The following is a 57,671-nucleotide window of genomic DNA, read 5'->3' as shown; positions in this document are numbered from 1 at the left end:
CCGGGCGTCCCTGTCCAGTACGGCGTACACCTGGTCGTGCCACCACTGCCCCGGGATGGACTGGTAGCCGTAGCCGAAGCCGGCCAGGTGACCCTCGTTCGTCAGGGTGGCGACCGCACGGAAACCGGGCCGACGGGCGTGACTGGCGATGTAGCCCCGCCGAGCCTCCAGCAACTCGGCTCGGTAGCCCATCGCCTCGCCGTAGACCGCCATGACGTCGTCCAGCCGCCGGGCGAGATCGTCCGGTTGCCACGGCACGAGCCTCATGCCTGTCTGCTCCTCACTGTCGATCGTCACCGTCATCGTCGCCGGTCGACACCCAGCCGAGTACTCCCGGGTCACCGGCGACGTCAAGCACCTCGAACCGCGCGAAAAGCTCCTCGGCGTACCACCGTTGGGCCGGGGTGGACGTGATCGCCGCGCGGTGCTGCGGGTGACGGTACGCGAAGTTGACCAGGTCTGTGTTGTTGCGCCACACGGTGACCGTGCCCTGCCAGCCCAGCGGTGCCTCACCGATGCCGAACGCGGCCAGCAGACCGGGGGCGTCCCGGAGCGCGGCGGCGACCGGCGGCACGGCCCGCCAGAAGGTCAGCGCCCGGTGTGGGCGCAGCCGGGCCCGGGTCAGTGCCAGCACCGGTCCGCTGGTGACGGGGCCGGGCGACGGTTGGCCGAACGGCTCGGTACCGGCCCACCGGCCACGACTGGCCAGCGGACGCAGGTCGAGGCGGGCACCGGCCCGGGCGATCCGCCGCCAGGCGCGTCCGGTCGGAGTGTCGTCGAACCCGGCCGCCCGGCCAGGATCGGTCCACACCAGCAGCGCCGCCCACCGGGTCAGGTCGGCGTCCGTCGGCCCGAAACCGGTGCCGGTGCCCGTGCCGAGCAGCTTGCCGAACCGTACGCCGGGATCGGTCCGTAGCCGGCGCGGGTCCACCGCCATCCGGACCAGCGCGCGGGGGAGCACGGACCGTGACACCCGCCAGACATGCAGGGTGACCAGGTCGGATGTTCCGTTCATCGGTTCACCATGATCCCATCCGAGCCGGGAGCCGGGAGCCGGGCGTCGGGAGCCGGGAGCCGGGCGTCGGGAGCCGGGAGCCGGGCGTCGGCGTACCGGCCGACGCGGACGACTTGACCCCGACGTAGCGTCGTACTTTCTGCTCGACGACGTGAAGCGGATACCCGTCGCCTTTCTGGCGTCCGAACTCCTGTCCCTGCTCGGCAACGCGATCGCCGGCGTGGCCCTGCCGCTGATCGTGTTGCAGTCGACCGGCAGCGTCCTCGGTGCGGGGCTCGTCGCGGCGGCCACGGCGGTGCCGGCGATGCTCGGTGGACTGTTCACCGGTGTGCTGATCGACCGGATCAACCGGCGGACCGCCTCGATCGTCACCGATCTGATCTCGGCCGGAGCAGTGGCCGCGCTGCCGGTCGTCGACCGCCTGGTCGGTCTCGAACTGGGCTGGTTCATCCTGTTCGGCATCGTCGGTTCGCTCGGGGACGTACCCGGGATGACCGCCCGAGAGGCGCTGCTCCCGGCGATCGTGCGGCACGGCGGGATCACCACGGAGCGGCTGGTGGGCGTACGGGAGAGCATCGGCGCCCTGGCGATCCTGGTCGGTCCGGCGGCAGCCGGTGGCCTGATGGCACTCTTCGACGGGTCGGCGGTGTTGTGGATCACCGCGGTGACCTCGCTGGCGGCAGCGTTGGTGACCCTGACACTGCCCCGTGGGGTGGGCGATCTCGCCGCTGAGTCCGGCCCGGCCACCGGCTGGGCCCAGCTCCGGGAGGGCTGGCGGTTGCTCTTCCGGGGAAGCCGCTTCCTGCTGGCGGTCACCCTGATCAACCTGGTACTGGCGATCGTGCTGTCCGCGCTGCAGGGACTCGTCCTGCCGGTGCACTTCACCCTCCTGGACCAGCCCGGCCTGCTCGGTCTGGTGCTCAGTTCGATCGCGCTCGGCACCCTCGTCGGCGGGGGCGTCTACGCCGTCGTGGGCAGCCGGGGGCCACGCCGGGCCTGGTTCGTCGCCGGGTTCGGCACGAGCGTGCTCGGGATCGCGACGATCGCCGTACTGCCCGCCGCCGGGTTCGTGTTCGTCGGCGCCTTCCTTCTCGGTGTGGCGGCGGCGCTGCTCAGCGGGCTGCTCGGCGTACTCATGCTGGAGCGGATCCCGGACCGGATGCGCGGCCGGATCCTCGGTACCCAGAACGCGATCCTGACCGGTGCGGCACCGGTCGGCATCGTGGCGGCGGCCGTTGCCGTCGAGTACGCCGGACTCGCCGTCGCCGCAGCCGCCTTCGCGGTCGTCTGGGCGCTGGCCGCCGTCGTCGCCGTCACCAGCCGGGCACTGCGTAGCCTGGAGGCAGCCCCGATGAAGGAGAGCGTGTGAACAGCGGCGAGCTGGCCCGACTGGCCGGCGTGTCGGTACGGACGCTGCGCCACTACCACCAGATCGGTGTCCTGCCCGAGCCGCCCCGGGCCGGCAACGGTTACCGGTGCTACCAGATCGGTGACCTGGTCCGACTGCTGCGGATCAAGCGCCTGGCGGCACTGGGGATTCCACTCGACCGGATGCCGGAGTTGCTGGACGACACCGGTCGGCACCCGCCGCAGCCACCGCACCTGCCGCACCCGTCGGAGCCGTCGGACCTGCCGCACCTGCTGGAGCCGTCGGACCTGCCGCACCTGCTGGAGCCGTCGCACCCGCCGGTGTCGCCGGTGTCGCCGGTGTCGTCGGACCTGCTGGACCAACTCGACCGGGAACTCGACGCCGAGATCGAGCGGCTGACCCGGCAGCGGGAGATCATCGCGCAGATCCGGGCGGAGGGTGTCGCCCCGGACATCCCGCCCGAACTGGCCCGGTTCTTCGCGGTGTTCGGTTCCAGCGGCATGTCGCCGGCACTGACCGCGACCGATCGGGACCAGTCCGTCCTGCTTGCCCACCTGGTCGGTGAGCGGGGCAGACCACGGTTGGCGGCGTTCTGTGAGCTGCTGGCCTCCGCAGAGTTCGCCCCACGGGTCGCCGTGTTCGTACGCCGGTTCGCGGAACTGGCTCCGGACGCTGACGGCGACACCATCGACACACTCGTCGAGGAGTGCGTCGCGCTCTTCGGGGCCGTCGTCACCGAACTGGGCGGGGCGGCTGTCCTGCCGGTGGTCGACGAGAAGCAACTCCGGCTTCTCGACGACTACCTCGAAGAGCAGCTCAACCCTGCCCAGCAGACGTTCTTCACCCGGGTGGCCGCCTACCACGACTCGGTTCCGCTGCCACCGGGAGCGGACGCCCGAGGATCGACCTGACCGGCCCGCCGCTGGCGGTCACCTCGTGCGGTGGGTCAGGCCACGTCGGCGGGCGTGCCGCCGGTGATCCGGAGCAGTTCGGCGTACGTCGTCGGGAAGACCGCCTGGGGTACGCCGCCGGCGGCCCAGATCTCGTCGTAGCCGGCCAGCGCGGAGTCGACCAGCGTACGGACCGGTTTCGGGTGCCCGAGCGGCGCGACGCCACCGATCGGCTGGCCGGTGTGCTCCCGTACGAATTCCGGGGTGGCCCGCTTCAGGGCGGTCACGCCGAGGCGGGCGGCGAGTCCGGCGGTGTCGACCCGGTGCGCGCCCGAGGTGAGTACCAGCAGCGGGTCACCGTCCGCGTTGAAGATCAACGAGTTGGCGATCTGTCCTACCTCGATGCCCAGGGCGGCTGCCGCCGCAGCGGCGGTGTGTACCGCCTCGGGCAGGATCTGGACCTGGCTCGGCGAGCCGGAGCCGTTACGGGCGCTGGCGTTGTCCAGTACGTCCTGGACAGCGCGCACGTTCGGATGTGACTGCATCCCGTCATCTTTCCCTGTCATCGTAGTTGTCCGGTTGACCGGGTCAGCCGGACGAGACCGTTCCGGTCGACCGGGAACCGGCGTCGACCAGCACGTCGGGCGCGGTCGGCGGTTCGGCGGCCGGAGCCCTGACCCGGGCGGTCTCGGCGATCGCCACCCCGACCAGCACCAGGGTGCCGCCGGCCAGCTGGGCTGCGCTGAGCGCCTCACCGGCACCCAGCGTGAGCCAGGCGATTCCCGCCGCCAGTACCGGTTCGATCATGCCGATGATCCCGACGCTGGTCGCCGGCAGATGCCGCAGGCCGCCGGCCACCAGCAGGAACGGTGCGATCGAGCCGAGCAGCACGACGTACGCGCAGAGCAGCAGGACCGGCACACCACCGCTGCTCTGGCCCAGCGGTTCCCAGCCACCGGTGCCGGCGGTGGCGGCCCGGGTGAGCAGGCCGACCACGGCCGACGTGCCGAATGCCCAGGTGGTCAGGGACAGGGAGTCCCGGGTGCGTACCCCGTGTGCGCCGAGTACGTAGTAGATGGCGAGGAGTACGGCCGCACTGAACCCGGCGAGTACGCCGATGCCGTCCAGGCGTAGACCACCCCACACCTCGGCGACTCCGGCCAGGCCGATCAGGCTCAGTGCCATTCCGCCCCAGAGTCGGGGTCGTACCTGTTGGCGCTGGCCGAACCGGGCCCAGAGCGCGACGAACAGCGGAGCGGTGTACTCGAACAGCAGCGCGATTCCGACCGGCAGCCGGGAGATCGCCACGAAGTAGAGCATCGGGACCAGGAAGAAGCCGGTCAGGCCGTAGCCGATCAGCAGGGGAAGCTCCCGGACGGTGATCCGCAGCCGGCGGGGGCCGGGGCGGAGCAGCAGGCTCAGCGCCAGCAGGCCCGTGAAGGCGCCAGCGGCACGGATCAGGGTGAGTTGTGGCGCCTCGATCCCGGCTTGCAGCACCAGCTTCGACACTGTGCCGTTGACCGCGAACAGGATCCCCGAGGCGACCACCATGAGCACCCCGAGGGCGGGTCTACGAGTCGTCACGCGGAGAGGCTACCGGCGGCGGTGACAGGGGTGAAACGAAATCCAGTCATTACCGCCCGGTGGGACGTGACCATTCGTGCGGACCGGTCGGTACCGGCGGACAGAGTGAGGTTTCGACCGGTCGAGTCCTGCGTCGATTGGGCTGCGGGTCCGCGCCGACGAGGGAGGGGTGCGCATCGTCGGCTTCGGTCACTGAGAAGGGGTACGGCATCGTCGGCTTCGGTCACTGACGGTCGGCGCTCCGGTTCCTGAACGGCGGCCCGCGCCGTGAGAGTGGGGCTCCCCGCCACGGTCGAGCTGTCGAAACTCGCCGAAGGTTGCTTTTTCGTCGGACGGGGGGTGTACTGTCTCCAGTAGTTAGAACGTGTGTTCGATTAGATCGAACGCTCGTTCGAGCCTCCGGGAAGGCGTTTCGCGGCGTCGATCCCGGAAGCGGTTCCGCGGACCGCGCGGGTTCGGACAGTCGCGAGTCCGGACCCCTACAGGCAGGACCGCTGCCGCCGCCCACGACCCCCGGGCGGCGGCAGCGGACCCGCCCGGCTCAGCCGGCCGGGTGTGGTGTGGGGAAGCGTCCACATCCGGCCGGCGACCCCATCGGTGCGACTTCCTCCGCACCAGGGGCTAGCAGTCCAGCGCGCCACTGCCGGTTTCAGCCGGTTCCGGGGCGTGACGAAAGTTGGCGACGCGGAGGAGTGGATCCCATGCCGACCAATCAGGCTCAGGCACCCACCGTGCCGGTGCACATGTTGCCTCACCGTACGCCGGTCCAACTGCTGGCAATCGCCCGTCAAGGGCTGGTGGAGGCCGCCCAGACCCGGCCCGACGGCCTCCGCAACGCCGCCGCGAACCTGGCCGCCCTGCGCGCCGCCGCAGCGATGCTGGCCGCCCGCGCCCGCCCCGCACCCACCCGGCGGAACCGGGTCACCAGCGTCTGGGCGCTTCTCGTGCTCGTCGCCCCGGAGATGGGCGAGTGGGCGAACTTCTTCGCCACCGGCGCGACCAAACGGGCTGCGGCCGAGGCCGGCATCCCCCGGGTGGTCACCACCGGCGAGGCGGACAACCTGCTACGCGCGGCAGAGGAGTTCGTGGCAGAGGTCGAGGTGACGCTAGGAGTCGCCCACCAGCCGGTCCTCGACGGGCTGGCCGCCGCCTGACGATCCGCCGATCACGAACCACGAACCAACCAAGGAAGATCTAGAACAGGCAGGAGAGAAGGTCCATGGCGGGCCGGATGGTGGTCGGTTCCGCCGCGTTGGCCGGACTGGTCCGACCAGCCAGTGAGTCGGATGCGGCCGGTGCCCACCGGATGCTGCCGGTGCTACCCGAGTTGTCCGGGCTGCTGCCCAACCGAGGGCTACGCCGGGGCAGCACTGTCGCGGTCACCGCCGGTCAACCGGCCGGCAACGGCGGTACGTCGCTGGTGCTGGCACTACTGGCTGAAGCGTCCCGATCCGGCTCGTGGTGCGCGGTGGTCGGCGTACCCACCTTCGGGGCGGTCGCCGCCGCCGACCTCGGCATCGCACTGGACCGGCTGGCTCTCGTACCGCACCCCGGGCCCGAGTGGGCAACCGTGGTGGCCGCCCTGATCGACGGGGTCGACGTCGTGGTCACCACCGTTCCGAAGGCGGTCACCACATCGGTCGTCACCCGACTGGCTGCCCGCGCCCGACAGCGGGGGAGTGTGCTCGTCCCGTACGGCGAGTGGGACGGTGCCGACGTCACGTTGCGCGTGGTACGGGGCAACTGGGAGGGACTCGGCCAGGGCCGGGGACGGCTACGTCGTCGTGAAGTCACCATCTCCGCCCGAGGCCGGGGTGCCGCCGCCCGACCGAAGGAGATCAGGGTCTGGCTGCCCGGTGACCGGTCAGCACGTACGGGTGCCCGGGGCGCGACCCCGCCAGAGTCCGCACCTTCGGTGTCCCGTCGGACCTCGTTGACGCTCGTCAGCCCGTGACTCGATCATCGCGAGCGGGTCGGAATTGACGTCCCTGAAGATGACCAAGCCGTCTATGCCTGGTCAGTCGGTGCGGGTACGCTCCTCGCCGTGTTGGGTGGCGGAGTGGGACGTCGGGTACGGATGAAGCGGCAACCTCGGCGTGGCGCGACGCCGAGAGGTCGACTGAGCCTGGGTCAACTGCCGGGTGGTCGGTGGCGCTGGTGGGCTGGCGGTGCAGTGCTGGCCGCGGTGGCCGGAGTGGTGACCTGGGCGGTATGGCCTTCGCCACAGCCGGAGCCGCGAGCGCGGCAGTATCGGGACGTCACCGCCTGCCTGCTCACCGATGAACGGGGAGTGACGGGGCCGGAGGCCGCAGCGGTCTGGGCCGGGATGCAGGAGGCGTCTCTGAAGACGCGGGCCAAGGTCCAGTTCCTCGAGGTGGATGGTGCGCAGACCGCCGACAATGCGCGTACCTATCTGGCCAGTCTGGTGCAGAGTCGGTGCAACCTGGTGCTGGCGGTGGGTGCTGCTCCGGTCGATGCCGTACGGGAGAACGCGGACCGTTTCCCGGCCGCGCGTTTCGTGACTGTCGGTGGTGGTGTGCCTACGGCCAATGTGTCCGTTGTGGAGGAAACAGCGGCAGACGCGGTACATACCCGGGTTAGCAGGATTGTTACCGAGATGATGGGCGCCGACGCCGATTGACGGCCACCCCCCAATGTGGACTTTCCGTAACGGCATCTTGACGGAAAGATCGTCTATGTCGCAGACTCCCCGCTGCTGATCTTCAAAGCAGGGAGGAGCCGGCCGTGCGCCGTTGCGGTGGTCGGGCGTTGCGTCGTGGGGCGCTCCTGGTCGCGGTGCCGCCGGGCGCGGTACCGCCGGATGGCGGCTTCCCGCTGAGCTGGCTCACCTGGTTCGCGCAGCGGCCGGCCTGGTCGGCTGCGGCTGCCTTTGTCGGGCTCCCGGTGCAGCATCAGCAGGCCCTCCCGCCCAGCGACGGTCGGGCGTCGGCGGCGTCGACCCAGGCTCGGGGCGGCGCGGGTCGGGCACCCCAGCCGGCCCCAGACACGCTGGCGCCGTACCAGCCCTATCAGCCCACTAGGTCACCGAGCACGACCGGTGCGTCGGCCCGGTTCGACGCCCAGACCAGTAAGCGTATGCCAGCGGCGGCGACCGCGAAGTCCGACGTGTACGCCAATGCCGACGGCTCCTACACCCGACGGGTGTACAGCCGGCCGGTCAACTACCAACTGCCCGACGGCTCGTGGCATCCGATCGATCCGAACCTCGAATGGCGAGCCGATGGCCGGATCCACATGCGGGCGAACTCGTTGCGGATCTCCGCGGCCGGCACCGGCGAGACCCCCGCTGCGTCCACCACCATCGCGCGGCAGACTGCGGAAACCACGAGGACCTTGCCGAGCTGACGCTGCCGTCCGGCGAGGTGATCGCCTACGACCTGGTCGGGGCGGCGGATGTGACGCCGGTGGTGGCCGGCCCCACGGCAACGTACTTCGACGTCCTTCCGCAGACCGACGTCGAGCTGAGTACCTTCGACGCGGGCCTGAAAGAGACCCTGATCCTCAAGTCGCCCGACGCGCCCTCCTCGTGGCTCTTCCCCCTGCGCCTGACCGGCAACGTGGTGAAGCAGGTGACCAACAACGGCGCCACCACGACCGTCACCAGCTATGACGCCGCCGGTCGACAGACCTCCTCCACGGCGGACCCGAACGGCCTCAACCGGACCACCGCCCTCGGCTATGACCTGGATGACAACGTCGTCTCCACCACGGAGTCGAACCCGGGCGGCATCGTAGGCCTGTCCGAGGCGATGTACGACTCGTCGGGTCGGGTCATCGCAGAGACCACGTACCGGAACACCCAGTTGACGCCGGTCAGCCGGTGGCGGTTGAACGAGACAGCGGGTACCGCGGTGGCCGACTCGGTCGGCAACACCGCTGGTACGGCCACCTCGGGGATCACTTGGTCCACCGAGCGCGGCGGGTCGGCGCAGTTCGCCGGTCCCGGCTCCATCGACGGAGCCGGCCCGGTGGTCGACACCACGCGTAGCTTCACGATCTCCGTCTGGGCGAAGCTCGCCGACGCGTCCCGGAACGGGGCGGTGGTGTCGCAACTGGGCACGAGCGCCCAGAGTCCGTTTTCGCTGCGGTACGACCAGGTGGCCGGCAACAAGTGGGGCTTCTTCCTGTTCGACGAGGACACCCAGACCTCTGCCCGAGCCAGGGTGCTCAGCGGCGCAACGGCCCAGCCGGACACCTGGACCCACCTGGTTGGCGTGTACGACGCGACCGCCAGGGAGATGCGGTTCTACATCAACAAGACCCTGGCCGGTACGGCTGCGGTGAACTGGGATCCGTTCCGTACCGCCGGTCCGCTCACCGTCGGACGGGTCCGATGGGACGGTGTGCTCACCGGTGGCTGGACCGGGGGGATCAGCGATGTCCAGGCGTACCAGAAGGCACTGACGGCGGCCGAGATCGCCCAGGTCCACGACGGGACGGCACCGGCGGCCGGGGCCGAGGTGATCCGGACATCCGTCAACCTGGACCAGGAGGGCCATCCCAAGTCGACCACCGACCCGAACGGCAGGACCACCTACTACTCGTACGACGAGGAGGGCCGGGCCGTGAAGACCACGGCCCCGGCGGTGATGGCGGAGTCGGCCACCGGTGCGGGTCTGGCGAACGCTGTCTCCTGGATCGGCTACAACACCTTCGGGGAGGCGACCGACCGGAGGGATCCCAACGGCAACTGGTCCGTCACCGAGTACGACGCCATCGGCCGGTCGGTCGCGGACGTCCTGCCGAGCTACACCGCGCCGGGAACGTCGACAGCGGTGACCCCGCGGGCCACCCGCACCTACGACCCGGTGGGGCAACTCCTCACGTCGACCGACCCGCTGGGCAAGACCACCACCTACGAGTACGACCAGTTGGGTCGGGTGGCCAAGGTGACCGCCCCGAACAACGGCGTGACGAAGTACAGCTACGACCTGGTGGGCGACCTGCTGTCGCAGACCGACCCGACCGGAGCGGTCAGCACCTCCACGTACGACTACCTCGGCCGCCAGCTCACCACCACCCAGGTGGTACGCCAGTCCGGCACCAACCACACCACCACCTACAGCTACGGCATGGGCGGGTGGCTGTCGCAGGTGCAGACGGCTGCCGGGGTGACCAGCAAGCGGACGTACAACGCCCTCGGTGAGGTGCTGACCGAGGTCGACGGCGCCAACAACACCACGACCTACGGTTACGACGGCGACGGCCGGGTGGTCCGGACCACGCTGCCCGACGGCACCTACACCACCACGACGTACGACCTGGCCGGACGGGCGACCGCGACCAGTTCGTTCAACGCGGCGGGCACCCTGCTGTCCACCGGGAGTAGCCGCTACGACCGGGGCGGCAACCTGATTGCCAGCACCGACGCCAAGGGCACGACCACGACGTTCGAGTACGACGCGACCGACATGCTGGTCAGGGAGGTCCAGCCGATCTCCGGCTCGGATTCGATCCAGACCTCCTTCGCGTACGACCTGGCCGGTAACCAGACCCGGTTCACCGACGGCCGGGGCAACTCGTTCATGACGACGTACAACTCGTGGAACCTGCCCGAGTCGCAGATCGAGCCGGCCACCACCGCGCACCCGACGCCGGCCGACCGTACCTTCACGATCGCCTACGACAAGGGGGGCCGGCCGGTCACCCAGACGTTGCCTGGCGGGGTGACGATCACCAGCACCTACGACGACATGGGGCAGGTGACACGACAGGTCGGCGCGGGTGCGGAGGTCTCCACCGAGGATCGGGAGTTCGGCTACGACCTGGCCGGTCGGATGACGACCCTGTCCGGCAGCGGGGGCAGCAACACACTGAGCTACGACGACCGCGGTCTGCTGCTGTCGGTCACCGGTCCGTCGGGGAACTCGTCGTTCGGCTACAACCAGGACGGGCAGCCGACCTCCCGGATCGACGCGGCCGGAACCACCAACTACACCTACGACACCGCCGGGCGGTTGGCCACGATCGCCAACGCGGACGCGGGAGTACAGCTCACCAACACGTACGACCAGCTGTCGCAGGTCACGAAGATCACCTACGGCTCGTCGGGCAACACCCGCAACTTCGGCTTCGACGACCAGCACCGGCCGGTCTCCGACGAGCTGAAGACCCCATCGGGTACGTCGATCGCGAAGATCGCGTACGGCTGGGACGCGAACGACAACATCGTCTCGAAGACCACCACCGGCTTCGCCGGGGCGGCTGCGAACACCTATACGTACGACCTGGCCGACCGGTTGACGTCGTGGAACAACGGCACGGCGACGACCGTGTACGCCTACGACAAGTCCGGCAACCGGGTGCAGAACGGCTCCAAGCTGTTCACGTACGACCAGCGCAGCCGGTTGCTGACCGCCGATGGGGTGGAGTACGCGTACACGGCTCGGGGGACCTTGGCGTCGGCCGGTGGCCAGCTGACACGGGCGGACGCGTTCGGGCAGGTGCTGTCTCAGGATTCGGCGGCGGGGACACAGTCGTACAGCTATGACGGGTTGGGTCGGGCGATCCGGCCAGGGTTCGCGTACACCGGTCTGGGTAACGACCTGGCCGGCGACGGGACCGCGACGTACGTGCGGGATCCGGCCGGTGGGTTGTTGGGTGAGGCCGCTGGTGGGACGAAGCGGTTGGCCTGGACGGACCTGCACACCGATGTGGTGGGGCAGTTCACCGAGACCGGTACGGCGTTGGCCGGGTCTACGACGTATGACCCGTTGGGCAAGGTGCTGGCGACCACGGGGATGATCGGTAGCCTCGGCTACCAGTCGGAGTGGACGGATGCGTTCACCGGCCGGGTGAACATGCATGCCCGTTGGTACAACACGGAGACGGGTCAGTTCGACACGCGGGATACGGCGTCGAACTCGCCGGTGCCGGATTCGATCAACGCGAACCGTTACCAGTACGGTGACGGCAACCCGTTGACGGTGACCGACCCGACCGGGCACTGGGGTAACCCGTTCAAGAAGATCGCCCAGAGTGTTTCGCGGGCGGCGAGTGCGGTCACGTCCACGGTTTCGCGGGCGACATCCTATGTGTCGTCGTACGCGTCGAGTGCCTACTCGGCGGCGCGTAGCTACGCGGCCGAGAAGGTGTCGGCGGTCAAGCAGGCCGCGTCCAAGGCGGTCAACAAGGCCAAACAGGCGGTCAACAAGGCCAAACAGGCGGTCAAAAAGGTCGCGAAAAAGGTCGCCAAGTCGGTCAAGAAGAAGATCGACCAGGGCCGTAAGTGGGTGGCGAAGAAGTACGCCGCCGCGAAACAGAAGGCGAAACAGGCCTACAACAAGGCGAAACAGGCGGGTAAGAAAGTAGCGGCGAAGGCGACCCGGGCGGTGAAGAAGGCCGCGAGCGCGGTCAAGGACGCTGCCAACGCGACGGCCAAGTGGGTGGTGGAGCACAAGGACGTCATCCTCGAGGTCGCGGCGATCGGTGGGGCGATCCTGGCCGGTTTGGCGTGTACGGCGGTGACCGTCGGGGCGGGTGCGTTGGCGTGCATGGTCGGCGCGGGTGCGTTGATCAACCTGGCCAAGGACGCGGCTCAGGGTGACATCAACTCGATCGGTGATGCTCTCGGGTCTTTGGGTACGGGTGCGTTGTCCGGTCTGGCCGGTGGTGCTGGCGGGATGATCGCTGGCAAGGTGGCTGCTGCGGTGGCCAGCCGGGTTGGTGCGGGTATCGGTGGCCGCCTGGTCACCGAGGCGGTGGAGAACGGCGTCAGTGACGTCATCGACCAGGCGGTGACCACTGGTCGGGTCGACCCGAGGAGCGCTCTGCTGGGGATGGTCCCCGGCCTGGGACTGCTCAACCGCAAGGGCGGCGGCGGTAAGGGCGGCGGCGGCGACAACGCCCCGGCCCGAGGCGGCGACAGCGGTGGCGGCGGTAGTTGTCCGATTCCTCCGTCGCGGAAGCACAGTTTCGATCCGTCCACCCAGGTGTTGATGGCTGATGGCACGGTCCGGCCGATCGAGGATGTCAACGTCGGTGACCGGGTTGTCGCCACTGATCCGGAGACCGGGACCACCCTGGCCAAGCCGGTCACCGAACTGCACCGCAACACCGACCGGGAACTGACCGACCTGACCGTACGGGACCAGGACGGCAACACCACCACCTTGGAGACCACCCAGAACCACCCGTTCTGGAACGTCACCGAGCAGGAGTGGACCGACGCCAAGAACCTGAACCCCGGCACCAAGCTCCACGTCGCGGGCAAGGGCGAGGTCATCGTCCACACCGTGGCCAACTACCACGGCAACGAGGAGATGCGCGACCTCACCGTCGCCGACATCCACACGTACTATGTGCTCGCCGGCAACGAACCGGTCCTCGTTCACAACAACAACGGGTGCTTCGATGCCGAGGCAGCGGCTGAAGGACTCCCGGAATGGTCCGAAGGGCAAACGACCTTCGGTCGGGCCAGCGGTCGCGATGCCAATGGGTCGGCCGTTGACTTTGATCTGTTGTGGAGCGGTGACAAGAAGAATCACGCGGGACTGATCGGTGCAGTCAACGCGAAGCTTCGTGCGGCGGGTATCCTGCGTGGGTCTTCGAACTCTGCTCGGGCTAGCGATCTTGAGCAGAAATTCGCGGCGCTTATGAATAAAAGGGGTATCGTGGATGTCGATGTGGTTATTAATAATCCCAATGGGCCATGCCAGGTTAGGTTGGGATGCGACCAGACCTTGAACCACATTCTCGATTCCAACAGAGGTCTTTCGGTGCACTGGCGTGATAACGACGGCGTCTGGCAGCGAGCAGATTATGGAACCAGGCGGCGGCGATGACGTTCAATTACAAGGTTGCGGCACAGTATCTGTTGGAGCACGTCAAGGCGCCTCTGATCCTGACTGCGGCGGAAGATGTCGATTCGCTGATCGATTCACTGGAACGGAGTTCGGTCGGCTGCAATCTCGCGCAACTTCATTCTCTGGATCGGTCCGCCCTGCCTTCAGGTTTTCCAGACCATGAGCTATTGGTTGGAGTTGACGGGGAGCGGGGGGTCGGCGCCCTGGCCTTTATGGATGACGGAAACTGGACTACATTAGGCGCCGACATTGGGCGAGATGAAGTTGGATACTCGATAATGGGTCATTTGACTGAGTTCCCCGAGCGTTCTGAGATCCCCATTGGCCTAATCCGTGAGGCTGTCAAAGAGTTCTGTGCGTCTGGCGGGCGGCGGCCTACGTGTGTTAAGTGGCAGGTGCCTGAATACTGGTAGTCACCGTTGTTGGGTGCCTGTGCGCGCGAAAGGTTTCGGTTCAGACTTGCCGATTAGCTGACCGGCTGTGGCGTGCGGGCGGGTCACGGAACGTAGTGCCGATCTATGCAAGTCTGCGATGGGTGGTGCGGGTTGCCGTCGCGGTTGCCGCCATGGGGGGAGTGGCATAGGTTTGCATCGATATAATCGTTGGCCGGCGTGTTTCGATGCTGGCAGCGGAGTGATGGCGCAGATCGACGACCAGGCTGTCCGGCGATCGTTGATTCGCTGGATGTGCAGCTTCACGGTCAGGCAATTCCAGTGATGGCGGGCGTGCGCGCGGGGCCGTAGGCCTGTAGCGCGTGCGCGCGGCCCGGCCTTGCGCCGGGCCGCTTCTTGATTACGTGAAGCAGTTTTGGACCATCGCCACCCGCGGTCAGGTTGTCGGCTTGCGGGGACGACGGGTCTTCTTGGCGGTCGGCGGTTCTGCGGTCGGCTCATCGTTCGAACTGCCGCGGTCTTCGGCGCGGATCAGGTGCGCGGGCTGCTTGGCGTAGGTGCCGTGGTCGGCGTGGTATTTGGAACGTGGCCGGTTTGGCAGACAGCCGCCAATGGCCTGGGTCTGGCTACTGGGCAAGCCCTGTCGGGTTGGGCGCGTATCCGGGGCAGCTCGACAGGCTGCCCGAAAGTGAACCCGACGTCCCTTATCGCCGTACGCGAAGAGCGCCCGTGCCCAGCGGATGACCAGGCGGCGCGGGCAGGTGGCCGGTCGGCCAACCGTGAATCGAACACGCGTTCTAATATGACGTTGTCGCTGGTCAAGGGGGTGAGATGGAGCGTGGTGCGGTGCCGGTACGGACCCTGCTCGTCTGGTGCCCCGACTGGCCGGTGATCGCCGCCGAGATCGTCGACGGGGTACCGGCCACCGGCCCGGTCGCGGTGCTGCACGCCAACCGGGTGCTGGCCTGCTCCGAGGCCGCCCGCCGCGAAGGCGTACGCCGTGGCCTGCGTAAACGGGAGGCGCAGAGCCGGTGCCCGAACCTGGTCACCGTCGAGCACGACCCGGGGCGGGACGTACGCGCCTTCGAACCGGTGGTCGCCGCCGTCGAGGAGGTCGCCGCCGGGGTGGAGGTGCTCCGGCCGGGGGTCTGCGCGGTGGCTGCCCGGGGACCGGCACGTTACTTCGGCGGCGAGGAGCAGGCCGCCGAGCGGATCGTCGAACAGATTGCCCAGAGTTGCGAGGTGGAGAGCCAGGTCGGCATCGCCGACGGGGTCTTCGCCGCCGGTCTCGCCGCCCGAGCCGGCCGGATCATCCCGCCCGGGGAGACCGTACGCTTCCTTGCCGACCAGCCCGTCGAAGCGCTCGCCCGGCCCCGGCTGACCGACCTCCTGCGCCGGCTCGGCCTGCGTACCCTGGCCGATTTTGCGGCCCTGCCGGCCGGGGACGTCCTGACCCGGTTCGGATTCGACGCGGCGCTGGCCCACCGGCTGGCCGCCGGCCGCGACCATCGGCCGCTGGCGGCCCGTCGCCCGCCGCCCGACCTGGACGTGACCGAGACGTACGACGAACCGCTCGACCGGGTCGACGCCGCCGCGTTCGCCGCCGGGGCCCACGCCGAGCGGCTCCACGACACCCTCGCCGGATACGGCCTGGCCTGCACCCGACTCGGCATCGAGGCGGTGACCGCCAACGGGCAGGAACTGCACCGGGTCTGGCGGCACGACGGGCTGCTGACCGCAGCGGCGATCGCCGACCGGGTGCGCTGGCAGCTCGACGGCTGGATCTCCGGCACCAACCGGCGGCCGGGCAGCGCCGGTCGACCGGCCCCACCCCGACCCACCGCCGGGATCATCCGGCTGCGGCTGATCCCGGCCGGGGTGCTGGCCCAAGCCGGCCTGCAACCCGGACTGTGGGGCGAGACCGGCGAGGAGCGCGAACGGGCGCACCGGGCGTTGAGCCGGGTGCAGGGCATCCTCGGCCCCGAATCGGTGGTCACCGCCGTCCTCGGCGGCGGGCGGTCACCAGCAGACCAGACCCGCCTGGTGCCGTGGGGCGACGAACGGCTGCCCGCCCGCCCGACGGCGGCACCGTGGCCGGGTCGGCTGCCGTCGCCCGCCCCGGCGATCGTGCTGCCCGTACCGCTGCCGGCCACCGTGCACGACAGCACCGGTCAACCGGTCCAGGTGACCGCCCGGCTCCAGGTCAGCGCCGCGCCGGCCCGGCTCACCGTCGGCCCGGCCACGCCCGTGGAGATCGTCGGCTGGGCCGGGCCGTGGCCGGTCGACGAGCGCTGGTGGGCGCCGGCCGAAGCCCAGCGGCGGGCCCGCTTCCAGGTCAGCCTCGCCAACGGCGGTGCACTGCTGCTCTGCCTCACCGGTGGCCAGTGGTCGGTGGAGGCGATCTATGACTAGCGGGCCCCACCCATGAGTTTCCACAACCCGGACCAGCCCTGGTCCGAGCTGGAACGCACACTGTCCGGCCGGGCCACCCGGCCGGACGCTGCTGACCCGGCCGGTGGTGGGCACCTGCACGTGGTGGACCCGCTGGCGGTCGACGGCGACGATGCGCCGCGCAGCCGGACCCGGGCCCGGTACGCCGTACCGGCCCACCCGGTCGAGCCGCCCCCGGACACGGTGCCCTACGCCGAACTGCACTGCCACACCAACTTCAGCTTCCTCGACGGGGCCAGCCACCCGGAGGAGTTGGCCGAGGAGGCGGCCCGGCTGGGGCTGACCGCGCTGGCGGTCACCGACCACGACGGGCTTTACGGTGTGGTGCGGTTCGCCGAGGCGGCCCGCGCCCTGCGCCTGCCCACCATTTTCGGCGCCGAACTGTCGCTGGACCTGCCCGGACCGCAGAACGGCGAAGCCGACCCGTACGGCCGGCACCTGCTGGTCCTGGCCCGAGGTCCGCAGGGGTACGCCCGGCTGGCCCGTACGATCGCCCGGGCTCACCTGCGGGGCGGGGAGAAGGGTCGCCCGGTCTACGGCGAGCTGGCCGAGGTCGCCGCCGAACTGCGCGACCACGTGCTGTTGCTCACCGGATGTCGCAAGGGACCGGTGCCGTCGGCGCTGCTCACCGAGGGGGTCGACGCGGCAGCCCAGGAACTGGACCGGTTGACCGCGCTGTTCGGGGCGGAATCCGTGGCGGTGGAACTGACCGACCACGGCGACCCGCTCGACGGGGACCGAAACGACGCCCTGGCCGAGTTGGCCGCCCGCGCCGGGCTGCCCACGGTCGCCACCAACAACGTGCACTACGCCGCCCCGGGCCGCCGTCGACTGGCCACCGCGCTGGCGGCCGTACGGGCCCGACGCAGCCTGGACGAGCTGGACGGCTGGCTGCCGGCGGCGGGCACCGCCCACCTGCGTACCGGGGCAGAGATGGCCGCCCGGTTCGCCGCCTATCCGGGCGCGGTGGCCCGGGCCGCCGCCTTCGGCGCGGAACTCGCCTTCGACCTGCAACTGGTCGCCCCCGAGTTGCCCGCCTACCCGGTGCCACCCGGGCACACCGAGATGACCTGGCTACGCGAGTTGACCATGGCCGGCGCGCTGGACCGCTACGGCCCACCCGAGGCCCACCCGACGGCGTACCGGCAGCTCGAACACGAACTGAAGATGATCGACGAGCTGGGCTTCCCCGGCTACTTCCTGGTGGTCTACGACATCGTCGAGTTCTGCCGGCGCAACGGTATCTACTGCCAGGGGCGCGGGTCGGCGGCCAACTCGGCGGTCTGCTACGCGCTGCGGATCACCAACGTCGACGCGGTCCGCCACCAGCTGCTCTTCGAACGGTTCCTCGCCCCGGAACGGGACGGACCGCCGGACATCGACGTCGACATCGAATCCGACCGCCGGGAGGAGGTCATCCAGCACGTCTACGCCAAGTACGGCCGCGAGCACACCGCCCAGGTCGCCAACGTCATCTCCTACCGGCCCCGCTCGGCGGTACGGGACATCGCCAAGGCGTTCGGCTTCTCGCCCGGTCAGCAGGATGCCTGGAGCAAACAGATCGACCGCTGGGGTGAGATCGCCGCGGTGGACGCCGAGGGCATCCCCGAGCAGGTCGTCGCGTACGCCAACGAGTTGCAGACCTTCCCCCGGCATCTGGGCATCCACTCCGGCGGCATGGTGATCTGCGACCGGCCGGTCATCGAGGTGTGCCCGGTGGAGTGGGGGCGGATGCCCGGCCGGACCGTACTGCAATGGGACAAGGACGACTGCGCCAACGCCGGCCTGGTCAAGTTCGACCTGCTCGGGCTCGGCATGCTCTCGGTGCTGCGCTACGCCCACGACCTGATCGGCTCCACCCTCGACCTGGGCAGCATGTCGCTGGACGACCCCGAGGTCTACGACATGCTGTGCCGGGCCGACTCGGTCGGCGTGTTCCAGGTGGAGAGCCGCGCCCAGATGGCCACCCTGCCCCGACTCAAGCCCCGGGAGTTCTACGACCTGGTGGTCGAGGTGGCGCTGATCCGGCCCGGCCCGATCCAGGGCGGCTCGGTGCATCCGTACATCCGGCGCAAGAACGGGCAGGAGCCGATCGTGTTCGCGCATCCGCTGATGCGCAACGCGCTGGAGAAGACGCTGGGCGTACCTCTCTTCCAGGAGCAGTTGATGCAGCTCGCGATCGACCTGGCCGGCTTCGACGCGGCCGGTGCCGACCAGTTGCGCCGGGCGATGGGGTCCAAACGTTCGACCGAACGGATGGCGCAGATCCGCGACCGGCTCTACGCCGGCATGGCCGACCGTGGCATCACCGGTGACCTGGCCGACGACGTCTATCTGAAGCTGTCCGCCTTCGCCAACTACGGCTTCCCGGAGAGCCACGCGATGAGTTTCGCCTACCTGGTGTACGCCAGCTCCTGGCTCAAGCGCTACTATCCGGCCCCGTTCCTCGCCGCGCTGCTCAACGCCCAGCCGATGGGCTTCTACTCGCCGCAGACGCTGGTCGACGACGCCCGCCGGCACGGCGTCGAGGTACGCCGGCCGGACATCAACGCCAGCGGGGCCAAGACGGTACTGGAGTCCACCCCGGACACCCGGTGGGGCAGCGCACCCGGTGAACCACCGCACCGGTGGGGGCTGGGCGGTCCGGCGGTACGGCTGGGGCTGTCCAGTGTCCGTACGCTCGGCGACGACCTGGCCGAGCGGATCGAGGCCGAGCGTACGGCGGACGGGCCGTACCGCGACATGGCGGACCTGGCCCGGCGGGTCGGCCTGACCGCCGCGCAGCTGGAGGCGCTGGCCACCGCGGACGCCTTCGCCTGTTTCGGGGTGACCCGACGGGAGGCGTTGTGGGCGGCCGGGGCCGCCGCCCAGGACCGGCCCGACCGGCTGCCCGGCACCGTCACCGGGGCGACCGCACCGGTACTGCCCGGTATGGAGGCGGTCGACCGGCTGGTCGCCGACGTGTGGGCCACCGGCCTGTCCCCGGAGAGCCACCCGGCCCGGTTCATCCGGCCGCAACTGGACACTCTCGGGGCGCTGCCGATCGCGAAACTGGCCCAGGTCGAGCCGGGCCGGCGGGTACGCGTCGGTGGAATCGTCACCCACCGGCAACGTCCCGGTACGGCCGGCGGCGTCACCTTCCTCAACCTGGAGGACGAGACCGGGATGCTCAACGTGACCTGCTCACCGGGGTTGTGGCAGCGCTACCGGAAGGTGGCCCGGACCAGCGCCGCGCTGGTCGTACGCGGACGGCTGGAACGTTACGACGGGGTGACGAACCTGACCGCCGACCGGCTCGACGCGATCACCCCGCCGGTCAGCCCGGCCTCCCGCGACTTCCGCTGAGGGTCAGGAAGGCCCCAGGTCGTCGCCTTCCGTACAGGCAGGCCCCTCCCGACCGGCAACGTGCCCGATGGTCGATCTTGTCGGTAGGCGTCGTTATGGTCGGCCGGCTGCACCCGCGACCGAGCACAATGGAGTGACATGAAGAATTTCGCCGGAGATTTCGAGACGCACCTGACGGTACGTCTGGACGGCGGAACAGGCGATGACGGGTCGTTGCGTGACTGGGCGCAGCGTAACGGGGTGAAATATCTTCGGATCGTCCTGGACCGGGGTGAAACCCCCGACCAGCCGATGTTGACCAGCCGTGGCCGGGGGACCCTGGCGGAGCAGCGTGACGCGGCGCGGGACTTGGCGGACCGGTTGCGCCGGGACGGATACGACGTGACCCGGGTGAAGATCGAGGCGGCACCGTGGAACGAGGACGTGCCGCAGACGGACCGGGCGGCCGAGGAGTTGCCGGCCGGCTGCTACTTCGAGCACCACGTCAAGTTGGTGCTGACCGACGAGGATGCGGTGGCGTCGGTGCGGACCCTGGTGGAGTCACATGACGCACGTGTCTCCCGTAACGCCCGACGGGCCCTGGACGGAGACCGGCACGAGCGGTTCGTGACCCAACGTTGTTGGAACGTCGGCCTGCCCACCGCCCGGCAGCGTCTCGACGACCTGCTGGCGGCGCTGACCGCCGGGGGATTCCCGACGGTGGAGGTGGAGCAGGAGTTCGTGGTGTACGACGACAACCTGGCGGTGGACGCCGGCTGGATCACCGGGCCGGAACGAGCGTCCGTCGACCAGCCGGAACGGGCGTCCGTCGACCAGCCGTCACCGCTGTCCGTCGACCGCAGGATCCGTCCCGGCGAGCCGGAGTTCACCGATCCGGCGCAGGCGGACCGCTGGCGGACGCTGCGACGTACCGCCCTGGACCATGTACTCGCCCTGGTCGCCACGTCGCCGTTGCGGGAGAATCTGGTGCTGCGCGGCAGCATGCTGCTTCCGGCCTGGACCGGGGAGCAGGCCCGTGAGCCGGGCGACCTCGACTGGGTGCTGGTCGATCGGATGACCGATCCCGACCGCCTCCATGCGGACCTGCTCGACCTGATCCGGCAGCGACCGACGGTAACGGACGGCGTGCTGCTCGACGTGGACGGCGCAACCCGCGAGGAGGACTGGGAGACGATCGGTTACGAGTCGACCTCCGTACTGCGGGTGTGTGTCCCGTGGCGAGCGGACGGCGTACCGCCGGGATCGGTGCAGCTGGACATCGCCCTGGACGTGGAACTCCCTGAGCCGCCGGTGGAGACGGTCGTGCCGAGGGGTGACGGCGGCGAGCCGGCGTCCGTACGGGCGGCGAGCCGGGAGCTTTCCTTGGCCTGGAAGATCCTGTGGCTGGCGGTCGGTGAATACACGGAGGGCTTCGTCTACGAGAAGGATCTCTACGACGCGGTCCTGCTGGCGGAGGACTCCCGGACGAAACTGTCGCCAGTACTCCTGGACGAGGTACTCGACCCTTGGTTGGAGTCCGAGACCGTCCCCGACGAGATCAATGAACTGGACGTGGATTGGGAAGACTTCCAGAAGGACTATCCCTGGGTGGGCGGAACCGCGGAGGAATGGCTCACCCGGCTGAGTCGGGCACTGACGCGAATGTTCGACACGGCTGACAAGCAGGACTGACACCCCCACCTCGCACGGGCCGGTTCCAACCCGGGCTCCGGGCTGGAACCGGCCCGTCAGGTCGGCTTGAGCTGGCTGATCTGGACGAGCAACTGGACCAGGCGGTACGCCTCAGCCATGTCCCGGGCCGGGAAGGTGATCGTCCTGGCGGCTGCCGTACGCCGGATCCCCGGGATGAGCATGGCCAACTCCACCGCCGACGGCCCGTGGAGTTCCACCTCGACGGTGACCGGGCCGGTGCTTCGCAGCACCGGTACCCGGTCACGTCCGTCGATCGCAATCGTGGTGGCGGCCTGTATCCGTTCGCGGGCCTCCTGTGGATGGAGGCTCTCGGCGGATGTCTGCCCCAGAGACCGTTTCACCTCCACCACGGTGGCCTCGGGCACCAGGTCGCGAAACTCCGCACCCGCCGCGTCGTCCCCACTGAGCAGCACCACCGGTACGCCGAAGCTGCCGGCCAGCAGGGTGTTGAGGCCGATCTCGCCCATTGGTCGGCCGTCGATCCGGACATCGAGCAGCGCGTCGGTCATGGTGTGGGCCAGTACGGCGGGACTGCTGCCGGCCCGGCCGTGATAGCCGATGAACAGCAGCGCGTCGACCTTGTCCGTCAGGCCGCCCAACATTCCCCAGGCCCGTGGTTTGCCCCTGATCAACGTGACCCGACGGTCCAGTTCCTCCGGGAGGAGGTTGCGGTACGAGCCGTGCGCGTCGGCCACCCGTACGACCGCGGTCGGCTCAGCCTCGAAGACACCGGCGATCGCGGCGTTGACCTCTGCGGTCACCAGTCGCCTTCCGCGCTCGTAGTCGTAGCGCTCGGGGTTGGTCTCGCTGGCGTGCACGATCCCGGCGACGCCCTCCATGTCGGCGGAGATCAGCACCTGTAGCGGTTCATCCATCGATCGACCCTAGACGGCCCGGTTGCCCCGGTTGATAGGGCTGCTCGGTCGGGAAGGAGCCCTTCCTGTACCGGAGGCGATACCGGGCGACCCTTCCTTACCGGCAATCCACATCCTGGGCGGCGACCACTAGGCTCAACCGGGTGGAGCGAACACACACCCGGCCGGGTACGACGGTGAGCCGGCCGACACCTGCCTCCGGTCCGCACGCGGCTCCCCGTACCGCCGTGGTCTGGACGGTGCTGCGTGGCGAACTCGACCGCCGGGCCGGTCAGCCGCTCACCGTACTCGACGTCGGCGGCGGCACCGGTGGGTTCGCCGTACCGCTGGCGGAGGCCGGCCACCAGGTGACCGTCGTCGACGCCAACCCCGACGCGTTGGCTGCCCTCATCCGTCGTGCCGCCGAGGCCGGGGTCGGCGACCGGGTCCGTGCGGTGCAGGGTGACGGTGATGCCCTCGCCGGACTGGTCGAGCCGGCCAGCATGGATCTGGTGCTGTGTCACTCGGTTCTCGAGGTGGTCGACGATCCGCTGCGGGTGGTCGAATCCGTTGCCACCGCCCTGCGTCCGGGTGGCGCGGCCAGTGTGCTGGTCGCCGGTCGGGCCGCCGCCGTACTGAGCCGGGCGATGAACGGTCACCTCGACGTCGCCGCCGCGCTGCTGGCCGACCCCGAGGGGAACGCCGGACCCCGGGACACCCTGCGTCGGCGGTACGACGCCGAGAGCGCCAGTACGCTGCTGCGGGCCGCCGGGCTACGGGTCGAGGAGATCCACGGTGTACGGGTGCTGGCCGACCTGATCCCCGCGTCGGCGGCCGACAACGACCCGCAGGCGCTGCTGGCCCTGGAGTTGGCCGCTGCTGCCCGTCCACCCTTCCGTGACCTGGCCGCCCAACTGCACCTCTTCGCCCGCCGTACGCCATGACCGGCCCCTACGACATGCCCGGCCCGCACGACATGACCGGCCTGTTCGACGTCGTCCACCCGCAGTACGGCGTGGGCAGCCTGGCCGACGTGCTGCCCAGCGCGCTGGCGGTGCTGGGGGTGCCCGGTGCGACCGATCCGCTGGGGCTGGTCGGGCAGTTGGACGGCGTACGTCGAATCGCCGTGCTGCTCGTCGACGGACTCGGCTGGTACCAGATTCCCGTGGCGGCGCCCCACGCGCCGACCCTGGCCGACCTGACGGCCCGCCACGGCCGGCCGTTGACCTCCGGCTTCCCGTCGACCACGCCGACCAGCCTGGTCACCCTCGGCACCGGGGTCGCGCCGGGCGCGCACGGGGTGCTGGGCTTCCGGGTGAACGTGCCCGGCACCGAGCAGGTGCTCACCCACATCGACTGGCCGGGTGACCCCGAGCCCCGGCGGTGGCAGCCGGTGCCCACCCAGTTGGAACTGGCGGCGGCGGCCGGGGTGGCGGTGACGGTGGTCAGCCGGCCCGAGTACGCCGGCAGCGGGCTGACCCTGGCAGCCAACCGGGGTGGGGCGTACCGGGGGGCCGCAAATCCGACCGTGCTGGCCACCGAGATGCTGGCCGCGCTCACCGCTGGCGACGGTCCCACGCTGGTCTCCGGCTACCACCCGGACCTGGACACGCGGGGTCACCTCGACGGCGTCGACTCGGCACCCTGGCGGGCGGCGGCGTCCGACGTGGACGCCCTGCTGGCCCGGCTGGTCGCCGGGCTGCCGGCCGACGCCGCGCTGCTGGTCACCGCCGATCACGGGCAGCTCAACGTACCGCTGGAGCACCGGTTCGACCTGGATGCCGATGCCCGGTTGCGGGCCGGGGTGCGGGTCGTGGCCGGTGAGCCGCGGGTCCGCTACCTGCACACCGAGCCGGGCGCGACCGACGACGTGGTGGCCGCCTGGTCCGCGGTGCTCGGTGACGCGGCCTGGGTCACCACCCGGGCGGAGGCGATCGCCGCCGGCTGGTTCGGTCCGGTGCCCGAGGCGCATCTGGCCCGCGTCGGCGACGTGGTGGCGGTCTGCCGGGGGTCGTACGTCGTGCTGGCCACCCGGACCGACAACCCGGTCGAGGCCCGACTGGTCGCCTATCACGGGTCCAGCACGGCGACGGAGATGACGATCCCGTTGCTGGTCGTCCGGGGCGGCTGAGCGGCCCGACGTCCGGCCGTCGGCGGCTGACCTGTCCGTATCCGGCCGTCGGCGGCTGACCGGTCCGGCGGGATTGTCTGCCCGGGGGGCTAGCCTGCGGGGATGGGTCGCAGTCAGTCCGTTCCCCGGGGCGGTGATCCGCGCTTCGGCGCGGACGCTGACGACACCGGCTGCCCGATTCTGCACGTCGACATGGACGCGTTCTTCGCCGCCGTCGAGGTGCGCCGCCGTCCGGAGTTGCGTGGCCGGCCCGTCGTGGTCGGCGGGGTCGGCCCGCGCGGGGTGGTGAGTTCGGCCAGCTACGAAGCCCGGGCGTACGGCGTCCGCAGCGCCATGCCGACCGCCCGGGCCCGTGCCCTGTGTCCCCGGGCGGTGTACCTGCCACCCGACTTCGAGCAGTACGCCGCCGCCTCCCGTGCGGTGATGGAGATCTTCCGGGACGTGACACCACTGGTGGAGCCGCTCTCCCTGGACGAGGCGTTCCTCGATGTGGGTGGCGCCCGACGGCTGCTGGGCCGCCCGGTCGAGATCGCCCGGCTGATCCGGGCCCGGGTCGCCGAGCAGGAGCGGATCACCTGTTCCGTCGGGGTGGCGTCGACCAAGTTCGTCGCCAAGCTCGGTTCCACCCGGGCGAAACCCGACGGGTTGCTCGTGGTGCCGGCCGGGCTGGTCCTCGACTTTCTGCACCCGCTGCCGGTGACCGCGTTGTGGGGGGTGGGGGAGCGGGCCGAGGAGTCCCTGCGCCGGCTCGGGCTGTCGACCGTGGGTGACCTTGCCCACGCGCCGGTCGGCATGCTGCGCAACGCCCTGGGCCAGGCGGCGGCCACCCATCTGCACGAGCTGTCCTGGGGTCGTGACCCGCGACCGGTCAGCCCCGAACAGGCGGAGAAGTCGATCGGGGCGGAAACCACGTTCGACACCGACATCGAGGATCCGCAGACGATCCGTCGTACGCTGCTGGGACTTGCCGAGAAGGTGGGTGCCCGGATGCGCCGGGCGGGCCAGGTCGGGCGAACCGTGTCGATAAAGGTGCGACTGGCCGACTTCCGTACGGTGAACCGGTCCCGCACCCTGCCGGCGCCCACCGATGTGGCCCGCGAGGTGTTCGAGACCGCCTGGGCGTTGTTCAGGGTGCTCAACCCCGGTGACCGGATTCGCCTCATCGGCGTACGCGTCGAAGGGCTGACCGACGCCGGCTCGACCCCGAGACAGCTTGCATTGGGCACCCCCGAGTACGGTTGGCGGGAGGCCGAGGCAGCCGTGGACGCCGCTGCTGCCCGTTTCGGGCGTTCCGTGGTACGTCCGGCTAGCCTGTTGGGCAGTGATGAATCGCGCCGGACGGAAAATCCGCCACGGCCGTAGGTCGTCCCGCTTTCCGACCCGCGACCCCCCTCGTAGACTTGCGGGTAAGCAGCCGGATGGCTGCCACGGTCTGTCGGTTCGACCGGACCGACCAACGTGACCGGGGAGGAGTGCCGTGCCGCTCTCGGAGCACGAGCAGCGGCTGTTCGAGCAGATCGAGCGGTCGCTTGCCGAGGACCCCAAATTCGCCTCGGCCGTGCGTGCCAGCGACCCGCGCTTCCACGCGCGGCGTCGCCTGCTCGTCGCCGCTGGCGTGATCATTGCTGGCCTTGCCTTGGTTATCTACGGCACGGTGAGCAAAACGCCGCTGCTCGGCGTGGCGGGCTTCGTCGTCATGCTCGGCGCAGCCGGCTTTGCGGTGCTGTCGCACCGCCGGTCGCAGTCGCCCGACCTACATGTGGTCGGCGGCACCGCCAGCCGGCGTACTCGTGGTCGGCGGATGTCGTTGCTCGACCGGATCGAGGAGAGGTGGCGTCAGCGGCCGGAAGGCCACCGCTGACCCTGTGCTCTCCGCCGGTGCGGGACGCGTGCCCGTGCCGGTGATGCCAGGTGCCGGCCGACGATTCGACGATGCTCAGCGCCGGCCGGCGATCTCCACTGCCGGTGATCTCCAACGGCCGACGATCTTCCGTGCCCGCCTGATACTGATACTGCCCCAGCGCCGGTCACGACCGGATCCACGATGTGTGGCCGGGCCGGCTCCTCGTGGTGTGGTGGGGCTGGCGGTGTCGGGGCCGGCCAGCGGAACTGCCCGGCCCCGATCAACTCGCCAGGGGTCGTGATCACCCCGATCGACCAACTGGATCAGCGGGTTGCCCTGCCACCGGCCAGTCGCCGCCACTGACGCGGCCGGAGAACGGACATCCGGGTGCGGAACACCCCGGCCGCAGCAACGAACCGGGACGAAGTACGCATGATCGCTGACTGCCAGCGCAGCAGTACCGATGGTGGCAGGACCGCCGCCACCACCCTCACCCGCCGACCTGCACCGGCCCGGAGTGCCCGGCAGACCGTACGCAGCGGCTCGGTCAACTGACCACCGGGCAGCGGATTGCGGGCGTACCGGGCCCGTTCCTCGGCCTGGCCCAGTAGCCGGGCGGCATCCTCAGCCGCCGTACCGTCGACCAGCCCGTCACGGATCAACCGGTCGGCGGTCGTCCGGGGCGTCTCCGTCGGATCCACCCGCATCCGGAGATCGATCAACGTATCGACCAGTTCGTCCCATGCGGCGTGCGCCTCCGCACGGGCCTGCTCGACCTCTTCCCCGACCACCACCATCGAGGCGGTCCTGAGCGCCGGCTCGGCGGTCACCGACCCGGCCGGTGCCGCAGCCAGCTTCCGGGGGCGGCGACGTCGACGCAGTAGCGCTCGACGCAGGGCCGGCAGCCCGAGCAGCAGGACCACCGCGATCCCCAACAACCAGGGCCAGACGGGGATACTGCGCTGGTAGGTCCCGCCGTCGGCGGCGAACCCGGCATCGGGGTCCCGCTCGGGACGTTCGACGTCGCGCGGTCCGGCGGACGAGTCCGGGCCGGGGTTGGCGTTCGACCCGGACGACGGGCTGATCGGGTCCGGCGCGTCGAGGTCCGGCGCCCACGCCGTACGGGCCGACCCGGGCACGGACGCGGCCGGGGTGGCGTCGAACGGAACCCAGCCCACGCCGTCGAAGTAGACCTCCGTCCAGGCGTGCAGGTTGCGGTTGGTCAGGACGTAGGTGTTGCCTTCCTTCCTGGTTCCGGTGCTGAACCCGAACGCCACCCGGGCCGGGATACCAGCCGCCCGGACCAGCCACGCCATCGCAGCGGCGTACTGCTGGCAGAAGCCCACCTTGTTGGTCAGGAAGTTGACGATGTCCTGGCCGCTCGTCCCACCTTCGGTGCTCAGGCTGTACCGGAAGTTGTTGTCCTGCGAGAAGTGCTCATAGATCGCCCGTACCTGGGCGTAGCTGGTCTTCTTCCCCTGGATCAACTGCGCGACGAGCGCCTCGACCTCCGGCACCCTCGGCATGCCGGTGTAGCGCTGACGGATGGGGTGGTCGGCGGCCAGCGGCGGTACGGCGTCCAGCACCGCAGGCGTGTAGTTCGCCCGTACGAAGTCGAACGAGTATTTCTTGCCCTTCGAGTTCGCCCGGTTGGAGAAGACGATTCGGAGGTCGGCGTCGTAGAGCCAACTGGAGTCCAGATCCGATGTGCTGACGGGCTCGAGGTACATCGGCAGCAGCGGCATGTTGAAGCCGGAGGTGATCTCCACACTCGCCTGGTAGGTGGTGTGGGACACCCCGGACCGGGCCGTCTGACGGGGGTCGGGCAACTGTCGGGTCACCGGTCGACCGGTCGGGGTCGTTATCCCGAAACCGCCGCCGTGGAGCCGGTCGGCGACCCCGAACCGCAGATAGAACGGGTTCGGGTCGTTGGTGGTGACCTTGACCAGATCGGTGACCGCGGACTGGTTGAGCTGACCACTGAGCGAGGCGAACAGGTCGACCCGCCCGGGCGGTCCACCCCGCCCGCCCCGGCCCTCCCCGTTGCCGTTCCCGCCGAGGGCGTTCTGGCGGTCCAGCAGCCCGCCGGTCATGCCCGGCACGACGAACGGGAGCAGGACAGCCAGGGCCACCCCGGCGATCGCCAGTCGTCGGCCCGCCGCCGCCAGCGGTGACGGTTCCCAGATGTCGACGTCGCGCCCGTCGCCGGTGAACCGGCGGCCGAAGCGGCGGACCCGGTCGACGTTGTCGGCGACCAGCAGCCACAGGAAACCGATCGCGCCGACCATGAACGGCAGGGGCGGCACGCTGTCGACGTCCACCGCCACCGGCACCGAGTAGATGGCCAACATCGGCAGACCGGCGAGCGCCGGACGGCGCAGCCCGACCGCGATCAGGTCCACCACCACGGCGACCAGGCCGATCCCCAGCACGGTGATGAACAACAGCGGGTCGGTGTCCGGCACCTTGATCCCGTACGACCGTACGTCCTGCACCGAACCGCTCATCAGTTCGCCGAAATAGGCGAAGGTGTCCGGGGTGGGGATCAGGGCCAGCAGTTCGCCGCCGCTGGGGAACATCCAGGTCAGCGCGATCAGCAGGGTGGCCGACATGCCGAGTGGCTGGACCCAGAGCGGGGTTCGCCACCAGCGCAGCAGCAACCCGGCACCGGCCAGCAGCGCCACCACGAGGAAGCTCTGGAACATCCAGGTCCACTGCTTGAAGATGGCCGTCAGCGGTGCCGAGGCCAGCAGGGTGGCCGCTGCGGCGACGAGCCCCAGACGACTGCTGCCCCTCATCGTGTGCCTCCCGTTACCGTCTCGGCCAGCGCGGCCCGCCAGGCGAACCCCTGTGATCCACGACCGGTCTGGGGCCACAGCGTGGCCAGTTTGCTGCCGTGGTCGATGCCCACCACCCGCCAGCCGCTCTGCAACAGGCCGAGTACGGCGGCACCCCGGATCTGCTCGGCCTCGGCGCGGGCGGTCGGGGGCAGGTTGAGCCACGTCGAGCTGTCCACCAGCAGAGCTATGCAGGTCGCGCCGCTGCCCCGCAGCGCCGCCAGGATCTTGGCCTCGGCCGGGGTCAGCATGCCCAGCAGGGCGATGACCAGGCCACCGTCGGAGCGTTGCCGTACCCGCTCGACGAGGGTCGCGATGTCCCCCCGTTGGGCCAGCCGGACCTCGGCGAGGTGGTCGAGCAGCAGGCCGTCCCCGCCCGCCTCGGCCGCGTCGGCGTCGAGCCCGGAGCCGGTGACGAGCCGCAGCTTGTAACCGGCGTGTCGCAGGTGGACGGCGATGCTGGCGGCTGCGGAGACCGCCCATTCGAAGCTCGACGTCGGGCCGTCGCCCTGGTGGCCGATCGCCCGGGTGTCCAGCACCACCGTCGCCCGGCTCTCCCAGGGCTGTTCCTCGCGGCGCACCATCAGCTCGCCGGTGCGGGCGGTCGACTTCCAGTGCACCCGGCGCAGGTCGTCGCCGCGTCGTCCTCGCCGTGTACCGCCACCGACCGGGCCCGGCTCTCGCCACTGCCGGCGTACTCCCCGGCGAGGCGGACCGTCGGCAGGGGGTTGACCTGCGGAATCACGGTGAGCCGGTCGGTGCTGGGGAACGCCCGGGTCAGCTCGCACAGCCCGAACGGGTCGGTCAGCCGGACCACCAGCGGGCCGACGTCGTACCGGCCCCGGACATCGGCCCGCACGGTGTACGCCACCGAACTGGCCTGTTGCGCTCCCAACCGCTCCAGCACCACCCGGGGCCGGCTGCCCAGGGCGTAGGGCAGCCGGTCCTCCAGCAGCAGCGTCCCGGTCGGCAGCCGGGACAGGTTCTGTAGCCGTAGCACCACCCGGGAGCTGGCACCGACGGGAACCCGGTGCGGCTCCAGGGTGCGTTGGCAGGCCAGCTTGTAGCGGCTGCGCCCGACGTAGAGCACCGCCAGCAACGGCAGGGCAGCCAGCAGGATCGCGACCCGTAGCAGGTCCTTCTCACCGAGCAGGACCGCGGAGAGCGCCGCCGCGACGGCCGCGGCGAGGAACGAACGGCCGCGCGTGGTGAGACCGGCCAGCGCCGCGCGTATGTTCATCGGCGCCGCGGCTCGTACGGCGATCGCCCGTTGCCGCCGTCGGACGGGGGCCGGGTGTCATAGGGCGAACGCTGCCGGTCGTGCGGCACCGACAGCCGGTGTACCAGGTCGGACACGATGGCGTCGGTGGTACGGCGGGCGAGCTGGGCGTCGGCGGTCGGGATGATGCGGTGGGCCAGTACCGGTACGGCCAGCGCCTGGAGATCGTCGGGGAGTACGTAGTCGCGTCCCTCCAGAGCGGCGAACGCCCGGGCGGTGCGCAGCAGTTGCAGGGTCGCCCGGGGGGATGCGCCCAGCCGCAGCTCGGGTGCCTCACGGGTGGCGGTGACCAGGTCGACGGCGTACTGCTTGACCGCGTCGGCGACGTGGACGTGCCGTACGGTGGTGATGAGCTTGCGTACGGTGGCGGCGTCGGAGACCGGGCGCAGCGCGTGGATCGGGTCGACCCTGCCGTGCGCGTCGAGCATGGCCAGTTCCGCCCCGGCATCGGGATAACCCATCGCGATCCGGGCGGTGAACCGGTCGCGCTGTGCCTCCGGGAGCGGGTAGGTGCCCTCCATCTCGATCGGGTTCTGTGTCGCGATCACCATGAACGGCGTCTGGAGCTCGTAGGTCGTGCCGTCGACGGTGACCTGGCGCTCCTCCATGCATTCCAGCAGCGCCGACTGGGTCTTGGGCGAGGCCCGGTTGATCTCGTCGCCGACGACCAGATTGGCGAAGACCGCGCCCGGCTTGAACTCGAAGTCGTGGGTCTCCTGGTTGTAGACGCTGACCCCGGTGACGTCACTGGGCAGCAGGTCGGGGGTGAACTGGATCCGTCGTACCGAGCAGTCGATCGAGCGGGCGAGAGCCTTGGCGAGCTTGGTCTTGCCTACCCCGGGCACGTCCTCGATGAGGAGGTGGCCCTCGGCCAGCAGGACCGCCAGCGCCAGTCGGACCGTCGCTGTCTTGCCCTCGATCACCTCCTCGATGTTGGCGACGATTGCTTCACTGGCGGCGCGAAACTCGTCGTGCGGCAATGTATCGCCCAACTCGTCCCGGGTCTGTTGCGTCACGGGCACCTCCTCGTCGCTTCACGGCTGTTCTTACTAGACAGGTGAGACCGGCCGTCAGGTTCGCGGGAAGACGACACGACCGAGTGGCCTGGATCACCCACACGTTTCAGGCTAGCCGTATTCCACACCGTGACCGAACACGGATCCGACCCGCGCCAGAACTCCCGTGAGCCGATTTCAGCGGGCTGATCGGGGTACTCGGGGCGGATACCAGGTGCGACGACACCGGCAGCAGGGGGTAGACTCCGAGCCATGTTCGGGGCCTACCTGCTCCTTAGCGAGCCGTGTTGACGCGATAGTCCGCGACAGCACGGCTACCCCTCCTGCGCGAGGGGCTTTTTTGTGCCCTGAACACAGCGCCGTGCATGCAGCGTCCTGGACATGCCAATGGCCCTGGACCAGACCCGAGGTGGATCGATGACTGAGGCAACCGAGCCCACGGTGGACATCCCACCCTTCCGCTACACCGCCGCGCTGGCCGGCGAGATCGAGCACCGCTGGCAGGACCGGTGGGCCGAGCGCGGTACGTTCCACGCGCCGAACCCGGAGGGGCCGCTGGCCGACCCGACCCACCCCCGGGCGGGGGCCGAGAAGCTCTACGTGCTGGACATGTTCCCCTACCCGTCCGGCGCCGGCCTGCACGTCGGGCACCCGCTGGGTTACATCGGCACCGACTCGTACGCCCGCTACCAGCGGATGGCCGGCCGTAACGTGCTGCACGCGATGGGCTTCGACGCCTTCGGCCTGCCCGCCGAGCAGTACGCGGTGCAGACCGGCACCCATCCGCGTACCACCACCGTGGCGAACATCGAGCGCTACCGGGCACAGCTGCGCCGGCTGGGCATGGGGCACGACGACCGGCGCTCGGTGGCGACCATCGACGTCGACTTCTACCGCTGGACCCAGTGGATCTTCCTGCAGGTCTTCAACTCGTGGTACGACGCGGCAGCCGGCCGGGCCCGGCCGATCGACGAGCTGATCACCGAGTTCGAGACCGGGCAGCGCCCCACCCCCGACGGTCGGGCCTGGGCCGACCTGTCCGATGTGGAACGGCGGCAGGTGGTCGACGACCACCGGCTGGCGTACGTCTCCGAGGCCCCGGTGAACTGGTGCCCGGGGCTGGGCACGGTGCTGGCCAACGAGGAGGTGACCGCGGACGGGCGCTCGGACCGGGGCAACTTCCCGGTGTTCAAGCGCAGCCTGAAGCAGTGGATGATGCGGATCACCGCCTACGCCGACCGGCTGCTGGACGACCTGGACGCGCTGGACTGGCCGGAGCCGATCAAGCTGATGCAGCGCAACTGGATCGGCCGCTCCACCGGTGCGCACATCGACTTCCCGACGACCGTGGAGCCGATCCGGGTCTTCACCACCCGGCCGGACACCATCTTCGGGGCGACCTACATGGTGTTGGCGCCCGAGCACCAGCTGGTCGACGGGCTGGTTCCGGCGGCCTGGCCGGCCGGTACCCGGGACGCCTGGACCGGTGGGCACGCCACCCCGCGTGCGGCGGTCGAGGCCTACCGCAAGGCGGCCGGTGCCAAGAGCGACGTCGAGCGGCAGGCCGAGACGAAGGAGAAGACCGGCGTCTTCGTCGGGGCGTACGCCACCAACCCGGTGACCGGCACCGAGATCCCGATCTTCATCGCGGACTACGTACTGGCCGGCTACGGCACCGGGGCGATCATGGCGGTACCCGGTCAGGACGAGCGGGACTGGGCGTTCGCCGAGGTCTTCGACCTGCCGATCATCCGTACCGTGCAGCCGGCGGAGGGATTCGACGGCAAGGCGTACACCGGGGACGGGCCGGCGATCAACAGCGCCGCGCCCGAGCGCGGCCTGGACCTGGACAGCCTGGGGGTCGCCGAGGCCAAGGCCCGGATCATCGAGTGGCTGGAGGCCAACGGGCACGGCACCGGGGCGGTGACCTACCGGCTGCGGGACTGGCTGTTCAGCCGGCAGCGCTACTGGGGCGAGCCGTTCCCGATCGTCTACGACTCCACCGGTCGGCCGATCGCGCTGCCCGAGTCGATGCTGCCGGTCGAACTGCCCGAGGTGGACGACTTCTCCCCGCGTACCTTCGACCCGGAGGACGCCGACTCGGAGCCGGAGACCCCGCTGTCGCGTCGCCGGGACTGGGTCGAGGTCGAGCTGGACCTGGGCGACGGGCCGAAGCGCTACACCCGCGAGACCAACGTGATGCCGCAGTGGGCCGGCTCCTGCTGGTACGAGATGCGCTACCTGGACCCGACCAACAGCGACCGGTTCGTCGACCCGGTCAACGAGCGCTACTGGATGGGCCCGCAGTCGCCGGGTGACTGCGGTGGCACCGACCTGTACGTCGGTGGCCAGGAGCACGCCGTGCTGCACCTGCTGTACGCCCGGTTCTGGCACAAGGTGCTGTTCGACCTGGGGTACGTCTCGTCGTTCGAGCCGTTCCGCAAGCTGTTCAACCAGGGCATGATCCAGGCGTACGCCTACACCGACGCCCGGGGCAGCTACGTCGAGGCGTCCGAGGTGATCGAGCGCGACAGCGGCTGGTTCCACGGCGAGGAGCAGGTACGCCGTGAGTACGGCAAGATGGGCAAGTCGCTGAAGAACGTGGTCACCCCGGACGAGATGTGCGCGGTGTACGGCGCGGACACCTTCCGGGTCTACGAGATGTCGATGGGTCCGCTGGAGGTTTCCCGCCCGTGGGAGACCCGGGCGGTCGTCGGGTCGTACCGGTTCCTGCAACGGGTCTGGCGGGCGGTGGTCGACGAGGAGACCGGCGCTCTGCGGATCACCGACGAGCCGGCCGACGAGGCGACCCGTCGACTGCTGCACAAGGTCATCGACGGGGTCCGGGGCGACATGGAGGGCATCCGGTTCAACACCGCGATCGCCAAGCTGATCGAGCTGACCAACGGCCTGACCCAGCTGACCGCCACCCCGCGTGAGGTGGCCGAGCCGCTGGTGCTGATGCTGGCACCGTTCGCCCCGCACATCGCCGAGGAACTGTGGGAGCGGATGGGACACGCCGAGTCGCTGGCGTACGTGCCGTTCCCGGTCGCCGACCCGACCCTGCTGGTGGCCGAGACGGTGACCTACCCGGTGCAGGTCAACGGCAAGGTCCGGGGCCGGGTCGAGGTCGCCGCCGACGCGGCACAGGAGGACGTACGCGTCGCGGCGCTGGCCGCGATCGCCGAGCAACTGGCCGGTAAGGAACCGCGCAAGGTGATCGTGGTGCCGGGCCGGATGGTCAGCGTCGTCGTCTGAGCCGAGGTGCCGCCAGGGGGACGCCCTGGTCATCGCCGAGCGGGAGGCGGAGGTCCATGGACCTCCGCCTCCCGCCACCCTCGCCCGATGAATGGCCGAAAGTACGATCCCGGGTGCCGTGGACCCTGCCTTTGACCGGTGCCGTCCGCCAGGCGGCGCTGCAGGATCGGTTCCCATGCCACGCGAAGATCTCCCTCGGGAACCACACCCCGTGGGCCAGCCCCCCAGGCGCCCCCGAATCATCGCGCTCGACGTGCTGCGCGGTTTCACGCTCTGCGAGATCCTGCTGGCCAACATCCAGCTGATAGCCAACTCGGGTACCGCCGTCGCGACACAGCCCATGGGCGACTGGGATCCCTGGCTCGGGCTCCCGATCTTCTCCCTGCTCTTCGGTATCGGGTTCTCACTGCTGCTGGACTCCGCCGCGCACCGCGTCGCCCGCCCACGGCTGGTCCTGCTGCGCCGACTTCTGGCGCTGCTTGCGATCGGCCTCGTGCACCTGCTGCTGTGGCCGGGCGAAATCCTGACCAAGTACGCCCTCGTCGGCCTGCTGGTGCTGCTGCCCTCGACCTGGTTGCCCCGGTGGGCCGTGGCCGGCATCGCCGCAGTGCTCGTCCCGGTGGCGCTGATCGTCGGGGGCGGGCCCCTGCTGATTGCCGGGCTGTTCCTGCTGGGCTCGGCACTGGTCCGATACGGGGTGATCGAGCAGGTCGAGCGGTCCACCCGAGGGCCGCTCCTGCTGGGTCTGCTCTTCGCGGCGGGGACAGCCGCTGCCCTGTGGGTGCATGCCAACCGGCCAGCCGGGGCGGACCCGATGCAGTCGTCCTTCGCGTCCAACCTGGCCGATCTGTTGATCGCCGGGGTGGTCGTGTGCGCCCTGCTGGTCCTGCTCAGGACGCCGCTGCGACCGGCGCTGCGGGCTGTCTTCGTGCCACTGGGCCGGATGGCACTGACCAACTATCTGACCGCCACACTCCTGGTTCTGGCGGCCGGTCACCTCCTCGGCCTGCCGATCGGCCAATCCCTGAGGGTGGCGTACCTGGTTGCGGGCACCATCCTCACCGCCCAGTGGCTGTTCTCCAGCCTCTGGCTGCGCCGCTACCGCCAGGGTCCCGTCGAGTGGCTCTGGCGCTGGGCCACCTGGGCCCGCCGCTCCTCCCTCGGCCGGGCCGGGACGTGACGTGTTCGGTGATCTGATCGTGCACCCAACACGCACGCCCGATTGCCCGGGGATTCACTGTTCGGTGGTCAGCTGCCGTTGATCAGGCGGATGGCGAGGTTCGGATCGAACTGCCCGGCCGGAGTGTTGGGGGCGATCCCGCATGGACCGTCCGAGTCGCCGGGGACCTTGATCCACATCAGCAGTTCGGCACCGCCGCCGGCCTGGGTCGGGGTGCCCAGCTTCCGGCCGGCGGGGTTGCACCATTCGCCGTTGGAGCCGTTCCCGTTGCGGCTGGTGTCCACCACGAACGTGCGGCTGTAGCCGTACCGGCTGGTCAGGGCCGCGTTCACCGCGTTGGCATAGGTGATCGAACTGGCGGTGGTGTGGAAGTTGGAGACGTTCACCGCGAAGCCTCGGATTTCCCGTACGCCGGCGGCCTCCAGCCGTTGTGCCATCGTGTCGGCCGGAATCCAGGTGGCGTTGCCGCCGTCCAGGTACGTCCACGCGTTGGGCGCGTAGTCGCGGAACTGCTCACTGGCGTACCGCAGCAGATCGGTCCGCACCGCCCGTTCGCTGGCGGGTAGACAGTCGAGCTGGGCCAGCGCGTCCGGTTCGATGATCACCACCGCTGGCCGGGCACCGATCGCCTGGGCGAACGCGCTGATCCAGGTGCGGTACGCCGCTGGGCTGCCGGCGCCGCCGCCCGAGTGTGAGCCGCAGTCCCGGCCCGGGATGTTGTACGCCACCAGCATCGGCAGCCTGTCCGCCTGATCGGCGGCGCCGACGTAGCTGGAGACCGCGGCGGCGATGTCGCCACTCCAGTTGCCGTACCAGCGGGCCCCGGCCTGGTTCGCCACCTGGGACGAGATCGGGGTGGCCCGGGGGTCGCCGCCGTTGTTGGCCACCCACTGCTTCGGGTTGGAGTTCGGGTCGACGTAGAAGCCGCTGGTCAGCGCGAGCGGACTGGGGATCAGTGAGATGTTGTCCAGGTACGCCGTGTAGCCGCTGGCCGATCCGCCGAGCTGGAACGTCACCTGCCCGCCCGTCGTGCCGATCGAGGAGGTGAACGGGAAGATGTAGTGCTTGCGACCGGGGCTGAGGGTTACCTGCTGGTCGAGGGCCTTGGTGTACGGCGCGGACCCGAGCTGTACGGTCGCGACGATCGAGACGGTGGTCGACGCGGATGCGTCGAACGACAGGGTGTAGCCACGGCCGGTGACCAGGGGGATGCCACTCTGGCCGGTCTGCGCGTCCCAGGGGTTCGGCGCACCGCCGACGACGTCGATGTGCCACTGCCCGTTCTCGACCCGTGACCCGGTGCCGGCGCTGTTCCACCATGGTTGCGCGACACCGTTGTCGAAGTTGCCGTTGGTGACCAGTTCGCCGGTGGCCGGTACGGCTGCGGCAGCCGTCGGCGTGTGCCCTACGGCGAAGCCGGCCACCAGGCCCAACGCGATGACGGCAGAGCCCAGCCGCTGGAGGGGTGAGGTTTTCATCGACCACTTCCTTTCGAGGGCATGATCCTCAATGTATTCCAGTCTGCCCCCTTCGCGGTCGGTCCCCTGTGGAATGCGACCATGGGGCATGGAAATCTACGAGGACAACCGCGAGGTGTCGCGAGCCGATCTGGCCGCGTGGCTGCGTCAGCTGGCCAACCAGCTGGACGGCGGGCAGATCTTCTACGGTGCCGCCGGCACGGTGGCGGTCGCCGACCAGGTCGAGTGTGAGCTGGAGATCGAGAGTGACGACGACGAGATCTCGGTAGAGATCGAGTTCACCTGGACCAGCCCCAAGGTGGCCGAGGCGCCGGCGGAGTCGGACGAGAAGGACGAATCCGACAAGGAAGAAGAGGCCGAGGCGGCTGAGGAAGCCGGCGACACCGAGGAAGCTGCTGCGGAAGCAGCCGGTGCCGAAGGCGAAGCCAAGGCGTAACCCGTTGGATCCTGGCTAAGGGCCAGTGCTCTGAGCTGGCCTTTAGCCTAGTGTTGGGCGATCGTCGGGCCCACCGGACCGCGCACTGCACCGGAGGCGGGTCCGCCCACTGTCGAGCTGGGCGCACCAACGGGGCAGGCTGCCACGGACCCCGTGACCATCGCCGGAGCCGAGGGATGCCCCACGGCCACTTTCTCGCTGGCCGTCACCCCGAGCGGTCCACGCCGGATAGACCGGGTGTTGTCGGCGTACGGGGAGCGGGGCGGATGCGTGGCCCGGGCAGTCTGATCGGTAGGCGAGCGGACCGGTTGCCGCTCGGCATCCAGATGGTGACCGAGCGGACCGAGGTCACGACCGCGGAACTCTTCTTCGACCTGGTCTTCGTCTTCGCCTTCGTCCAGGTCACCACGCTGATGACCGAGGATCCCACCGCCCTGGGGGTGGTCCGCAGCCTGCTCGTCCTGGCCATGCTCTGGTGGGCCTGGTCGCTGTTCACCTGGCTGGGTAACCGGGTGAAGGCGAACTACGGCCTCTCCCGGCTGGTGCTGCTCGGTGCCACCCCGGTCATGTTCGTGTTGGTCATTACGATCCGGGAAACGTTCGACGACTTTCCCGGAGGACTCGACGGCCCGATCGTCTTCGCCACCGGCTATCTGCTGGTGAGACTGCTCTACTCCGCCCTACGCGTGTACGCCGCACCGGACATCACCTGGATCGACATCTGGGCCCTGGCGGTGCCGATGGTCGCCGGCACCGGCCTGCTCTTCGTCGCCGCCCTGCTACCTCAGCACCTGTTCGAGAAGCCGTTTCATGTCGAGTTGGCGCAGATCGGATTCTGGGCGCTGGCCGTACTGATCGAGTACGGCACCGGGCTCGGTCTGCGAATGCCGACCCGCCGCATCTTCGCCGCCAGGCACTGGGCCGAACGACACCGACTGATCATGATCATTGCGCTCGGCGAGTCGCTCATCTCCATCGGCCTGGGCGGTTCGGACCTGGCGATCTCCTGGGGGCTGGTCTGGGCCTCCATGGTGGCTGTCGTGCTGGCCGGAGCGCTGGAGTGGACGTACTTCGACGTCGTGGCGCTGGCCGGTGAGCAGTCCCTGGCCACCGCCACCGCCGAACAGCGGGTCAACCTCGCCCGCCATGCCTACACGTTCCTGCACCTGCCGATGATCGCCGGAGTCATCCTGCTCTCCTTCGGGCTCAAGCACACGCCGTACTTCCTCGAAACGGAGTCGCAACGTCCCGGCGACCCGATGCACGGCCTGGACCTCTTCTCCCTGTACGGCGGTGTGGTCCTCTTCCTGCTGGGCACCGTCGCCTTCCAGGTCCGGATCACCAACCTCGTCCGGACGAACATCTGGTCCCGCCTGATCACGGCACTGCTGTTGCTGGCGCTCATCCCGGTCGCGGGGAAACTGCCGGCGCTGCATGCGCTCATCCTGCTCACCGCCCTCACCGTGACGCTGGCGCTGGTGGAGGTCAAGGTCGCCGGTGAACAGCGGCTTCGGCTACGCGCCACGGCACTCGCCGAGGAGCCCGGGCCCGCCGGACACTGACCGGTCCAGTGTCTCCGCTACCACAGCGGCGGTGCGTGAGCGTGGCAGTGCGTCAACGTGGCGGTGTGGCTGCGTCGGAGGCCGCGCGGAGATCGCGGATGGCGGCATTACAGGCGGCCTGAATGGTCAGCAGCGCGGTCAGCGCGGCCCCGCCACCGACCTTGGCGAGATTCACGGCGGCGTTTGCCTCCATCTGGATCGCTGAGAAGCTGCGGACGAGAAAGTGATGCGCGTCCTGTGCCATGCGGTCACGAGACTTCGTCTTCGTCCCGACCTTCGCCTCCTGGGCCCGCTCCCAGCCTGGGCGCAGCCTCTCGGGATCCACGCCGGCCTGCGCGCACAGTGCCTCGACCACGCGCCAGGGCGGTAGCCCACGGCCGGAGAAGTAGCGGGACAGAGCGGAGTCGCTGGCGAAGGTGCTGCGTTCGAGCTCTCGCAGGCTCATGCCAGAACGTTCACGTAACTTGCGCAGCTCGCCGGCCAACGCAGCCAGTGGAGTTTGTTGGGCAGGTTCCGTAGGGGAGGGATCCGCTGCCTGCCTCCCCGCCCGCCGCCGCTCAAATGCCATATCTGCTCCCTCCCCGGTAGGAACCGTGGCACATCCTAGACGCATCGACTGCGCTCTGTCCCGCTTCTGTCCCGGAAAGTGACCATGGCATAGAAAATGCATCTACGCCGATGGCAGGGTGTGGGTTGGCGGCGTCGGCACCATTCCGGATGCGCCGCAACAGCCTCAACAGGAGGTAACCAGCCGTGCTGCGAACCCTCGCGTCGCGACCGTTGATCCGTCACCTCACGGCAGCCGTCGCGCTGCTCCTGGCCAGCCAGTTCGGGCTGGCACCGGCGTCGTCGCCGGCACAGGCCGCGAGCACCGCCGGTGGCTCGGGCGCGAGCACCAACTGGGACGACACCGTGGCAGCCGGTGGTGGCGGGCTGGCCGCGACCCGTACCGCAGCCCAGCTGCCGCTGCCCGGCCTCCAAGCCCCCGCCGCCCCGGCGGCGTTGCCGTCGAACCCGGTTGACTACGCCTACGACGGTGCCGGTCAGCTACGCGGCATCACCCAGGCGGCCAGCGGCGGTAACAGCGCGCAGTACGACTACGACGCCAGCGGCAACCTGCTGAACGTCACCCGCTCGGCATCGAACGCCCTGACGTTGATCAGCCTTACGCCGAGCCGGGCCCCGGTCGGGGCCAGCGTGACCATCAACGGCACCGGCTTCGCGGCGACCACCGCCGGCAACACGGTGAAGTTCGACGGTACGACCGCGACGGTCACCCAGGCTTCGACGGTCCGTCTGGTGGTGACCGTGCCCAGTGGAGCTACCACGGGTACGGTCACGGTGACCACCTCGGCAGGCACGGCGAGCAGCGGACAGACCTTCACCGTGGCCGCCGCGACGCCCGTGCCGACGGTTGCCGGGGTCAGCCCGACCAGCGCCGCCGCTGGCGCATCGGTCACCATCACCGGCACCGGATTCGCTACCACCCCGACCGACAACACTGTCTCGTTCGCCAGGACGAGAGCCCGGGTCACCGCAGCGACCGCGAACAGCCTGACCGTCACCGTGCCCGACGGAGCTGGCTCGGGGCGGATCACCGTGGCCACCGCCGGGGGCAGCGCCACCAGCGACAGCGACTTCGTCGCCGTACCGAGGACCTATGCGGCCGGTGATGTCGCCACGACGAGCATGCTGGCGATCGACGGTACGGCCAGCACGGTGACCATCGGCACCTCGGGCAAGGTCGCCCTGCTGCGCTTCGCCGGAACCAAGGGACAGCGGCTCAGCCTCGGCCTCACCGGCTCCACGTTCACCACCGACGTGGAGATCCTCGGGTTCGGTCCGTACGGTGCGACGTTCGCCCGAGACCAGTTCGAGGGGCCCTTCCTGCTGTCCGCGCTTTACGGAGGCTTCGCCCTGCCGGTGCTGCCGACCAGCGGGATCTACCAGATCGTGCTGGACCCGCTGACGACCGGCACCGGCGCGGTCACCGCCACCCTGTCCAGCCGGGTCACCGGCGCGTTGAGCCTCACCGGGGCTGGCACACAGGTCAACCTCACCCGAGCCGGGCAGCAGACGGAGTTGACCTTCGACGCCACCGCCGGACAGCAGATCAGCCTCGGCTTCACCGGCTCGACCTTCACCGCCTCGCGAGTGACAGCCGAGGTGAAGGAACCCAACGGCACCCCGCTGCTGTGGAGCACGAATGGCGCGGTCCGAACGCTCCAGAACATCCAGGGCGACGACCTGGACCTACAGATCACCCAGACCGGGACGTACCGATTGCTGTTCGGTCCCGAGAACGCCGGCACCGGCTCGATCATGGTTACCGCGTCGACCGTGCTCGACGCGGGTGCGATCACGGCAGGCACACCCAAGGCCGTCACGTTGAGCCGGCCTGGTCAGGACGCGCGGATGACCTTCGCCGGAACTGCCGGTCAGCGGCTCATCCTCGACTTCACCTCCTACACGTTCGCCTACTCGCCGTACCTCGAGGTCACCAAACCGGACGGGACCGTGCTCAGCTCCGCGACCCCGTCGAACCTCCGCCTCGACCTGGCCGACCTACCGGTGACCGGCACGTACGCCATCCGGGTCAGCCCCTTCTCCAGTACCGGCTCCTTTACGGCCCGGCTGATCCAGCGGCAGGACGCGGGCGTCATCACATCCACCGGAGCGTCCGTGCCGGTGTCGCTCAGCCAGCCAGGCACCGGGGTCGACCTCACGTTCAGCGGCACCGCCGGTCAACGACTGTCGTTCGCGTTTACCGGCTGGACGTTCGCCGGCACGGCTCTCGTACGGGCACAGGTGCTCGACTCGGCGGGCACGGTGGTGGCCGTCTACCGGATCTGGTCACTGAGCACCTTCTGGTTCACCGTCAACACGACCGGCAACCATCGTCTGGTGCTGGCCCCGGAGGACAGCAGTACCGGCGCGGCGACGGTGACCTTGGCGGAGGAGATCGCCGGGGGAGCACTGACCATCGGCACGGCCAAGACGGTCAGCTCGCCTCGCATCGGGCAGACCACAAAGGTCACCTTCACGGGCGCGGTCAGCCAACGGCTCAGCCTGAAGTTCGGGGCGTACACCTACCCGCACTACGTGAGCATGATGATCGTCAAACCCGACGGCACGGTGCTGTGGGACGACGTACTCGACGACCTACAGGTGGACCTCGGTCCGCTGACCGTCGCCGGCACCTACCAATTGATCGTCTATCCCTACGCGGAAACCGGCTCGACCCAGCTCACGCTCGCCGAGCGGGTGGACGTCGGGGCGGTCACCGTCGGCGGTACGACCCGGGCGATGACGGTGGCGACGGCCGGCCGGTACGCCGAGACCAGCTTCACCGCCACCGCCGGGCAACGGCTCTCCCTGGGATTCACCGCCTGGACCTTCGGTGCCACCACGGTCCAGGTACGAATGATCAACGCCCAGGCGCAGGCGGTCTTCGACACGACGATCGGTGAGGGCGGCAGCGTCGAGGCGACAGCGGGTGCCGCCGGCACCTACCGGCTGATCGTCGGAGCGGCCGACCTGCGGGTCGGCTCGGTCACGCTGACCCTGTCCGAGCAGATCAACGGTGGCACCATCACGTTGAACTCGGCGAAGACCGTGACGGCCAACCGGGCCGGACAGAGCACACGGTTCACCTTCGCCGGCACCACCGGGCAGACCCTGGCCATCACCTACGGCACGGTCACGATGCCCTACTACCCGTTCGTGATGCTGCGCAGCCCCAGCGGTACCCTGCTGGCCAACCTGGCCGGGGCGGCGACGGTGAACCTTCCCACGCTGCCGTCGACCGGCACGTACGAGATCACCATCGGGCCGTACTCGTTCACCGGGACCGCCGCGACGACGCTGACCACCCGGGCCGCGCTCGCGGCGCAACCGGACGGGCTGGACAAGTTCCTGCCTGCCCTGCCCGTCCCCTCGGCGAAGAGCAAGGCGCTGACCGGCGATCCGACCAACCCCAACGCCGGCCGTAAGGAAGCGGTCCCGCTCCGGGTCAAGGACGCCCCGCAGAGCCCCGACCGCATCGTGCCGGGTCGGGCGACCATCGCCACCGACCAGGGGGAAGACTGGTTGCCGAACCGGGCCAACCTCAACGGTGCCGACTGGTACAGCCACCGGCCCGCCCCGGACAGCCCGGCACCGCCGGCCCTGCGGGCACCGGCCGGGCAGACGGCCCTGACCGCGCGCGTGCTCACCCTGGAGGGCAAGCCACTGCCCGGGGTCACCGTCAGTGTCGACGGTGTCCGGTCGACCACCGACAAGCAGGGGCAGTTCCTGCTGACCGGCCTGACCGCCGGCCAACGGGTGCTCCGGGTCGACGGAGCCTCCGCCAGCTCACCCGGTCGGGTCTTCGGACTGCACGACATCGGCGTGAACCTGACCGCCGGGCACACCACGATCCTGCCGTACTCGATCTGGATGACGAAGCTCGACACCGAGCACACCGTGCGGTTCGCCTCCCCGACCGACCGCGAGGTCTCCATCACCACGCCCGCCATTCCGGGCCTGGAGGTACGCCTACCGGCCGGTGCGGTGGTCCGTGACGTCACCGGAAAGGTGGTGACCGAACTCGGCATCACCGCCATCCCGGTGGACCGGGCACCGTTCCCGCTGCCCCGCTCGCAGGTGCCCTCCTACTTCACCGTCCAGCCGGGCAGCGCGTACGTCTTCCCGGCCGGTGCCCGGGTCATCTATCCGAACTTCACCAAGGCAAAGCCCGGGTCCAAGATGGACTTTTGGCACTACGACCCGGCCGGACGCGGGTGGTTCGTCTACGGCAGGGGCACGGTCACCCCGGACGGCCAGCGGGTCGAACCCGACAAGGGCACCGAGGTCTACCAGTTCACCGGGGCGATGCTCATCACGCCCGGCCAGGACCCGCCACCGGCCGTCGCGCCGGTACCCGGGGGCGGGGCGCGCGGTGCCGACCCGGTCGATCTCGGCACCGGGCTCTACCTCGACGAGCACACCGACCTGACCGTCGACGAGGTGCTACCGCTGTCCGTGCGGCGTACCTACCAGCAGAGCGATGTCGGCCGGCGGAGCTTCGGCATCGGGACCAACTCCGACTACGACATCAACCTGTACTCGGAGAACCGCTTCGTCGACTGCTGGCTGCTGCTGCCCGACGGCGGGCGGGTCCGCTACCACCGGATCACCCCGGGCAGCACCGGACCAGCCGACTTCCTCAACGCGGCGTTCGAGGCCGACCCGACCCCGACCAGGTTCAGCGGGTCCATTCTGGCCTGGAACGGTGACGGCTGGGACCTGCGGCTGCGCGACGGCACCACCTACCTCTTCGGTGACGAGGCGCCGTTGCAGGGCATCCGGGACCGGTTCGGCAACACGGTCACGATCCTGCGCGCCCCGGCCGCGCCCGACACCGACGGGATCGTCCGGGCCAAGGGGCCGATCACCCAGGTCACCTCGCCGAACGGCAAGTGGATCAAGTTCTCGTACGACTCGGCCGAGCGGATCGTCCAGGCCGAGGACAACATCGGGCGGACGGTGTCGTACACGTACCACGCCAGCGGCCATCTGGCCACCGTCACCAACGTCATTGGCGGCGTTACGACGTACACGTACGACGCCGGCAAGCTCAAGACGATCAAGGATCCGCGTAACACCGTCTACCTGACCAACAGCTACGACGCCAACGGTCGGGTGCAGACCCAGACCCTGCCGGGTGGTGCGACGTACCAGTTCACCTACGTCACGGACTCGTCGGGACGGGTCATCGAGACGAGGCTGACCGATCCGCGTGGCCAGGTGCGGAGGGTGACCTTCAACAGCGCCGGGTTCACCACCAGCGACACCGCTGCCTTCGGCACGTCGAAGGCGCAGACGGTGCAGATCACCCGGGCCGCCAACACCAACCTGCCCACGGCGTACGTCGACGCGCTCAACCGCCGTACGGAACTGGGCTATGACGCGTACGGCAACGTCACCAGCATCACGGAACTGGCCGGCACGAGTAGCGCCCGGACCACGACGATCGCCTACGGAGGTCCGTTCGACCAGGTCAGTACGGTGACCGACCCACTCAACCACAGCACGCTCTACACCTATCAGGCCAACGGCGCGCTGCGTACGATCACCGATCCGTTGTCGCGTGCGGTCACCGTGGACAGTAACGAGCACGGACAGATCACCAACGTCACCGACAACGGTGGAAACGCGACCTCGTATGGATACGTGCTGGGCGATCCGGTGACGACCACCGACCCGCTCAACCGGACCGGCCGAGTGGTCAGCGACGGGGCGGGTCGCCCGATCACGGTGACGGATCCACAGGGCAACACCACCCGGGTCACCTACGACGGGGCGGGCAACGTCCTGACCGTCACGGACCCGATCGGCCGGGTCACCACCTTCGAGTACGACCCGAACGGCAACCTCAGCAGGTCGATCGACCCACGGACCAACGCCACGGTCTACGGCTACGACACCTCCGACCGGCTGACGACGGTGACCGACCCGCTCAACCGGGTCACCACCTACGCCTACGACGGCAACGGGAACCTCACGTCCGCCACCAGCGGTCGGGGCAAGGTGACCACGTACGACTACGACGAACTGGACCGTCCGATCACGGTCAAGTACGGCGTGTCCGGCAGCACTGCGGAGAGCCAGGTCAGCTACTCCTACGACGCGGGCAACCGGATCACCTCGATCGTCGACTCGGCTGGTGGGACGACGACCCTGACCCCGGACGCGCTGAACCGGACGACCCGGGTGGTCAACCCGCAGGGCCAGGTCGACTACACCTACGACATCGCTGACCGGCGTGCCACGATGACGGTCGCCGGTCAGCCGCAGGTGGTGTACGGCTACAACAACGCCGACCAGTTGACGAGCGTGGTCCGGGGCACCGAGACGGTCGGGCTCACCTACGACACCCTGGGCCGACGGGCCAGCGTCACGTTGCCGGCCGGGGTGACCCAGACCTACGGCTACGACTCGGCGAGTCAGCTCATCTCCATCGGCTACAGCCGGGGCGCGACCACGTTGGGGAACCTGACCTACGACTACGACCAGGTGGGTCGGCCGATCCACGTCGGGGGTAGCTACGCCCGAGCGGAGATTCCCGCAGCGTACGGGCCGGCTACCTACGATGCGGCGAGCCAGCTTGTGAACAACGGGGTGGCCGCCCACACGTACGACGCGGACGGCAATCTCACCTCCGATGGCACTGCGACCTACAGTTGGGACGCCCGTGGGCAGTTGACCCAGTACGCGAAGCCGGGTCTGTCGGTGACGTACGGCTATGACGGGTTGGGTCGTCGGTCGAGTCGCGACGTTGGCGGTGTGACCACCGGATACCTGTACGACGGGTTGAACACGGTGCAGGAGCTGACCGGGTCCACGGTGTCGGCGAACCTGTTGACCGGTGGGGTCGACGAGGTGTTCAGTCGTGCCACGGGTGCGGGGTCGTCGTCGTTGTTGACTGATGCGTTGGGCAGCACCGTCGCCGTGGCGGACGGATCGGCGGTGGGGGCGGAGTACACGTATCAGCCGTTCGGGGCGACCACGGTCACTGGTGATGATGGTGGTAACTCGATCCGGTTCACCGGCCGTGAGGAGGATCCGTCGGGTCTGTACTACTACCGGTCGCGGTTCTACTCGCCGACGTCGGGCCGGTTCATCAGTCAGGATTCGATCGGTTTGGCGTCGGGGGATACCAACCCTTACGCGTACGTGTTCAATCAGCCGACCGGGTTGGTTGATCCGATGGGTACGAAGCCGCAGGGTTCGGGTGACTGTGTTTCCAACAGTTTCACCGCTGGGACCCCGGTGTTGATGGCCGATGGTTCGTCGAAGCCGATCGAGCAGGTCAAACCCGGTGATCGGGTGCTTGCCGCGGATCCGGAGACGGGTGAGCGGGCGGCCAGGCCGGTAACAGCGTTGATCGTCGGTGACGGGGACAAGACTCTGGTCGACGTCGCGGTGGAGACGACCGACGGAACCTCTGAGGTTCTGACGGCGACGGATGGGCATCCGTTCTGGGTTGACGACGACGGCCAAGCTGCCACTGTCGGCGGGAAGTGGATCGACGCTGTCGAGTTGCGCCGGGGTCAGTGGCTGAAGACCTCGGACGGCCGCCTGGTCAAGGTCACGGGCACTCATGCGTACGCGCAGAACGCCCGGGTCTACAACCTCACCGTCGCTGACCTCCACACGTACCATGTGCTGGCAGGCGAAACGCCAGTCCTCGTACACAACAATAACGGTGATGAGTGCCGCTCACTGGGAAACCATCCTTTTGGGCCGAAGCAGCGTGAGGGAGTCGGTTACCGGTATCAGGAGCTGGTAACCGGAGTTGACTTCGAGGAATGGTTCGACCTCGCTGGACGCACCACTAAGCCCGATGGAGGCCCGAATCCACACGGGTTCCTCGTTGAAGCTAAGTGGACTGGTCATAGCGGAACCGGTAAGGGATCGTGGGACCGTTCGTTCTATAACCCGTCCCAGAAATTTGACGAGCAGGCTGTTGTTGAACAAACGCGAGCCCTCTTGGATTTGAACCGAGCGCTTGGCGCCCGGGGTGTAAGATATGCTGTTTCTAATATCCAAGGAGCGGCATTCTTCAGAGCCGTTCTCAGGGAATGGTTCCCGGGCCAGATGGCAAGTGGCACGCTCGGGGTGTATCACGTTCCTTACAACGGAATGCGATCGAGGAGAAGATGACGAACGTTGAGCTGCTGGCAGATGCCATCGTCGAGCTCGTTTGCGCCCCGCGGCCTCTCAAGCCCGAAGATGCGGCAGGGTTGTTTGAATTATTGGGCTGGGAGATGGCCGGCTCAAGTTCACAACCCTTCCCGCGAGAGTGGACGCGGGCGGGCCTAGAGGCTTCGATATTCGGCCGTGGCGCTGCTTCAGTTGAGTTTGTTGTCTGGGAAATGGCGCCCGATTGGGATAATCCGCAGTATGTTGCTGCAGTTGAGGGTGACTATGTCAATGAGACGTTGAAGGTCGGTGAGGTGCGGTCCGCCTTGTTCAACGCCTTCAACGGGAGAGTCGCAGCGGAGTTCGTAAGTGAGGAAACTGAGATAGAGGAACTTTTGTTTGGTTCGGATTGGCGGATCAATGGTGTCTCATTCGCGATAGGGTTAGCCCATCAAGACGCAGAAGACTTGCCGATTCTTATTATGGCTTATGTGGATCCGGATGCCGAATAAGTGAACTCTTCGTGCGACGCGACCGCTGACGCTGATCCGGGTTGTTGGCTGGCCGATGGCGACGCCGACGGCCGTGCGTGACGATCCGCTCGTCGGGGGTGTCGGGGGTGTCGGGCCTTGCTGGCTACGGCAAGACCAGCTTCCTCAACGCCCGGTTCTGCCGGCTCGCCCCGAACGAGTCGGTGCAGTTCGTGCTGGTCGACGGCAAGGGCGGCCCGGACTACGGCGATCTATCCGCCCGCACCTGGATAAGGCGAATCTCTGAATCTATCGATGAAATTGATGTGGATCGTCCGTTCTGGGTCGACGACGAGGGGCAGGCCGCCACTGCCGGCGGGAAGTGGATCGACGCTGTCGAGCTGCGCCAAGCGCAATCTGTTCACCGCCCTCGACGCCGTCACCGGGCAGGTCGCCGCTCGATGCTTCCCGAAACGACGAGGCGGCGGGCGATGGTCCAGACCTGTTTGACGAGTTCGGCTTAACGCCTGGACAGGGGTTCAACGCAAGTGCACCCTCCGCTGGAGAGTGAAGCTTCATAGTTGCTGGATCTGCTTTCGACAGTGATTATATGATGCCGCCTCGCTTGAAGCGGTGAGGTTTGAAGAGGTGGGGGTTCGGGCGGTGGCAAATCTAGCTCTTCTCTATCGGCTTGTCTCTGAGAATTATCGCCCAAGCAAGGTTCCGGGTCCTTGTGATCGGATATTGCATCCGAGTTGTCTGAGATTGATTCAGCGGAAGCGCTTAAGTGCTTTATAGGCGATATTGACGTGGGCGTGGCGCGATTGTTGATGTTGTTTGCGTCACGTATGGCTGTGCTGGCTTTACGTCGGAGGGATCCGGTATGGATTAGATGCGGCCTTGTCGCTGCACAGCTAGCCGCGGCTAGAGAGGATAGTCGGGATGTGGCTTTTTCCTATGCGACCTTGTTTCGGTCGGCTGAGGAGCTTGGTTGCGATGGAAAATCGCTTTTCCGGGATCTGTCATATCTGGACGAGGGAGATTATGTTGAGACCCCTGTTCAGTTCGCTGATCGTAGCCCCGACCGACGGAGTATTGATGCCTTCGACATTATGCTGGTAAAAGATCGAGCTGGCCCCGTATGTCGCTCTATACGTCGTAGATAAGGAACGGCATGAGTGTTCGTTGCGTGGAGATGTGAGGTGTGATCCTGGAGTACCAGAAGCAGGCAGGAGTGGAGCTGAACGGGTCCTCGACGCGGATCTGCTGGCGCTGTCTCGACCCGGAAGGCCCGGCGTGCGGCCTCCGGCCGCCATGCGCGATTGACGTGCCCCGAAGATGGCAAGGCTGTGCTGGCTGCATATGGGCTTCCCGGCGTTGTGCATCTTGAGCCGCTTTCTGGAGTCGCTCAACAAAGCTGAGGTTGAGATTGTCTTTAGGGAAGGGCTAGGGTCGCTTGAGGTGATCGTGCCGGTCTATGTCTGATTGTGGGCTGAGACGGCGCATGTCGGCCAAGTTGGTGTCGAGACTGGTGGGGCAGGTTATGGACGGGGACAGCCAGGTCACGACGCCTGGGTTGGGCCGGCGGACGGTGTTGGCGAGCGCTGCGGTCGTCGCCGCCGCTGGGGCAGGGGCGACCGTGTGGGCCGCCACGCGAGGCACGGACGATGCCGGACCGGCTGTGAGCCGTACTCCGGCAAGCCTTCACCAGGTGGGAGTCGTGACGATGCCGCCGACCTCGGCGGTGCTTACCGCCTTCGACGTTCGGGCTACGGATCGAGCGGGTCTTGACGCCACGCTACGGAGACTCAGCACGGCCATCACCGAGACGACCTCTCGATATGCAGGTTCTGGCCGACCAGTCGAAGCCACCGTGGCGGTTGGCGCGTCACTGTTCGACGATCGGTTCGGTCTCGCCGAGCATCGGCCGCGTCGGTTGGTGACGATGCCGGCGTTCCCCAACGACGTTCTCGACCCGGCCCGCTGCCATGGTGACCTGCTTCTTCAGGTCTGTGCCGGGGATGCGGCCACCACCCGGTCCGTGCTGGAGGAGATCACGACAGCGGGTCTCGTGACGCGTTGGCGGATGGCGGGCTTCCGGGATGAGAACACGGTGACCGCCCACGGGCGGGCCAGCGACCGTAACCTGTTTGGCTTCCGGGAGGGCGCGGGCAACCCGGACGTACGGGACACGGCGCAGATGGACCGGTTGGTCTGGGCCGGGCCGGGCAGCGACGAACCGGCCTGGACCGTCGGCGGGACGTACCAGGTGGTCCGGACCATCCGGTTCGCCACCAGCCTGTGGGACAGTGAGCCGATTCCCCGGCAGGAGGCGGTGTTCGGCCGCCGTAGGCAGGATGGCGCGCCACTCGGCCGCGACCGGGAGGACGCGGAGTTCGACTACGCGTCCGATGAGGCGGGCCAGCTCATCGCGTTGGACGCGCACATCCGGCGGGCGAATCCGCGTACCCCGCAGACCGAGGAGAACAGGATCCTGCGTCGAGGCTATTCATACCGGGGCCCGGTGGACGTCACCGGGCAGCGTGACGAGGGGATGCTGTTCATCTGCTTCCAACAGGACCTGGAACGAGGGTTCGCCACCGTGCAACGCCGCCTGGCCGGCGAGGCGCTGGACCGCTACCTCCTACCGGTCGGTGGTGGCTACTACTTCGTCCTGCCTGGCCGCGCCGGCACCAGCGACGACTACCTCGGCCGTACCCTGATCGACGCCAGTCAGCAGTAAAACGACAGCCTTCGGTCACCCGTCGAGGGCGGTGGCCGAGGCGGCGGTAGCCGACGTCGAGACCGGTTCCTGGTTGCGTCGCTCCGCCCGCCACCAGCGGCTGACCAGCCAACTGGTGGTGAAGAGGCCGATGATCGCCGGTGCCACCGCCAGCCAGTTGACCTCCGTGGGGGAGACGACCGCCGCGCCCACCGCGGCGTAGCCGAACGCCGACGGGGTCGAGGCCAGCAGACTGCCGATCAGGTACGGGGTCAGCCGGGCGCCGGTGGTGCCGTAGCCGTAGCTGATCAGGCCGAACCCGCCGATCGGGATCAGCCGTACGCTGATCACCCCGAGGATGCTCTGCCGGGCGAACCAGCCGTCGAGTCGGGCCAGCCGCCCGCGTACCCGCTCCGCCACGAAGTCCCGCCCGAGCAGCCGCCCGACCGCGAACCCCAGTCCGGCGGCCAGCATGGCGGCGGCCAACGCGTACCCGGCCCCGGCCAGCGAGCCGAAGATCGCCCCCCAGGCCATCGAGATGAAGGTACGCGGGATCAGCGCCACCAGCAGCAGCGCGCCGCCGACCACGGCGGCCACCGGGGCGAAGGGGCCGAGTGGGTCAGCCAGTCCGGGCACCTCGTCCATGGACGGCAACGGCATCACGAGCATGGCCAACCCGAGCAGCGCGAGGATGACCAGCAGTAGGGCGAACCGCCTGCCCGACCGCTGGCGGACCAGCCGTCGGGCAGCGGCGATCATGGGCGCCCGGCGGCGATGGCGGCCTTGCGTTCGGAGCGCAGCCGGTCGGCCCAGGTGTCGTCCAGCGGCGGCAGCTGGTTGACCCCGAGCGCCCAGCGCAGCAGCAGGTCGGCCAGGGCCGGGTTACGGGCCAGGGCCGGACCGTGTGCGTACGTGCCGAGCAGCTTCCCGCGCCAGGCACCCTCGTAGACGCCGTCGTTGCCGACGCCGGTGCTGATCCGGGCCAGCGGCGAGACGCTGGGCCCGAGGTGGGTACGTCCGCCGTGGTTCTCGAAGCCGCTCAGCGGAGGCAGCCCGAGCCGGGGGTCGATGTCACCGGCGAGTTCGCCGACGGCCCGGGTCGGTCCCCGGTCGGAGTAGAGGTCGAGCAGTTCCAGGCCGGCGCACTTGGTGCCCTTGGCGAAGAACGAGGTGCCGAGCAGTTGGTATCCGGCGCACACCGCGAACACCACCGAGCCCTGCGCGACGGCCCGGTGCAGCCCGCCGTCGGCCAGTAGGCGTTGCGCCCCGAGTGCCTGCGGTCCGTCCTCGCCCCCGCCGAGCAGGTAGATGTCGGCGCTGGTGGGCATCGGTTGGTCGGAACGGATCTCGCTGACCTCCACCGGCACCCCCCGCTGCATTGCGCGGCGGGCGAGGATGAGTGCGTTGCCCCGGTCACCGTAGGTGGACAGCAGGTCCGGGTAGATGCAGACGATGTGCAGGCTCTCAGTTGACACGGTCCAACTCCGCTCGGATGTCCTGGAACGCCGTGTAGTTGGCGATCACTTCGAGCCGTCCCGGCGGGGTTGCCGCGATCGCGTCGGTGAACGTGTGTACGTGCCGGAACGGCACACCGTTGACGTCCAGCCGGACCGCGAGGTCGTACGCGCGGTCGCCGGTGATCAGCACCTGTCGTCCCCGTAGCGGGGCGAAGTCGACGTCGTAGAGCCACGACGTGTCCAGCCCGTCGGGGTCGCGGGCGTTGATGGAGAGCAGGGTCGGGGCGTGGTCGGCCATGTCGAACGCCTCCAGCCAGCTGGCCGGGTTCTTGGCCAGCAGCAGCCGGATGTTGCGCCCGTCGCGGACCACCTGCGCGTAGCGGCCGGCGATCGAGGCGACGGTGCCGAGTCGGCCGACCGCGTCGGTGGGGCGTACCCCGAATTCGGCCGCGACGGCCAGGGCGGTGGCGGCGTTGCCCAGGTTGACCCGGCCCGGCAGTTGCAGCGTGATCTTGTGCCAGTTCCCGTACGGGTCGACCACGCCGTCGTCCTCGACGACCCAGTGCGGCGTGGGGCGTTGCAGCGGGCAGCCACTGCACCACCACTGGTCCTCGGCGCGGGCGATCGGTGACCCGCACTCCGGGCAGACCCAGGAGTCGTCCTGCCAGCGCTGACCGGCGCTGAACCAGGTGACCGAGGGCCCGGCGACCACCTGCCCGCCGGGGTGGGTCGGTGGGGTCACCGCCCAGACCACCATCGGGTCGTCGGCGTTGGCCACCACCCGGATCGACGGGTGGCGGACCAGCGCGGCCCGCCACAGTTGGGCCATCATCGAGACTTCCTTGGCCCGGTCGAGCTGGTCGCGGGAGAGGTTGAGCAGGGCGACCACCTTCGGTTCGGTGGCTTCGAGGACCTGGGCCAGGTAGTGCTCGTCGACCTCCAGCACCGCGTACGGCGTGCTGCCCGCCTTGGCCAGCGCGGAGGTGTGCCCGGTGGGCATGTTCGCGCCGAACGAGTTGGTGGCGACCGGGCCGAGAACGCCCACGGCGGCGGAGGTCAGCCGGGTCGTGGTGGTCTTACCGTTGGTCCCGGAGATCAACGCGATGGCCCGCCCGGCCGCCAGATGGGCCAGCAGGTCTGGGTCGATCTTGAGGCCGATCCAGCCACCGATCACCGATCCGTCGCCGCGGCCGGCGGCCCGGGACAGTGCCGCTGCGGTGCGCGACACCGAGCTGGCCACTTTTGCCCGGAGAGGCATTCTCGCGTCCGTCACGCGAGCGAGGTTACCGGACTCGGGGCTCGCGGGAGTCAGGGCCGGACCGGCCGGTGCGTGGCGACCCCTGCGGACCGACCGGCCCGCAGGGGTCGGCGCTGGTCAGGAGCCGGCGATCCACAGCCAGCTGCTGCACTTGTCGTCCCCACCGCCGGTGACGCTGGAGCAGACGCGGAAGCTGAGCACCTCGTACGGCCCGACGTGACGGCTGCCGCAGCCGGAGGAGGAGCCGTTGGCGTCCCCCAGGGTGTAGACGTTCCCGGTGGTGTCGCTCTGGGTGTACTCGATCCGGATTCCCCGGTTGTTGGCCGAGGTGTCGCAGGCCTGGATCCCCTGGTGCCAGGAGTTGGTGACCCCGCCGTAGCCGCCGCCGTCGGGCGGGGACTGCGAGTGCGTGCCGGCGGAGGCGGGGGCCGCGGGGGCGGCCGCGACCAGTAGCGCGGCGGCTGTGGTGGCCAGGACGTGACGCAGCTTCAAGCTCATCTTCACCCGTTTCGATCGTTGACGAACGGTGGGATCGATGATCGCGGGACGCGATCACGGAAGGCAGGCTAGCCATGATCCTTCCGTTACGTCAACTATCGTGAATATATAGCGTCCTCTCTCTGTGCTCGTTTTGTGGAATGTGGGCAGCTGGGCGGGCCGGCTCGACGGGTTGATCTATGTCGGAAAGCGGACCCAGCGTGACCGCTCAGCCCCATCCACTTCACACCACCCCCTTTGACGTGCGGTTTTGCTGACGGCGCGGGCGTGTCCGTCGGGCGATTCTGGTTGCGGGTGGAGGGAAGTGGAGTAGAGTGGGGCGCAATGGTGGGGCCGGGAGGGCCCACCGGCCCGGGGGGTCAGCGGTGGCGCGAAACACCGCTCAGGGGCGAGGGGGTTGGGCCGGTGTTTCTCGGCACCCACACTCCACGTCTGGACGACAAGGGCCGGCTGATTCTTCCGGCGAAGTTCCGGGATGAGCTGGCGGGGGGTGTCGTGATCACCAAAGGGCAGGAGCGTTGCCTCTACGTGTTCCCGATGCCCGAATTCCAGCGCATCGCCGACCAGTTGCGCCAGCAGCCGATGACGCACAAGGCGGCTCGGGCGTACAACCGAGTGTTCTTCGCCAGCGCGCACGACGAGGTGCCCGATAAACAGGGCCGGGTGACCATACCGGCCCACCTACGGGCATATGCGGCGCTCGACCGCGACCTGGTGGTGATCGGCGCGAGCACACGGGTGGAAATCTGGGACAAGCAGGCCTGGGAGACCTACCTCGCAGAAAGCGAAGACGACTTCGCGGACATCGAGGAGGGGGTGTTGCCCGGCGGACTGTAGCGGCGACGCGTCCGACGTACTGCGAGATCTCCACCCGCTCCCGCTCCTGGCGTCTCTTCCCCGATGCCAGGCGCCGCGATCCGAGGCCGGCCCGCCAGGCCGGCCGGTGGAGCAAGAGCGGATGGGGATCTGGCGGTACGACGGAACCGCGCGGCATCTTCAGAACGCATTTCGAACGAGACAGACAGCTATTAGAAACGGTGGGGTCGGTGGGGGTCGACATGGGGGAGCTTCGTGGCACGCACATTCCGGTGCTGCTGGAGCGCTGCGTGGAGCTACTCGCCCCCGCGCTGAACCGTGGCGATCGTACCGTGCACGTCGATGCGACGCTCGGGCTGGGTGGGCACGCGGAATCCATCCTGGACAGATTCCCGAACACGGTCCTCATCGGGCTGGACCGGGATCCGGAGGCTCTGGCCCACGCCCGGGCCCGGTTGACCAGGTACGCCGATCGGATCCACCTCGTGCACGCGGTCTACGACGAACTGCCCGAGGTGCTCGACCGGCTCGGCTACGACCGGATCGACGGCGCGCTGTTCGACCTGGGGGTCTCGTCGCTGCAACTCGACGCGCCCGATCGCGGGTTCGCCTACGCCCGGGAAGCGCCGCTGGACATGCGGATGGACCAGACCACCGGGATGACGGCCGAGGAGGTCGTCAACAGCTACTCGCATGCCGAGTTGGCCCGGGTGCTTCGGGTCTACGGCGAGGAGAAGTTCGCCAGCCGGATTGCGGCGGCGATCATCCGGGAGCGGGAACGGTCCCGGCTCACCTCGTCGGCGCGGCTGGCCGAGCTGGTCCGGGACTCGATTCCGGCACCGGCCCGGCGAACGGGTGGCCACCCTGCAAAGAGGACGTTTCAGGCGCTACGGATCGAGGTAAACCGGGAACTGGCGGCGTTGGAAGCAGCGTTGCCAGCCGCACTGGACGCGCTCGCGCTGGGCGGTCGCATGGTGGTGCTGTCCTACCACTCGCTGGAGGACCGGATCACCAAGCAGGCACTGGCCGCCCGGGCCCGCAGTACCGGCCCGGTCGACCTTCCGGTCGAGCTGCCGGGCACCGGCCCGACGCTGCGACTGCTCAGCCGGGGTGCCGAGTTGCCCCACGCGTCGGAGGTCGACGCCAACCCGAGGGCCGCCTCGGTGCGGCTGCGAGCGGCTGAGCGGATCGACCCGGAGAGCACCACCGACCTGCAACGCATCGGCCGGACCGACCGCGAACGGTCCCGCCGGACAGGAAAGGCACTGCGTACGTCGAGCGCGTTGCGCAGTGGATCCACAGTAGATCGAAAGGACTTGCCCCAGGACAACACGGGGACGGAAGAAGAGGGGGAGGGATTATGAACGTCAACAAGCGCGACCGCCGGAGCTACGCCGGCGCAGAGCGCGGCGCTGGGCAGCGCACACCACGGTCGGGGGGCCGGACCGTGGCGGAGCGGACCATGCGTACGGGTGCTGGCACGCCGTCGACACAGAACGCCCGGACGGGGGATGCTCGCGCACGGGGGGTTCGCGAGTTTCCGACGCAGGGCAGCGCCGCGCTTCGGCCGAACGACCCGGCCGTGGACAGCGACCGGGCCGTTCATGCCCGGTCCCGGGCGGCGCACCCGGCCAGTGGCGGAAACACCCGGGTGGCGCCGCCGCGGCTGAAGGTGGCCCCGCCACCGCCGGTGTCGGTGCCGCAGGCGCCGTTCGTGGCGCTGATCCTGGCGGTGGTGGTCGGTGGTGTGCTCGGCATCCTGGTGGTCAACACCAAGATCAATGAGAACGCCTTCCGGTTGGACAACCTGCAGAAGCAGCAGGCCAGCCTCGACATCCAGGAACAGCAGCTGAAGAAGGAGATCGCCACGGCCGAGGCGCCGGGCAATCTCACCGCCCGGGCCCGCAAGCTGGGTCTGGTCGAGTCCGGCCCGCCGGCCTTCATCCGGCTGCCCGATGGTCGGGTGATCGGTATTCCGCAGCCGGCCGGTGGCCAGCCGGCCATCACCAGCCAGCAGGGCGTAGGGGGATAGCCGGTGACGCCGCGATCGGGCGACCCGCGCCGGGACGATCCGTCCCGGCGCGATGTGTCTCGGGCGGGCTCGGACCGCGAGGCCGGTGGCCGCAAACCCGTCCGTGGCGAGCAGCCGGACGGGGAACCGGGCATCGGCAGCCTCTCCGAGGCGCGGGCGTACACCCCGCGTGGTCGTACCGTCCGGGAGTCGGCGCAACTCCGGCGTACCCCCCGGACCACCCGATCGTCGGACCCGTTCCGCCCCGCGTTGCAGGTGCTCGACGGCGGCCGGGCCAGCGGGTCCCGGACCGCCCG

General features: G+C 69.1%; 38 protein-coding genes and 3 pseudogenes (1 of these 41 running past the window's edge). 27 read left to right on the top strand and 14 right to left on the bottom strand.

What is annotated here, in order from left to right; genetic code table 11:
• Both ACFQ4H_RS04925 and ACFQ4H_RS04920 read right to left on the bottom strand, forming a co-directional pair.
• A protein-coding gene (locus ACFQ4H_RS04925) for a GNAT family N-acetyltransferase (RefSeq protein ID WP_377567418.1) crosses the window boundary here: on the bottom strand, positions 1–267 show its 5' portion. Its footprint begins 285 nt before the window's first position; 267 of the gene's 552 nt are visible here — the first part of the coding sequence; it begins with the start codon at positions 265–267; its stop codon lies beyond the left edge, outside the window.
• 13 nt (positions 268–280) lie between these two features.
• Complete coding sequence (locus ACFQ4H_RS04920; RefSeq protein ID WP_377567416.1) at positions 281–1,015, bottom strand: monooxygenase; 735 nt, start codon at positions 1,013–1,015, stop codon at positions 281–283.
• 151 nt (positions 1,016–1,166) lie between these two features.
• On the opposite strand from ACFQ4H_RS04920, the gene ACFQ4H_RS04915 reads away from it, so the two are divergent.
• A complete protein-coding gene (locus ACFQ4H_RS04915) occupies positions 1,167–2,384 on the top strand; it encodes an MFS transporter (RefSeq protein ID WP_377567414.1) in 1,218 nt (405 codons plus the stop codon).
• Positions 2,381–3,295, top strand: a complete 915-nt coding sequence (locus ACFQ4H_RS04910) for a MerR family transcriptional regulator (RefSeq protein WP_377567412.1) — start codon at positions 2,381–2,383, stop codon at positions 3,293–3,295. Before ACFQ4H_RS04915 ends, ACFQ4H_RS04910 begins: the two co-directional genes overlap by 4 nt.
• A gap of 35 nt (positions 3,296–3,330) precedes the next feature.
• Here ACFQ4H_RS04910 and ACFQ4H_RS04905 read toward each other — a convergent pair whose 3' ends face one another.
• The gene (locus tag ACFQ4H_RS04905) at positions 3,331–3,819 is read right to left on the bottom strand and encodes a YbaK/EbsC family protein (protein WP_377567410.1); all 489 of its coding nucleotides are present in this window, start codon (positions 3,817–3,819) and stop codon (positions 3,331–3,333) included.
• Between the two features lie 43 nt (positions 3,820–3,862).
• Positions 3,863–4,858, bottom strand: coding sequence for an EamA family transporter (locus ACFQ4H_RS04900; protein WP_377567408.1), 996 nt, complete (start codon positions 4,856–4,858; stop codon positions 3,863–3,865).
• Positions 4,859–5,559: 701 nt separating this feature from the next.
• Here ACFQ4H_RS04900 and ACFQ4H_RS04895 point away from each other — a divergent pair.
• From ACFQ4H_RS04895 to ACFQ4H_RS04855, 9 genes are all read left to right on the top strand, one after another.
• Complete coding sequence (locus tag ACFQ4H_RS04895) at positions 5,560–6,012, top strand: SAV_6107 family HEPN domain-containing protein (RefSeq protein WP_377567406.1); 453 nt, start codon at positions 5,560–5,562, stop codon at positions 6,010–6,012.
• A gap of 65 nt (positions 6,013–6,077) precedes the next feature.
• Complete coding sequence (locus ACFQ4H_RS04890) at positions 6,078–6,812, top strand: hypothetical protein (RefSeq protein WP_377567404.1); 735 nt, start codon at positions 6,078–6,080, stop codon at positions 6,810–6,812.
• Between the two features lie 90 nt (positions 6,813–6,902).
• A complete protein-coding gene (locus tag ACFQ4H_RS04885; RefSeq protein WP_377567402.1) occupies positions 6,903–7,499 on the top strand; it encodes a type 1 periplasmic-binding domain-containing protein in 597 nt (198 codons plus the stop codon).
• Positions 7,500–7,603: 104 nt separating this feature from the next.
• Positions 7,604–8,224, top strand: coding sequence for a hypothetical protein (locus tag ACFQ4H_RS04880; protein WP_377567400.1), 621 nt, complete (start codon positions 7,604–7,606; stop codon positions 8,222–8,224).
• A 17-nt stretch (positions 8,225–8,241) separates the two neighbouring features.
• Complete coding sequence (locus ACFQ4H_RS04875; RefSeq protein WP_377567398.1) at positions 8,242–13,662, top strand: LamG-like jellyroll fold domain-containing protein; 5,421 nt, start codon at positions 8,242–8,244, stop codon at positions 13,660–13,662.
• Entirely contained in the window at positions 13,659–14,096 is a 438-nt protein-coding gene (locus ACFQ4H_RS04870; RefSeq protein WP_377567396.1) for an Imm1 family immunity protein, read from the top strand. Before ACFQ4H_RS04875 ends, ACFQ4H_RS04870 begins: the two co-directional genes overlap by 4 nt.
• 810 nt (positions 14,097–14,906) lie before the next feature.
• Positions 14,907–16,487: a DNA polymerase Y family protein gene (locus tag ACFQ4H_RS04865; RefSeq protein ID WP_377567394.1), complete on the top strand. Its 1,581-nt coding sequence runs from the start codon at positions 14,907–14,909 to the stop codon at positions 16,485–16,487.
• A 12-nt stretch (positions 16,488–16,499) separates the two neighbouring features.
• A complete protein-coding gene (locus ACFQ4H_RS04860; protein WP_377567392.1) occupies positions 16,500–19,871 on the top strand; it encodes an error-prone DNA polymerase in 3,372 nt (1,123 codons plus the stop codon).
• A 138-nt stretch (positions 19,872–20,009) separates the two neighbouring features.
• Positions 20,010–21,542 (top strand): nucleotidyl transferase AbiEii/AbiGii toxin family protein, encoded by a 1,533-nt coding sequence (locus tag ACFQ4H_RS04855; RefSeq protein ID WP_377567390.1) that lies wholly within the window; start codon positions 20,010–20,012, stop codon positions 21,540–21,542.
• 56 nt (positions 21,543–21,598) lie between these two features.
• On the opposite strand, the gene ACFQ4H_RS04850 is transcribed toward ACFQ4H_RS04855, so the two are convergent.
• Entirely contained in the window at positions 21,599–22,438 is an 840-nt protein-coding gene (locus ACFQ4H_RS04850) for a M55 family metallopeptidase (RefSeq protein ID WP_377567388.1), read from the bottom strand.
• Between the two features lie 176 nt (positions 22,439–22,614).
• Between ACFQ4H_RS04850 and ACFQ4H_RS04845 the strand changes: the two genes are divergently transcribed.
• The 4 genes from ACFQ4H_RS04845 to ACFQ4H_RS04830 all read left to right on the top strand — a co-directional run bounded on the left by ACFQ4H_RS04845 (position 22,615) and on the right by ACFQ4H_RS04830 (position 26,409).
• Positions 22,615–23,361 carry a methyltransferase domain-containing protein gene (locus ACFQ4H_RS04845; RefSeq protein WP_377567621.1) on the top strand — a complete coding sequence of 249 codons (747 nt, stop codon included), beginning with the start codon at positions 22,615–22,617 and terminating at the stop codon, positions 23,359–23,361.
• Positions 23,358–24,548, top strand: a complete 1,191-nt coding sequence (locus tag ACFQ4H_RS04840) for an alkaline phosphatase family protein (protein ID WP_377567386.1) — start codon at positions 23,358–23,360, stop codon at positions 24,546–24,548. The genes ACFQ4H_RS04845 and ACFQ4H_RS04840 overlap by 4 nt, the downstream gene beginning before the upstream one ends.
• Positions 24,549–24,650: 102 nt before the next feature.
• Positions 24,651–25,910 (top strand): DNA polymerase IV, encoded by a 1,260-nt coding sequence (locus ACFQ4H_RS04835; protein ID WP_377567384.1) that lies wholly within the window; start codon positions 24,651–24,653, stop codon positions 25,908–25,910.
• Between the two features lie 115 nt (positions 25,911–26,025).
• Positions 26,026–26,409, top strand: coding sequence for a DUF3040 domain-containing protein (locus tag ACFQ4H_RS04830; protein ID WP_377567382.1), 384 nt, complete (start codon positions 26,026–26,028; stop codon positions 26,407–26,409).
• Between the two features lie 305 nt (positions 26,410–26,714).
• On the opposite strand, the gene ACFQ4H_RS04825 is transcribed toward ACFQ4H_RS04830, so the two are convergent.
• The 3 genes and pseudogenes from ACFQ4H_RS04825 to ACFQ4H_RS04815 all read right to left on the bottom strand — a co-directional run bounded on the left by ACFQ4H_RS04825 (position 26,715) and on the right by ACFQ4H_RS04815 (position 31,523).
• Positions 26,715–29,189 (bottom strand): transglutaminase TgpA family protein, encoded by a 2,475-nt coding sequence (locus tag ACFQ4H_RS04825; RefSeq protein WP_377567380.1) that lies wholly within the window; start codon positions 29,187–29,189, stop codon positions 26,715–26,717.
• Positions 29,186–30,462: pseudogene (locus ACFQ4H_RS04820) on the bottom strand (DUF58 domain-containing protein). Before ACFQ4H_RS04820 ends, ACFQ4H_RS04825 begins: the two are co-directional and overlap by 4 nt.
• Before the next feature lie 2 nt (positions 30,463–30,464).
• On the bottom strand, positions 30,465–31,523 hold the full coding sequence (locus tag ACFQ4H_RS04815; protein WP_377567379.1) for an AAA family ATPase: 1,059 nt from the start codon (positions 31,521–31,523) through the stop codon (positions 30,465–30,467).
• A gap of 417 nt (positions 31,524–31,940) precedes the next feature.
• Here ACFQ4H_RS04815 and leuS point away from each other — a divergent pair, with 417 nt between their 5' ends.
• Both leuS and ACFQ4H_RS04805 read left to right on the top strand, forming a co-directional pair.
• Positions 31,941–34,781 (top strand): leucine--tRNA ligase, encoded by a 2,841-nt coding sequence (gene leuS, locus ACFQ4H_RS04810; RefSeq protein WP_377567376.1) that lies wholly within the window; start codon positions 31,941–31,943, stop codon positions 34,779–34,781.
• A 211-nt stretch (positions 34,782–34,992) separates the two neighbouring features.
• A complete protein-coding gene (locus tag ACFQ4H_RS04805; protein WP_377567374.1) occupies positions 34,993–35,961 on the top strand; it encodes a DUF418 domain-containing protein in 969 nt (322 codons plus the stop codon).
• Between the two features lie 68 nt (positions 35,962–36,029).
• Here the strand turns inward: ACFQ4H_RS04805 and ACFQ4H_RS04800 are convergent, their stop codons facing one another.
• Positions 36,030–37,439 carry a glycoside hydrolase family 6 protein gene (locus ACFQ4H_RS04800; protein ID WP_377567372.1) on the bottom strand — a complete coding sequence of 470 codons (1,410 nt, stop codon included), beginning with the start codon at positions 37,437–37,439 and terminating at the stop codon, positions 36,030–36,032.
• A gap of 88 nt (positions 37,440–37,527) precedes the next feature.
• On the opposite strand from ACFQ4H_RS04800, the gene ACFQ4H_RS04795 reads away from it, so the two are divergent.
• A complete protein-coding gene (locus tag ACFQ4H_RS04795) occupies positions 37,528–37,875 on the top strand; it encodes an amphi-Trp domain-containing protein (RefSeq protein WP_377567370.1) in 348 nt (115 codons plus the stop codon).
• A gap of 266 nt (positions 37,876–38,141) precedes the next feature.
• A complete protein-coding gene (locus ACFQ4H_RS04790; protein WP_377567368.1) occupies positions 38,142–39,437 on the top strand; it encodes a low temperature requirement protein A in 1,296 nt (431 codons plus the stop codon).
• A 52-nt stretch (positions 39,438–39,489) separates the two neighbouring features.
• On the opposite strand, the gene ACFQ4H_RS04785 is transcribed toward ACFQ4H_RS04790, so the two are convergent.
• Complete coding sequence (locus ACFQ4H_RS04785; protein WP_377567366.1) at positions 39,490–40,005, bottom strand: helix-turn-helix domain-containing protein; 516 nt, start codon at positions 40,003–40,005, stop codon at positions 39,490–39,492.
• A gap of 185 nt (positions 40,006–40,190) precedes the next feature.
• On the opposite strand from ACFQ4H_RS04785, the gene ACFQ4H_RS04780 reads away from it, so the two are divergent.
• The 4 genes and pseudogenes from ACFQ4H_RS04780 to ACFQ4H_RS04765 all read left to right on the top strand — a co-directional run bounded on the left by ACFQ4H_RS04780 (position 40,191) and on the right by ACFQ4H_RS04765 (position 51,335).
• A complete protein-coding gene (locus ACFQ4H_RS04780) occupies positions 40,191–48,143 on the top strand; it encodes a polymorphic toxin-type HINT domain-containing protein (RefSeq protein ID WP_377567364.1) in 7,953 nt (2,650 codons plus the stop codon).
• Positions 48,140–48,634 carry a hypothetical protein gene (locus ACFQ4H_RS04775; protein WP_377567362.1) on the top strand — a complete coding sequence of 165 codons (495 nt, stop codon included), beginning with the start codon at positions 48,140–48,142 and terminating at the stop codon, positions 48,632–48,634. The genes ACFQ4H_RS04780 and ACFQ4H_RS04775 overlap by 4 nt, the downstream gene beginning before the upstream one ends.
• A 45-nt stretch (positions 48,635–48,679) precedes the next feature.
• Positions 48,680–48,885, top strand: a pseudogene (locus tag ACFQ4H_RS04770) (FtsK/SpoIIIE domain-containing protein); the annotation flags it as partial.
• 1,184 nt (positions 48,886–50,069) lie between these two features.
• The gene (locus tag ACFQ4H_RS04765; RefSeq protein ID WP_377567360.1) at positions 50,070–51,335 is read left to right on the top strand and encodes a Dyp-type peroxidase; all 1,266 of its coding nucleotides are present in this window, start codon (positions 50,070–50,072) and stop codon (positions 51,333–51,335) included.
• 15 nt (positions 51,336–51,350) lie between these two features.
• On the opposite strand, the gene ACFQ4H_RS04760 is transcribed toward ACFQ4H_RS04765, so the two are convergent.
• From ACFQ4H_RS04760 to ACFQ4H_RS04745, 4 genes are all read right to left on the bottom strand, one after another.
• Positions 51,351–52,073 (bottom strand): TVP38/TMEM64 family protein, encoded by a 723-nt coding sequence (locus tag ACFQ4H_RS04760; RefSeq protein ID WP_377567358.1) that lies wholly within the window; start codon positions 52,071–52,073, stop codon positions 51,351–51,353.
• Positions 52,070–52,789, bottom strand: coding sequence for a type 1 glutamine amidotransferase (locus tag ACFQ4H_RS04755; protein WP_377567356.1), 720 nt, complete (start codon positions 52,787–52,789; stop codon positions 52,070–52,072). The genes ACFQ4H_RS04760 and ACFQ4H_RS04755 overlap by 4 nt, the downstream gene beginning before the upstream one ends.
• Positions 52,779–54,029 (bottom strand): MurT ligase domain-containing protein, encoded by a 1,251-nt coding sequence (locus ACFQ4H_RS04750; RefSeq protein WP_377567619.1) that lies wholly within the window; start codon positions 54,027–54,029, stop codon positions 52,779–52,781. Before ACFQ4H_RS04750 ends, ACFQ4H_RS04755 begins: the two co-directional genes overlap by 11 nt.
• 117 nt (positions 54,030–54,146) lie before the next feature.
• The gene (locus ACFQ4H_RS04745; RefSeq protein ID WP_377567354.1) at positions 54,147–54,533 is read right to left on the bottom strand and encodes a hypothetical protein; all 387 of its coding nucleotides are present in this window, start codon (positions 54,531–54,533) and stop codon (positions 54,147–54,149) included.
• Positions 54,534–54,932: 399 nt separating this feature from the next.
• Between ACFQ4H_RS04745 and mraZ the strand changes: the two genes are divergently transcribed.
• The 4 genes and pseudogenes from mraZ to ACFQ4H_RS04725 all read left to right on the top strand — a co-directional run.
• Positions 54,933–55,364, top strand: coding sequence for a division/cell wall cluster transcriptional repressor MraZ (gene mraZ, locus ACFQ4H_RS04740; protein WP_377567352.1), 432 nt, complete (start codon positions 54,933–54,935; stop codon positions 55,362–55,364).
• 221 nt (positions 55,365–55,585) lie between these two features.
• On the top strand, positions 55,586–56,707 hold the full coding sequence (rsmH, locus tag ACFQ4H_RS04735; RefSeq protein WP_377567617.1) for a 16S rRNA (cytosine(1402)-N(4))-methyltransferase RsmH: 1,122 nt from the start codon (positions 55,586–55,588) through the stop codon (positions 56,705–56,707).
• Complete coding sequence (locus tag ACFQ4H_RS04730) at positions 56,704–57,375, top strand: hypothetical protein (protein ID WP_377567350.1); 672 nt, start codon at positions 56,704–56,706, stop codon at positions 57,373–57,375. Before rsmH ends, ACFQ4H_RS04730 begins: the two co-directional genes overlap by 4 nt.
• Before the next feature lie 3 nt (positions 57,376–57,378).
• Positions 57,379–57,671 (top strand): annotated as a pseudogene (locus tag ACFQ4H_RS04725) (penicillin-binding protein 2); the annotation flags it as partial.

The organism is Micromonospora sonneratiae (genome assembly GCF_042679305.1).
Classification (GTDB): Bacteria; Actinomycetota; Actinomycetes; order Mycobacteriales; family Micromonosporaceae; genus Micromonospora_H; species Micromonospora_H sonneratiae.
This window is presented reverse-complemented; position numbering and strand designations above follow the sequence as displayed.

What these genes read in the sequence shown, in the direction of transcription:
- ACFQ4H_RS04920 (WP_377567416.1), bottom strand. Translation starts at nt 1,015, where the DNA reads ATGAACGGAACATCCGACCTGGTCACCCTGCATGTCTGGCGGGTGTCA.
- ACFQ4H_RS04905 (WP_377567410.1), bottom strand. Translation starts at nt 3,819, where the DNA reads ATGCAGTCACATCCGAACGTGCGCGCTGTCCAGGACGTACTGGACAAC.
- ACFQ4H_RS04895 (WP_377567406.1), top strand. Translation starts at nt 5,560, where the DNA reads ATGCCGACCAATCAGGCTCAGGCACCCACCGTGCCGGTGCACATGTTG.
- ACFQ4H_RS04890 (WP_377567404.1), top strand. Translation starts at nt 6,078, where the DNA reads ATGGCGGGCCGGATGGTGGTCGGTTCCGCCGCGTTGGCCGGACTGGTC.
- ACFQ4H_RS04870 (WP_377567396.1), top strand. Translation starts at nt 13,659, where the DNA reads ATGACGTTCAATTACAAGGTTGCGGCACAGTATCTGTTGGAGCACGTC.
- ACFQ4H_RS04865 (WP_377567394.1), top strand. Translation starts at nt 14,907, where the DNA reads ATGGAGCGTGGTGCGGTGCCGGTACGGACCCTGCTCGTCTGGTGCCCC.
- ACFQ4H_RS04860 (WP_377567392.1), top strand. Translation starts at nt 16,500, where the DNA reads ATGAGTTTCCACAACCCGGACCAGCCCTGGTCCGAGCTGGAACGCACA.
- ACFQ4H_RS04855 (WP_377567390.1), top strand. Translation starts at nt 20,010, where the DNA reads ATGAAGAATTTCGCCGGAGATTTCGAGACGCACCTGACGGTACGTCTG.
- ACFQ4H_RS04850 (WP_377567388.1), bottom strand. Translation starts at nt 22,438, where the DNA reads ATGGATGAACCGCTACAGGTGCTGATCTCCGCCGACATGGAGGGCGTC.
- ACFQ4H_RS04840 (WP_377567386.1), top strand. Translation starts at nt 23,358, where the DNA reads ATGACCGGCCCCTACGACATGCCCGGCCCGCACGACATGACCGGCCTG.
- ACFQ4H_RS04835 (WP_377567384.1), top strand. Translation starts at nt 24,651, where the DNA reads ATGGGTCGCAGTCAGTCCGTTCCCCGGGGCGGTGATCCGCGCTTCGGC.
- ACFQ4H_RS04825 (WP_377567380.1), bottom strand. Translation starts at nt 29,189, where the DNA reads ATGAGGGGCAGCAGTCGTCTGGGGCTCGTCGCCGCAGCGGCCACCCTG.
- leuS (WP_377567376.1), top strand. Translation starts at nt 31,941, where the DNA reads ATGACTGAGGCAACCGAGCCCACGGTGGACATCCCACCCTTCCGCTAC.
- ACFQ4H_RS04800 (WP_377567372.1), bottom strand. Translation starts at nt 37,439, where the DNA reads ATGAAAACCTCACCCCTCCAGCGGCTGGGCTCTGCCGTCATCGCGTTG.
- ACFQ4H_RS04795 (WP_377567370.1), top strand. Translation starts at nt 37,528, where the DNA reads ATGGAAATCTACGAGGACAACCGCGAGGTGTCGCGAGCCGATCTGGCC.
- ACFQ4H_RS04790 (WP_377567368.1), top strand. Translation starts at nt 38,142, where the DNA reads ATGCGTGGCCCGGGCAGTCTGATCGGTAGGCGAGCGGACCGGTTGCCG.
- ACFQ4H_RS04785 (WP_377567366.1), bottom strand. Translation starts at nt 40,005, where the DNA reads ATGGCATTTGAGCGGCGGCGGGCGGGGAGGCAGGCAGCGGATCCCTCC.
- ACFQ4H_RS04775 (WP_377567362.1), top strand. Translation starts at nt 48,140, where the DNA reads ATGACGAACGTTGAGCTGCTGGCAGATGCCATCGTCGAGCTCGTTTGC.
- ACFQ4H_RS04765 (WP_377567360.1), top strand. Translation starts at nt 50,070, where the DNA reads ATGTCTGATTGTGGGCTGAGACGGCGCATGTCGGCCAAGTTGGTGTCG.
- ACFQ4H_RS04760 (WP_377567358.1), bottom strand. Translation starts at nt 52,073, where the DNA reads ATGATCGCCGCTGCCCGACGGCTGGTCCGCCAGCGGTCGGGCAGGCGG.
- ACFQ4H_RS04750 (WP_377567619.1), bottom strand. Translation starts at nt 54,029, where the DNA reads ATGCCTCTCCGGGCAAAAGTGGCCAGCTCGGTGTCGCGCACCGCAGCG.
- rsmH (WP_377567617.1), top strand. Translation starts at nt 55,586, where the DNA reads ATGGGGGAGCTTCGTGGCACGCACATTCCGGTGCTGCTGGAGCGCTGC.
- ACFQ4H_RS04730 (WP_377567350.1), top strand. Translation starts at nt 56,704, where the DNA reads ATGAACGTCAACAAGCGCGACCGCCGGAGCTACGCCGGCGCAGAGCGC.